This window comes from Variovorax sp. CF313, assembly GCF_000282635.1.
Lineage (GTDB): Bacteria > Pseudomonadota > Gammaproteobacteria > Burkholderiales > Burkholderiaceae_C > Variovorax.
This window is the reverse complement of record NZ_AKIW01000073.1, coordinates 1-56,664: the sequence shown is the minus strand read 5'-3', so window position 1 is coordinate 56,664 and position 56,664 is coordinate 1. Positions and strand designations below refer to the sequence as shown.

At 66.7% G+C, this 56,664-nt stretch carries 50 protein-coding genes (1 of these 50 only partly in view); 9 read left to right on the top strand and 41 right to left on the bottom strand.

Annotation, left to right across the window (positions count from 1 at the left end):
* The 22 genes from PMI12_RS17925 to PMI12_RS17820 all read right to left on the bottom strand — a co-directional run.
* A protein-coding gene (locus tag PMI12_RS17925) for an ABC transporter permease (protein WP_042673676.1) crosses the window boundary here: on the bottom strand, positions 1-620 show its 5' portion. 136 nt of this gene lie to the left of the window's left edge; the window shows 620 of its 756 coding nt (coding positions 1-620); its start codon is at positions 618-620; its stop codon lies off the left edge, out of view.
* A 91-nt stretch (positions 621-711) separates the two neighbouring features.
* Positions 712-1,659 (bottom strand): ABC transporter ATP-binding protein, encoded by a 948-nt coding sequence (locus PMI12_RS17920; RefSeq protein ID WP_007835247.1) that lies wholly within the window; start codon positions 1,657-1,659, stop codon positions 712-714.
* A gap of 149 nt (positions 1,660-1,808) precedes the next feature.
* Positions 1,809-2,084 (bottom strand): STAS domain-containing protein, encoded by a 276-nt coding sequence (locus PMI12_RS17915; RefSeq protein ID WP_007835246.1) that lies wholly within the window; start codon positions 2,082-2,084, stop codon positions 1,809-1,811.
* A 12-nt stretch (positions 2,085-2,096) separates the two neighbouring features.
* Positions 2,097-2,753 (bottom strand): MlaC/ttg2D family ABC transporter substrate-binding protein, encoded by a 657-nt coding sequence (locus PMI12_RS17910; RefSeq protein ID WP_007835245.1) that lies wholly within the window; start codon positions 2,751-2,753, stop codon positions 2,097-2,099.
* 162 nt (positions 2,754-2,915) lie between these two features.
* Positions 2,916-3,659 carry an MlaA family lipoprotein gene (locus PMI12_RS17905; protein WP_007835244.1) on the bottom strand — a complete coding sequence of 248 codons (744 nt, stop codon included), beginning with the start codon at positions 3,657-3,659 and terminating at the stop codon, positions 2,916-2,918.
* Between the two features lie 26 nt (positions 3,660-3,685).
* Positions 3,686-4,177, bottom strand: a complete 492-nt coding sequence (mlaD, locus tag PMI12_RS17900; RefSeq protein ID WP_007835243.1) for an outer membrane lipid asymmetry maintenance protein MlaD — start codon at positions 4,175-4,177, stop codon at positions 3,686-3,688.
* A gap of 136 nt (positions 4,178-4,313) precedes the next feature.
* The gene (mlaE, locus tag PMI12_RS17895; protein WP_007835242.1) at positions 4,314-5,096 is read right to left on the bottom strand and encodes a lipid asymmetry maintenance ABC transporter permease subunit MlaE; all 783 of its coding nucleotides are present in this window, start codon (positions 5,094-5,096) and stop codon (positions 4,314-4,316) included.
* Entirely contained in the window at positions 5,093-5,956 is an 864-nt protein-coding gene (locus PMI12_RS17890; RefSeq protein ID WP_007835241.1) for an ABC transporter ATP-binding protein, read from the bottom strand. The genes mlaE and PMI12_RS17890 overlap by 4 nt, the downstream gene beginning before the upstream one ends.
* A gap of 66 nt (positions 5,957-6,022) precedes the next feature.
* A complete protein-coding gene (locus tag PMI12_RS17885; RefSeq protein WP_007835240.1) occupies positions 6,023-7,501 on the bottom strand; it encodes a glutamate synthase subunit beta in 1,479 nt (492 codons plus the stop codon).
* Between the two features lie 170 nt (positions 7,502-7,671).
* Positions 7,672-12,426 (bottom strand): glutamate synthase-related protein, encoded by a 4,755-nt coding sequence (locus tag PMI12_RS17880; protein ID WP_007835238.1) that lies wholly within the window; start codon positions 12,424-12,426, stop codon positions 7,672-7,674.
* Positions 12,427-12,611: 185 nt separating this feature from the next.
* Positions 12,612-13,307 carry a transposase gene (locus tag PMI12_RS17875; RefSeq protein ID WP_007835236.1) on the bottom strand — a complete coding sequence of 232 codons (696 nt, stop codon included), beginning with the start codon at positions 13,305-13,307 and terminating at the stop codon, positions 12,612-12,614.
* A 134-nt stretch (positions 13,308-13,441) separates the two neighbouring features.
* Positions 13,442-14,329, bottom strand: coding sequence for a class I SAM-dependent methyltransferase (locus PMI12_RS17870; protein ID WP_007835234.1), 888 nt, complete (start codon positions 14,327-14,329; stop codon positions 13,442-13,444).
* Entirely contained in the window at positions 14,326-14,901 is a 576-nt protein-coding gene (locus tag PMI12_RS17865) for a DUF1415 domain-containing protein (RefSeq protein ID WP_007835231.1), read from the bottom strand. The genes PMI12_RS17870 and PMI12_RS17865 overlap by 4 nt, the downstream gene beginning before the upstream one ends.
* Positions 14,898-16,145 carry an MFS transporter gene (locus PMI12_RS17860; protein ID WP_007835229.1) on the bottom strand — a complete coding sequence of 416 codons (1,248 nt, stop codon included), beginning with the start codon at positions 16,143-16,145 and terminating at the stop codon, positions 14,898-14,900. The genes PMI12_RS17865 and PMI12_RS17860 overlap by 4 nt, the downstream gene beginning before the upstream one ends.
* Positions 16,142-17,272: a deoxyguanosinetriphosphate triphosphohydrolase gene (locus PMI12_RS17855; protein ID WP_007835227.1), complete on the bottom strand. Its 1,131-nt coding sequence runs from the start codon at positions 17,270-17,272 to the stop codon at positions 16,142-16,144. The genes PMI12_RS17860 and PMI12_RS17855 overlap by 4 nt, the downstream gene beginning before the upstream one ends.
* The gene (gene aroB / locus PMI12_RS17850; protein WP_007835225.1) at positions 17,269-18,381 is read right to left on the bottom strand and encodes a 3-dehydroquinate synthase; all 1,113 of its coding nucleotides are present in this window, start codon (positions 18,379-18,381) and stop codon (positions 17,269-17,271) included. Before aroB ends, PMI12_RS17855 begins: the two co-directional genes overlap by 4 nt.
* 35 nt (positions 18,382-18,416) lie before the next feature.
* Positions 18,417-18,965, bottom strand: coding sequence for a shikimate kinase (locus PMI12_RS17845; protein WP_042673659.1), 549 nt, complete (start codon positions 18,963-18,965; stop codon positions 18,417-18,419).
* 23 nt (positions 18,966-18,988) lie between these two features.
* The gene (pilQ, locus tag PMI12_RS17840) at positions 18,989-21,139 is read right to left on the bottom strand and encodes a type IV pilus secretin PilQ (RefSeq protein ID WP_007835221.1); all 2,151 of its coding nucleotides are present in this window, start codon (positions 21,137-21,139) and stop codon (positions 18,989-18,991) included.
* Entirely contained in the window at positions 21,136-21,675 is a 540-nt protein-coding gene (locus tag PMI12_RS17835) for a pilus assembly protein PilP (protein WP_007835218.1), read from the bottom strand. The genes pilQ and PMI12_RS17835 overlap by 4 nt, the downstream gene beginning before the upstream one ends.
* On the bottom strand, positions 21,672-22,349 hold the full coding sequence (locus PMI12_RS17830; RefSeq protein WP_007835217.1) for a type 4a pilus biogenesis protein PilO: 678 nt from the start codon (positions 22,347-22,349) through the stop codon (positions 21,672-21,674). Before PMI12_RS17830 ends, PMI12_RS17835 begins: the two co-directional genes overlap by 4 nt.
* A 6-nt stretch (positions 22,350-22,355) precedes the next feature.
* Complete coding sequence (locus PMI12_RS17825; RefSeq protein WP_007835215.1) at positions 22,356-22,976, bottom strand: PilN domain-containing protein; 621 nt, start codon at positions 22,974-22,976, stop codon at positions 22,356-22,358.
* Positions 22,973-24,052, bottom strand: coding sequence for a pilus assembly protein PilM (locus PMI12_RS17820; RefSeq protein ID WP_007835214.1), 1,080 nt, complete (start codon positions 24,050-24,052; stop codon positions 22,973-22,975). The genes PMI12_RS17825 and PMI12_RS17820 overlap by 4 nt, the downstream gene beginning before the upstream one ends.
* A gap of 240 nt (positions 24,053-24,292) precedes the next feature.
* Between PMI12_RS17820 and PMI12_RS17815 the strand changes: the two genes are divergently transcribed.
* Entirely contained in the window at positions 24,293-26,707 is a 2,415-nt protein-coding gene (locus tag PMI12_RS17815; RefSeq protein ID WP_007835212.1) for a penicillin-binding protein 1A, read from the top strand.
* A 16-nt stretch (positions 26,708-26,723) separates the two neighbouring features.
* Here PMI12_RS17815 and cyaY read toward each other — a convergent pair whose 3' ends face one another.
* Positions 26,724-27,056, bottom strand: coding sequence for an iron donor protein CyaY (gene cyaY, locus PMI12_RS17810; RefSeq protein WP_007835211.1), 333 nt, complete (start codon positions 27,054-27,056; stop codon positions 26,724-26,726).
* 36 nt (positions 27,057-27,092) lie between these two features.
* Between cyaY and lptM the strand changes: the two genes are divergently transcribed.
* A complete protein-coding gene (lptM, locus tag PMI12_RS17805) occupies positions 27,093-27,341 on the top strand; it encodes an LPS translocon maturation chaperone LptM (RefSeq protein ID WP_237726110.1) in 249 nt (82 codons plus the stop codon).
* Entirely contained in the window at positions 27,338-28,624 is a 1,287-nt protein-coding gene (lysA, locus tag PMI12_RS17800; protein WP_007835210.1) for a diaminopimelate decarboxylase, read from the top strand. Before lptM ends, lysA begins: the two co-directional genes overlap by 4 nt.
* Positions 28,625-28,634: 10 nt before the next feature.
* Here the strand turns inward: lysA and PMI12_RS17795 are convergent, their stop codons facing one another.
* The 5 genes from PMI12_RS17795 to PMI12_RS17775 form a co-directional block, all read right to left on the bottom strand.
* The gene (locus tag PMI12_RS17795) at positions 28,635-29,291 is read right to left on the bottom strand and encodes a sulfite oxidase heme-binding subunit YedZ (RefSeq protein ID WP_007835208.1); all 657 of its coding nucleotides are present in this window, start codon (positions 29,289-29,291) and stop codon (positions 28,635-28,637) included.
* A gap of 27 nt (positions 29,292-29,318) precedes the next feature.
* Positions 29,319-30,338, bottom strand: coding sequence for a protein-methionine-sulfoxide reductase catalytic subunit MsrP (gene msrP / locus PMI12_RS17790; RefSeq protein ID WP_007835206.1), 1,020 nt, complete (start codon positions 30,336-30,338; stop codon positions 29,319-29,321).
* Positions 30,339-30,454: 116 nt separating this feature from the next.
* Positions 30,455-31,771 carry a c-type cytochrome biogenesis protein CcsB gene (gene ccsB / locus PMI12_RS17785; RefSeq protein WP_007835203.1) on the bottom strand — a complete coding sequence of 439 codons (1,317 nt, stop codon included), beginning with the start codon at positions 31,769-31,771 and terminating at the stop codon, positions 30,455-30,457.
* On the bottom strand, positions 31,768-33,948 hold the full coding sequence (locus PMI12_RS17780) for a cytochrome c biogenesis protein ResB (RefSeq protein ID WP_007835201.1): 2,181 nt from the start codon (positions 33,946-33,948) through the stop codon (positions 31,768-31,770). Before PMI12_RS17780 ends, ccsB begins: the two co-directional genes overlap by 4 nt.
* A 119-nt stretch (positions 33,949-34,067) precedes the next feature.
* Complete coding sequence (locus tag PMI12_RS17775) at positions 34,068-34,739, bottom strand: c-type cytochrome (protein WP_007835200.1); 672 nt, start codon at positions 34,737-34,739, stop codon at positions 34,068-34,070.
* A 72-nt stretch (positions 34,740-34,811) separates the two neighbouring features.
* Here PMI12_RS17775 and yihA point away from each other — a divergent pair, with 72 nt between their 5' ends.
* Together yihA and PMI12_RS17765 are read left to right on the top strand one after the other, a co-directional pair.
* Positions 34,812-35,555, top strand: coding sequence for a ribosome biogenesis GTP-binding protein YihA/YsxC (gene yihA / locus PMI12_RS17770; RefSeq protein ID WP_007835198.1), 744 nt, complete (start codon positions 34,812-34,814; stop codon positions 35,553-35,555).
* Between the two features lie 86 nt (positions 35,556-35,641).
* Positions 35,642-36,553 (top strand): alpha/beta fold hydrolase, encoded by a 912-nt coding sequence (locus PMI12_RS17765; RefSeq protein ID WP_007835196.1) that lies wholly within the window; start codon positions 35,642-35,644, stop codon positions 36,551-36,553.
* A gap of 96 nt (positions 36,554-36,649) precedes the next feature.
* On the opposite strand, the gene PMI12_RS17760 is transcribed toward PMI12_RS17765, so the two are convergent.
* Both PMI12_RS17760 and PMI12_RS17755 read right to left on the bottom strand, forming a co-directional pair.
* Entirely contained in the window at positions 36,650-37,534 is an 885-nt protein-coding gene (locus PMI12_RS17760; protein ID WP_007835181.1) for an LpxL/LpxP family acyltransferase, read from the bottom strand.
* Positions 37,531-38,421: a lysophospholipid acyltransferase family protein gene (locus PMI12_RS17755; protein ID WP_007835179.1), complete on the bottom strand. Its 891-nt coding sequence runs from the start codon at positions 38,419-38,421 to the stop codon at positions 37,531-37,533. Before PMI12_RS17755 ends, PMI12_RS17760 begins: the two co-directional genes overlap by 4 nt.
* A 215-nt stretch (positions 38,422-38,636) precedes the next feature.
* Between PMI12_RS17755 and metK the strand changes: the two genes are divergently transcribed.
* Positions 38,637-39,821: a methionine adenosyltransferase gene (gene metK, locus PMI12_RS17750; protein ID WP_007835178.1), complete on the top strand. Its 1,185-nt coding sequence runs from the start codon at positions 38,637-38,639 to the stop codon at positions 39,819-39,821.
* Positions 39,822-39,845: 24 nt separating this feature from the next.
* Here the strand turns inward: metK and PMI12_RS17745 are convergent, their stop codons facing one another.
* From PMI12_RS17745 to PMI12_RS17730, 4 genes are all read right to left on the bottom strand, one after another.
* On the bottom strand, positions 39,846-41,984 hold the full coding sequence (locus PMI12_RS17745) for a TonB-dependent receptor (RefSeq protein WP_007835176.1): 2,139 nt from the start codon (positions 41,982-41,984) through the stop codon (positions 39,846-39,848).
* 63 nt (positions 41,985-42,047) lie between these two features.
* Positions 42,048-42,236, bottom strand: coding sequence for a hypothetical protein (locus tag PMI12_RS17740; RefSeq protein WP_042673654.1), 189 nt, complete (start codon positions 42,234-42,236; stop codon positions 42,048-42,050).
* On the bottom strand, positions 42,233-43,423 hold the full coding sequence (locus tag PMI12_RS17735) for a PepSY-associated TM helix domain-containing protein (RefSeq protein WP_007835170.1): 1,191 nt from the start codon (positions 43,421-43,423) through the stop codon (positions 42,233-42,235). The genes PMI12_RS17740 and PMI12_RS17735 overlap by 4 nt, the downstream gene beginning before the upstream one ends.
* Positions 43,424-43,450: 27 nt before the next feature.
* The gene (locus tag PMI12_RS17730; RefSeq protein ID WP_007835168.1) at positions 43,451-45,547 is read right to left on the bottom strand and encodes a TonB-dependent siderophore receptor; all 2,097 of its coding nucleotides are present in this window, start codon (positions 45,545-45,547) and stop codon (positions 43,451-43,453) included.
* Positions 45,548-45,722: 175 nt separating this feature from the next.
* On the opposite strand from PMI12_RS17730, the gene PMI12_RS17725 reads away from it, so the two are divergent.
* The 3 genes from PMI12_RS17725 (at position 45,723) to groL (ending at position 49,455) form a co-directional block, all read left to right on the top strand.
* The gene (locus tag PMI12_RS17725) at positions 45,723-47,324 is read left to right on the top strand and encodes a phospholipase D family protein (RefSeq protein WP_007835163.1); all 1,602 of its coding nucleotides are present in this window, start codon (positions 45,723-45,725) and stop codon (positions 47,322-47,324) included.
* A 158-nt stretch (positions 47,325-47,482) separates the two neighbouring features.
* Complete coding sequence (locus PMI12_RS17720; RefSeq protein WP_007835162.1) at positions 47,483-47,773, top strand: co-chaperone GroES; 291 nt, start codon at positions 47,483-47,485, stop codon at positions 47,771-47,773.
* Between the two features lie 29 nt (positions 47,774-47,802).
* Complete coding sequence (groL, locus tag PMI12_RS17715) at positions 47,803-49,455, top strand: chaperonin GroEL (RefSeq protein WP_007835158.1); 1,653 nt, start codon at positions 47,803-47,805, stop codon at positions 49,453-49,455.
* Positions 49,456-49,615: 160 nt separating this feature from the next.
* Here the strand turns inward: groL and xylB are convergent, their stop codons facing one another.
* From xylB to PMI12_RS17680, 7 genes are all read right to left on the bottom strand, one after another.
* Positions 49,616-51,085 (bottom strand): xylulokinase, encoded by a 1,470-nt coding sequence (gene xylB / locus PMI12_RS17710; RefSeq protein ID WP_007835157.1) that lies wholly within the window; start codon positions 51,083-51,085, stop codon positions 49,616-49,618.
* A gap of 20 nt (positions 51,086-51,105) precedes the next feature.
* Positions 51,106-52,059, bottom strand: a complete 954-nt coding sequence (locus PMI12_RS17705) for an AraC family transcriptional regulator (RefSeq protein ID WP_007835153.1) — start codon at positions 52,057-52,059, stop codon at positions 51,106-51,108.
* Between the two features lie 11 nt (positions 52,060-52,070).
* Entirely contained in the window at positions 52,071-53,039 is a 969-nt protein-coding gene (locus PMI12_RS17700) for a carbohydrate kinase family protein (RefSeq protein ID WP_007835152.1), read from the bottom strand.
* A gap of 20 nt (positions 53,040-53,059) precedes the next feature.
* A complete protein-coding gene (locus tag PMI12_RS17695) occupies positions 53,060-53,731 on the bottom strand; it encodes a transaldolase family protein (RefSeq protein ID WP_007835149.1) in 672 nt (223 codons plus the stop codon).
* Positions 53,732-53,759: 28 nt separating this feature from the next.
* Complete coding sequence (locus PMI12_RS17690) at positions 53,760-54,548, bottom strand: L-iditol 2-dehydrogenase (protein ID WP_007835147.1); 789 nt, start codon at positions 54,546-54,548, stop codon at positions 53,760-53,762.
* Entirely contained in the window at positions 54,545-55,936 is a 1,392-nt protein-coding gene (gene dalD / locus PMI12_RS17685) for a D-arabinitol 4-dehydrogenase (protein ID WP_007835145.1), read from the bottom strand. The genes PMI12_RS17690 and dalD overlap by 4 nt, the downstream gene beginning before the upstream one ends.
* 76 nt (positions 55,937-56,012) lie before the next feature.
* A partial coding sequence (locus tag PMI12_RS17680) for an ABC transporter ATP-binding protein (protein WP_007835144.1) occupies positions 56,013-56,664 on the bottom strand: 652 nt, incomplete at its 5' end.

Below are 56,664 nucleotides of genomic sequence, written 5' to 3'. Positions count from 1 at the left end.
TCGATCATGTAGAAGAACGGGTTCAGGTGGCTCACGCTCTGCCAGAACGGCGGCAGCGAGCCGATCGAATAGAACACGCCCGACAGGAAGGTCATGGGCATGATCAGGAAGTTCTGGAACACCGCCATCTGGTCGAACTTCTCGGCCCAGAGGCCGGCGATCAACCCGAGCGTGCCGAGCATCGCGGCCCCCAGCAGCGCGAAAACGACGATCCAGACCGGCGCCACGAAGTTCGGCATCGCGAAGAAGACCGTGACCGCGAACACGCCCAGCCCCACGGCCAGCCCGCGGATGACCGACGAGCCCACGTAGGCGAAGAACCAGCCCCAGTGCGACAGCGGCGTGAGCAGCACGAACACCAGGTTGCCCATGATCTTGCTCTGGATGATCGAGGACGAGCTGTTGGCGAACGCGTTCTGCAGCACGCTCATCATCACGAGGCCCGGCACGAGGAAGGCCGTGTAGCCGACGGTGCCGTAGACCGTCACGCGGCCCTCGAGCACATGGCCGAACACCATGAGGTACAGCAGCGCGGTAAGCACCGGCGCACCGACCGTCTGGAACCCGACCTTCCAGAAGCGCAGCGTCTCCTTGTAGAGCAGCGCGCGCCAACCGGTCACGGCCATCATGGAGCCCCCTTGCTCGGCACTGCGTGTCCTCGCTTCCCCCCAAGGGGGAGCTTCGCTTGCTTGGGGCGGCCCGGCGCGGCGCTCATCGCGCCACCTCCAGCGGGGTCTGCTCGCCGGCCATCAGGTCGATGAACACGTCTTCGAGATCGGCCTTGCGCATTTCCACGTCTTCCACCGCGACGCCGGCTTCGCGGATCGCGGCCAGCAGTTGTTCGACTTCATGGGCGTTCTGCGCCGGCAGCTGCACGATGCGCCCGGTGATACGCGCATGCTGGGCGATGGCCCAGGGCAGCATGGCGTCGGTCTTGAAGCGCAGTACGTTGCTCGCGGCCGACTTCAACAGTTCGCTGGTGCGGTCGAGCGCGATCACCTTGCCGAGCTTGAGCATCGCGATGCGGCTGCACAGCGCCTCGGCTTCTTCGAGGTAGTGGGTGGTCAGCAGCACGGTGCTGCCCTGCTTGTTGAGCCGGGCGACGAACTGCCAGAGCGTCTGGCGCAATTCGACGTCGACGCCGGCCGTGGGCTCGTCGAGCACGATCACCGGCGGCTTGTGCACCAGCGCCTGCGCCACAAGCACGCGGCGCTTCATGCCACCCGAAAGCTGGCGCATGTTGGCGCCGGCCTTGTCGGCGAGGCCCAGGCTGTGCAGCAGCTCGTCGATCCAGTCGTCGTTGTTCTTGATGCCGAAGTAGCCCGACTGGATGCGCAGCGATTCGCGCACGTTGAAGAAGGGGTCGAACACCAGCTCCTGCGGCACGATGCCGAGCTGGCGGCGCGCCTCGGCGTAATCGCGCTGCACGTCGAAGCCGTGGACGCTGATGGCGCCGGCCGTGGGGCGCGAAAGCCCCGCGAGCATGCTGATGAGGGTGGTCTTGCCCGCGCCGTTCGGGCCGAGCAGGCCGAAGAACTCGCCCGGCTCGATCTGGAAGCTGACCTCGTCGACCGCCTTCAGCCCTTGCTTGCCTTGGGCTTTCTGCTGTCTGGAGGGGGGATAGGTCTTGGAGACCGATTGGAATGAGATCGCGGGCATGGGAGCCCGCGATTTTACGGGGCCGCTTTACAAGCTGCCGCGCAGCGGCCCGATACCCTCATGCGGCCGCCGCCGGGCCGCGCCTCCCCCTCGGGGGGTGGCGAATTACACGCAGCAAAGCGGAGTGAAAAGCCGGGGGGCCAACAATGTCAGGGCGCCGCGGGCAAAAGGCCCGCAATGCCGTACAGCGCGGCCAGCTCGCGCAGCCGGGGCGAGAGGCCCTTGACGGAAAAGCCGCGTCCCAGGGCGCTGGATTCGCGCCGGCATTCGAGCAGCACGGCCAGCGCCGACGAATCGAACTGGGCCAGCGCGGTCGCGTCGACCACGGTGGACGACGAGTCGACCTGGCCCTTCAGCCCCTGCTGCAGCATGCGCATGCAGGCGGGGGCCTCGTCGTGGGTGAGTCGGGTCGGCAGGACCAGCATCGTGCGCTCCGGTCAGCTCTTGCCGTTGCCCTTGTTGCGCGCGACCAGTGCGGCGATCAGGCCGTCGACACCGCTCTTGTTGATTTCCTGCGCGAACTGGGTGCGGTAGGTGTCGACCAGCCAGACGCCCAGCACATTCAGGTTGTAGACCTTCCAGCCGGCGCCCTGGCCGGGGGTCTTCTCGAGGCGGTAGTCGAGCTGGACCGGATCGCCGCGGCCCTTGACCTCGGTGCGCACCAGCACGTCCTTGTCGTCGGGCGAGCCGCGGAACGGACGGATGGTGACGGTCTGGTCGGTCACCTGGTCGAGCGCGCCGGCATAGGTGCGCACCAGCAGGGTCTTGAATTCTTCCTGCAGGCGCTTCTGCTGCTCTGGCGTGGCCGTGCGCCAGGCCGGGCCGACGGCCGAGGCCGTCATGCGCTGGAAGTTGACGTTGGGCATGATCTTGCTGTCGACCAGCAGCATGATCTTGTTGACGTCGCCCGACTTGATGGACGAGTCGGCCTTGATCGTCTCGAGCACGTCGGTCGAGAGGCGCTTGACGAGCGCATCGGGCGCTTCGTCGGCGGCACGGGCGGGCTGGACGAATGCGAAAGCCGCACCGAACAGCAGGGCACCGGCCAGCACCAGGCGGCCGAGATCGCGACGTTGCAAGGTCTTGTCGTTCATGGAGAGTCCCTCATTCAAGTTTGAAAATCCACAGGCATCCGGAAAAGCCGGATGCTGAAACAGGAACGGATTCGAGGCGCATGGGGCCGACCGGGTTCCTGTCCGGGAGGTGAAGCCTTGCAACCGGATGCAAGCAGCCTTCCCTCCATGCTGCTCCTCGGCTTACTTGTCGCCGCCGTCGCTGCCGTCGCTGCCGTCGCTGCCGTCGTTGGGCGGATTGCCGTCGTAGACCTGGCTGCGGCGGTGCTGCAGGAACGCATCGCGCGTGAACGAATACTTGTCGAGCGCCGCGTCGCCGAGCAGGCGGCCGGCGCGCAGGTACTGCGAACGCGTGTCGACGACGCGCAGCACCGTCAGCGAATTGCGCCAAGGGATGTCGCTCACATGGCCCAGCGGATCGCCGTACATGTCAAGCGGCTTGGCCGCAGTGTCGCGCACCGTCGAGGGGCCCAGCAGCGGCAGCACGACATATGGGCCGGCGCCGACACCCCAGTAACCCAGCGTCTGGCCAAAGTCTTCCTCGTGGCGGGGAATGCCCGCTTCGGTCGCAACGTCCAGCAGGCCGCCGAGGCCGAAGAAGGTGTTGACGTTCAGCCGCATGAAGGTCTCGGCGCTGTTCTGCAGCTTCAACTGGGCCACGTTGTTGGCCAGGCTCCAGACATCGCCGATGTTGGAGAAGAAGTTGTTCACGCCGGTGCGCACCATCGAGGGCAGCGCCTTCTGGTAGGCCGTGGCCACGGGGACGAGCACCGCATCGTCGACGGTGTCGTTGAAGCGAGAAACACCGCGGTTGAATGGCTCGAACGGGTCGGCCGGATTGGCGTTGGGGCCGGTGGCGCAACCGGCCACCAGCGCGAAGACGGCTGCTGCGCTCATCCAGCGCGCATGGCTCGCTACGTTATTCATAGCAGCAGAAAGAGGGGCTCGTGTTTTCATTTCTTATTCGCTGTTCCAGGCGTCGAAGAATTGCCTTCGGCCGCCTTGCTGTACAGGAACTGGCTGATCAGGTTCTCCAGCACCACGGCCGATTGGGTCGAAGTGATGGTGTCGCCGGCCTGCAGTGCCTTCTCCTCGGCGCCCGCCTCGATTCCGATGTACTGCTCGCCGAGCAGGCCACTGGTCAGGATCTTGAGCGAGCTGTCCTTGGGAAAACTGTAACGGTTTTGCAAAGCCAGCGTCACGTCGGCCTGAAAGGACTTGTCGTTGAAGGCGATGGATTCCACGCGGCCGACCACGACCCCCGCGCTCTTGACCGCGGTTTGGGGCTTGAGCCCGCCGATGTTGTCGAAGCGCGCGGTGACCGCATAGGTCTTCTGAAAATTCAGGCTCAGCAGGTTGGCCGACTGCAGCGCGAGAAACAGCAGCGCCGCCGCGCCGATCAGCACGAACAGGCCCACCCAGATGTCGTTGTTGGAACGTTGCATATCGACTCTTCCTAAATGCCTACGGATTGACTCATTCGAGAATCACCGCAGAACCGGCTTTGCCGGGCTGCAGGTGTTGCCCCCTGCAAGGGGGTAGGAGGCCACACGAAGTGGGCAAGCCTGGGGGTGTACTCGTTCATATGCTGAACATCATCGCGGTGAGCAGGAAGTCGAGCCCCAGTACCGCCAGCGATGCCGTGACCACGGTCTTCGTGGTCGCGCGCGACACGCCTTCGGGCGTGGGCTGGGCCTCGTAGCCCTGCAGCAGTGCGATGAAGGTCACGGTGAAGCCGAAGACGATGCTCTTGATGACGCCATTGCCGACGTCGCGCCATACGTCGACGCCGCCCTGCATCTGGCCCCAGAACGCGCCCGGGTCCACGCCCAGCATCAGCACGCCCACCACGTAGCCGCCCATGATGCCCACCGCGCTGAACACAGCCGCCAGCAGCGGCATGGTGATCACGCCGGCCCAGAAGCGCGGCGCGAGGATGCGCTGCACCGGATCGACCGCCATCATCTCCATGGCGCTCAATTGCTCGTCGGCCTTCATGAGGCCGATCTCCGCGGTAAGCGACGTACCGGCGCGTCCGGTGAAGAGCAAGGCTGCCACCACGGGCCCGAGCTCGCGCACGAGACTCAGTGTGACCAGCAGGCCGAGCGCTTCGGACGAGCCGTAGCGCTGCAGCGCGTAGTACATCTGCAGCCCCAGCACGAAGCCGACGAACAGCCCCGACACGCCGATGATCGCGAGCGAGTAGTTGCCCAGGAAATGGATCTGGTCGCGCACCAGCCCGAACCGGCGCATGATCTGCGCGCCCGGTCCGATCAGGCGCGTGAAAAGCTTCGCGCCATAGCCCAGGTTGGCCAGATGGCGGCGCACCGCGAAGCCGAGGTCGGCTGGTTTCCACCAGGTCATGAGCGCCCTCCTTCCACATTGCCGAAGTCGTCTTCGATGCTGACGCCGGGGTAGTGGAAATGCACCGGCCCGTCGGGCAGCGCATTGACGAACTGATGGACCAGCGGATCGTCGCTCTCGCGCACTTCGTCGGGCGTGCCCTGCGCGGCAATGCCGCCGTTGGCCAGGATGATCACGTGGTCGGCGATGCGGAAGGTTTCCTCGAGGTCGTGCGACACGATGATGCTGGTGAGTCCGAGCGTGTCGTTGAGCTGTCGGATCAGCCGCGCCGCCGTGCCGAGCGAGATCGGGTCGAGGCCGGCGAAGGGCTCGTCGTACATGACGAGATCGGGGTCGAGCGCGATCGCGCGCGCCAGCGCCACGCGCCGCGCCATGCCGCCCGACACCTCGCTGGGCATCAGGTCGCGCGCGCCGCGCAGGCCGACGGCATCGAGCTTCATGAGCACGATGTCGCGCACCAGCGCTTCGGACAACTGGGTGTGCTCGCGCAGCGGGAAGGCCACGTTGTCGAACACGCTCATGTCGGTGAACAACGCGCCGAACTGGAACAGCATGCCCATTCGGCGCCGCGCCGCGTAAAGCGCCGTTGCGTCGAACCTGACGACGTCCTGACCATCGAAGAGCACCTCGCCGCGCTGCGCCTTCTGCTGTCCGCCGATCAGGCGCAGCACGGTGGTCTTGCCGCCGCCCGATGCGCCCATCAGGGCCGTCACCTTGCCGCGCGGCACGGTGAAGGACACGCCGTCGAGAATGGCGCGCGCGCCGTAGCCGAACGTAACGTCGCGGAACTCTACAAAGGAATGTGGCAGTGGTGCGGCTGGGTCCATCTCAATAAAAAAGCCGGGCGCCCTTTCAGGCATCCCGGCATGCGGTTTCCGGCGGATGATACCGGGGACAAACCCGGACCCGCGAAACTGAAACAAAAATCAGCGAGGCAAGTCGCTGAATCCCATCAAAAATTCATCGACCGCGCGGGCAGCTTGACGGCCCTCGCGGATCGCCCAGACCACCAGCGACTGTCCGCGGCGGATGTCGCCGGCGGCGAACACCTTCGGCACGTTGGTGGCATAGCCCCCGATGAAGTCGACCGTCGCCTTGGCATTGCCGCGTGCATCCTTCTCGACACCGAAGGCATCGAGCACGGTCGCCACGGGACTGATGAAGCCCATGGCGAGCAGCACGAGGTCGGCCTTGAGCACCTGCTCGCTGCCGGCCACTTCCTGCATCTTGCCGTCCTTCCATTCGACGCGAACGGTCTTCAGGCCGGTGACCTTGCCCTTCTCGCCGATGAACTCCTTGGTGGAGATCGCGAACTCGCGCTCGCAGCCCTCTTCATGGCTGGAGCTGGTGCGCAGCTTGATCGGCCAGTACGGCCAGGTCAGCGGGCGGTTTTCTTCCTCGGGCGGCTGCGGCATCAGTTCGAACTGCGTGACGCTCGCGGCGCCATGGCGGTTGCTGGTGCCCACACAATCGGAGCCGGTGTCGCCGCCGCCGATGACGATCACGTGCTTGCCGTCGGCGCGCAGCTGGCCCTTGACCTTGTCGCCCGCGTTGACGCGGTTTTGCTGCGGCAGGAACTCCATCGCGAAATGGATGCCGTCGAGGTCGCGACCGGGCACCGGCAGGTCGCGCGATTGCTCGGCGCCGCCGGTGAGCACCACGGCGTCGAACTCTTTCTGCAGCTGTTCGGGCGTGACGGTTTCCTTGGCCAGGTTCGTGACCTTGGAGCCCTTGCCCAGCGGGTCCTTCGCGGCGCCGACCATCACGCCGGTGCGGAACACCACGCCTTCGGCCTTCATCTGCTCGACGCGCCGGTCGATGTGCGACTTCTCCATCTTGAAGTCGGGGATGCCGTAGCGCAGCAGGCCGCCGATGCGGTCGTTCTTCTCGAACAACGTCACGTCGTGGCCGACGCGCGCCAGTTGCTGGGCGGCCGCCATGCCGGCCGGGCCCGAGCCCACCACCGCCACCTTCTTGCCGGTCTTGTGCTTGGCGGCGCGCGGCGCCACCCAGCCTTCGTCCCAGGCGCGGTCGATGATCGCGTGCTCCAGCGACTTGATGCCGACCGGGTCGTCGTTCACGTTGAGCACGCAGGCCGCCTCGCAGGGCGCGGGGCAGATGCGGCCGGTGAACTCGGGGAAGTTGTTGGTCGAGTCGAGCACCGCGAAGGCGTTTTGCCAGTCGTTGCGGTACACGAGGTCGTTGAAGTCCGGAATGATGTTGTTGACCGGGCAGCCGCTGTTGCAGAACGGCGTGCCGCAGTCCATGCAGCGCGCGCCCTGCACCTTGGCCTGTTCGGTGTTCAGGCCGACGACGAATTCCTTGTAATGCTTGACGCGCTCGTCGACGGGCTTGTAGCCCTCCTCGACGCGCTCATGCTCCATGAAGCCGGTGATCTTTCCCATCGTGATTCCTTTACACCCCCGTTGCTTGCTCACTGCGTGTAGCCGCCTCCCCCCTCAAGGGGGCAACACCAGCGGCCCGGCAAAGCCGGTTCCGCGGTGTTCCCCGAAGGGGCTGTGACTGTTTCACGCGCTGCATGCCGTACAGGGATTCATTCTGTTTTGGTTGATCTTCAAGCTGCGGCCGGGGCCGTTTGCGGTGCGGGGGCCAGCGCATGCGGCTCGAGGCCGATGTGCGCGTTGTTGCCGCTGCTCGTGAGCTCGACCTTGCGGTCGTGCAGTTCGGCGAGCGCGCGCTTGTATTCGTTCGGGAACACCTTCACGAACTTCGTGCGCGACACCGACCAGTTGTCGAGCAGTTCGCGCGCGCGCTTGCTGCCGGTCCAGCGGTGGTGCTCTTCGAGCAGCTTCTTCAGCTGCGCTTCGTCGGTCACGCCGCCGTGCCAGATCTTGCGATGCACGCTGGCGGTCTGCTCGGCGGAGGTCAGCACCTTGTCGAGCGAGACCATCGAGAGGTTGCAGCGCGTGGCGAACTGGCCGTCCTCGTCGTAGACGAAGGCCACGCCGCCGCTCATGCCGGCCGCGAAGTTGCGGCCCGTCTTGCCGAGCACTGCCACCGTGCCGCCGGTCATGTACTCGCAGCCGTGGTCGCCGGTGCCTTCGATGACCGCCGTGGCGCCCGACAGGCGCACGGCGAAGCGTTCGCCGGCCACGCCGCACAGGTAGGCCTCGCCGGTGGTCGCGCCGTACAGCGCCGTGTTGCCGACGATGGTGTTGCGCGCCGCTTCACCGCGGAACTCGAGACTGGGGCGCACCACCACACGGCCGCCGGAGAGGCCCTTGCCCGTGTAGTCGTTGGCGTCGCCGATGAGGTACAGCGTGATGCCTCGCGCCAGGAAGGCGCCGAACGACTGGCCGCCCGTGCCTTCGAGCTGGATGCGGATCGAGTCGTCGGGCAGGCCCTGCGGATGCACCTTGGTCAGTGCGCCCGAAAGCATGGCGCCCACCGAGCGGTTGACGTTGCGCGCCACCTCGATGAACTGCACCTTCTCGCCCTTCTCGATGGCGGGACGCGACTTCTCGATGAGCTTCACGTCGAGCGCGCGTTCGAGACCATGGTCCTGGTTCTCCACATGGAAGCGCGGCACCTCGGCCGGCACATTCGGCAGTGCGAACAGGCGGCTGAAGTCGAGGCCCGAGGCCTTCCAGTGTTCGATGCCCTTGCGCATGTCGAGCAGGTCGGCGCGGCCGATCAGGTCGTCGAACTTGCGGATGCCGAGCTGGGCCATGATCTGGCGCACTTCTTCCGCAACGAAGAAGAAGTAGTTGACGACGTGCTCGGGCTTGCCCGAGAACTTCTTGCGCAGGATCGGGTCTTGCGTGGCCACGCCCACCGGGCAGGTGTTCAGGTGGCACTTGCGCATCATGATGCAGCCCTCGACCACCAGCGGCGCAGTGGCGAAGCCGAACTCGTCGGCACCCAGCAACGCGCCGATGGCGACGTCGCGGCCGGTCTTCATCTGGCCGTCGGCCTGCACGCGGATGCGGCTGCGCAGGCGGTTGAGCACCAGCGTCTGCTGCGTTTCGGCCAGGCCGATTTCCCACGGGCTGCCCGCGTGCTTGATCGACGACCAGGGCGATGCGCCCGTGCCGCCGTCATGGCCGGCGATCACGACGTGGTCGCTCTTGCACTTGGCCACACCGGCCGCGATGGTGCCGACGCCGATCTCGCTCACCAGCTTCACGCTGATGCTGGCGTGCGGCGCGGTGTTCTTCAGGTCGTGGATGAGCTGGGCCAGGTCTTCGATCGAGTAGATGTCGTGGTGCGGCGGCGGGCTGATGAGGCCCACGCCCGGCACGGCATAGCGCTGCTTGCCGATGTACTCGGTGACCTTGCCGCCCGGCAGCTGGCCGCCTTCGCCCGGCTTGGCGCCCTGCGCCATCTTGATCTGGATCTGGTCGGCCGAGTGCAGGTACTCGGCGGTGACGCCGAAGCGGCCCGACGCGACCTGCTTGATGCGCGAACGCAGCGAGTCGCCGTCCGCGAGCGGCAGGTCGACCTCGACGTTGGCCGCGCCGATCACGCTCTTGAGCGTGTCGCCCTGCTTGATCGGGATGCCCTTGAGTTCGTTGCGGTAGCGCGCCGGGTCTTCACCGCCCTCGCCCGTGTTGCTCTTGCCGCCGATGCGGTTCATGGCAATCGCGAGCGTGGCGTGCGCCTCGGTGCTGATCGAGCCGAGCGACATCGCGCCGGTGGCGAAACGCTTGACGATCTCCGCAGCCGATTCGACCTCGTCCACCGGAATCGCCTTGGCCGGATCGATCTTGAACTCGAACAGGCCGCGCAGCGTGAGGTGTCGGCGGTTCTGGTCGTTGATGAGCTGCGCGTATTCCTTGTACGTGTTCCAGTTGTTGGCGCGCGTGCTGTGCTGCAGCTTGGCGATGGCATCGGGCGTCCACATGTGCTCCTCGCCGCGCGTGCGCCAGGCGTATTCGCCGCCGGCGTCGAGCATGTGGGCCAGCACCGGGTCGTCGCCGAAGGCAGCCTTGTGCATGCGGATGGCTTCCTCGGCGATCTCGAAGACGCCGATGCCTTCCACGCGGCTGGCGGTGCCGGTGAAGTACTTGTTCACCGTCTCGCTGTTCAGGCCGATGGCTTCGAACAGCTGCGCGCCGCAGTAGCTCATGTAGGTGCTGACACCCATCTTCGACATGATCTTCGACAGGCCCTTGCCGATGGCCTTGACGTAGTTGTAGACCGCCTTGTCGGCGCTCAGCTCGCCCGGCATGTCGGCGTGCATGGCCGCCAGGGTTTCCATCGCGAGGTACGGGTGCACGGCTTCAGCGCCGTAGCCCGCGAGCACGCCGAAGTGATGCACTTCGCGCGCCGATCCGGTCTCGACCACGAGGCCGGCGGTGGTGCGCAGGCCTTCGCGAACCAGGTACTGGTGCACGGCCGAGAGGGCCAGCACGGCAGGGATGGCCACCTGCGTCGGGCTCACGCCACGGTCGCTGATGATCAGGATGTTGTGGCCGCCCTTGATGGCATCCACCGCTTCGGCACACAGCGAGGCCAGCTTGGCTTCGACGCCTTCGTCGCCCCATGCGAGCGGGTAGGTGATGTCGAGCGCGTAGCTCTTGAACTTGCCCTGCGTGTACTTGCCGATGTCGCGCAGCTTCGCCATGTCGGCGAAGTCGAGGATCGGCTGGCTCACTTCGAGCCGCATCGGCGGGTTGACCTGGTTGATGTCCAACAGGTTGGGCTTGGGGCCGATGAAGGACACCAGCGACATCACGATCGCTTCGCGGATCGGGTCGATCGGCGGGTTGGTCACCTGCGCGAACAGCTGCTTGAAGTAGTTGTACAGCGGCTTGTTCTTGCTGGAGAGCACGGCCAGCGGGCTGTCGTTGCCCATGGAGCCGATGCCTTCTTCGCCGGCCTGGGCCATCGGGCTCATCAGGAACTTGATGTCTTCCTGGGTGTAGCCGAAGGCCTGCTGGCGGTCGAGCAATGCAACTTGACTCAGCGGCGCCGAGACCGGCTCGGCCTTGACGCTGTCGAGCTTGATGCGCAGGTTCTCGATCCACTGCTTGTAGGGCTTGCTGTTGGCGAGGGTGGCCTTGACCTCCTCGTCGTCGATCATGCGGCCCTGCTCCAGGTCGATCAGGAACATCTTGCCGGGCTGCAGGCGCCACTTGCGCACGATCTTCTGCTCGGGCACAGGCAGCACGCCGGATTCGGAGGCCATGATGACGAGGTCGTCGTCGGTCACGCAGTAGCGCGAGGGGCGCAGGCCGTTGCGGTCGAGCGTGGCGCCGATCTGGCGGCCGTCGGTGAACACGATGGAGGCCGGGCCGTCCCACGGCTCGAGCATGGCGGCGTGGTATTCATAGAACGCGCGGCGGCGCGGGTCCATGGTGGCGTGCTGTTCCCAGGGTTCCGGGATCATCATCATCACGGCCTGGCTGATGGGGTAGCCGGCCATCGTCAGCAGCTCGAGGCAATTGTCGAAGGTGGCGGTGTCGGACTGGTTCGCGAAGCTGATCGGGTAGAGCTTCTGCAGGTCGGCGCCCAGCACGGGCGACGACATCACGCCTTCGCGCGCCTTCATCCAGTTGTAGTTGCCCTTGACCGTGTTGATTTCGCCGTTGTGGGCGACGTAGCGGTACGGGTGGGCCAGCGGCCACTCGGGGAAGGTGTTGGTGGAAAAGCGCTGGTGCACGAGGCCCAGGGCCGAGATGCAGCGCTTGTCCTGCAGGTCGAGGTAGTAGGTGCCCACCTGGTCGGCCAGCAGCAGGCCCTTGTAGACCACGGTGCGGCTCGACATGCTGGGAACGTAGTATTCCTTGCTGTGCTTGAGCTTCAGGCGCTGGATGTTGGCGCTGGCGGTCTTGCGGATCACGTAGAGCTTGCGTTCCAGCGCGTCCTGCACGATCACGTCGTTGCCGCGGCCGATGAAGACCTGGCGCAGCAGCGGTTCCTTTTCGCGCACGGTGGGCGACATGGGCATGTCGCGGTTGACCGGCACGTCGCGCCAGCCGAGCAGCACCTGGCCTTCGGCCTTGATGGCGCGTTCCATTTCCTGCTCGCAGGCTTCGCGCGAGGCGTGCTCCTTCGGCAGGAAGATCATGCCGACGCCGTATTCGCCGGGCGGGGGCAGCGTGACGCCCTGCTTCGCCATTTCTTCGCGGTAAAGATGGTCGGGCAGCTGGATCAGGATGCCGGCACCGTCGCCCATCAGCTTGTCAGCGCCCACTGCGCCGCGATGGTCGAGGTTCTCGAGAATCTTGAGGCCCTGCAGCACGATGGCGTGGCTCTTCTCGCCCTTGATATGGGCCACGAAGCCGACGCCGCAGGCATCGTGCTCGTCGGCACCGGAATACAGACCGTGTTCTTGGAGATGTTTGATCTCGGCAGCCGTCGTCATGGCGCGCTCCTTCAGTTTTCGCAGGGAAATGGAGCATATTGCGATGCACAAAGAATGCCAAACACTTTAATAGGGGTCAGATTCCCATTAAATCTTGAGTTATCTAGTCAGAATTAAATTGGGGACATATTAAAAAAAGGAGCAAAAGAACCAATGCGTCAGCCAGCCGACGCTGCTTTTTCACCTCAGGATGAAGTGTTCGATGGCGGCCGACCGGCCTTGGCTTTGACTACCCGGCGGTCGGTGGACTTCTGCAGGCTGTCGAGAAAGTCGTCGTCGCCAGCGGCCCAGCCCCGCAATGTCGCCTCGGTCAGCGCGCGCTGGTCGGCCGCACGCACCCCGCCGCGCACCAGTTCGACATACGCGGCCTCGCGCGCGAACGGGGTGTTGCCGAGCTCCCAATACAGCGGGTGGGGGGTCAGCAGGCGGTCGTGCCGCAGTCCGGCGTAGTGGCCATGGCTGGACCAGGGAAAGTCGCGCGCATCGGCCACCATGCCCGCGCGCACCGGGTTGAGGTCGATGTAGGCCATGCAGGTCAGCAGGTAGCGGTCGGTCTGGATCAGCGTGGACCGGTAGCGGCCCTCCCACAGCGTGCCGCTGCGGCCATGGCGGTCGTTGAAGTAGCGCACGTAGCTGCGCCCCACCGACTGCATGAACTGGGGCAGGCCGGTGGGACTGTCGGGCGTGGCCAACAGGTGGAAGTGGTTGTCCATGAGCACGTAGGCGTGCAGCGCGATGCCGAAACGCGCAGCGTTCTCGGCCAGCAGCGCGAGCAGTTTCTCGCGGTCCGCGCGGTCCACGAAGATCGGCTGGCGGTTGTTGCCGCGCTGGATCACGTGGTGCGGCATGCCGGCCAGGGTGAGTCGGGGAAGACGGGCCATCTATTGCTCGCCCCCAGGCTGCGCGCGCTGCATGTCGCTTCGCCCTCCCCCGACCGGGGGCCACACCAGCGGCCCGGCAGAGCCGGTTGCGCGGTATTCCCGAATCGATTCCACGCCGCGCGGCCCGAATTTTTTCAGGACAGGCGGAAGCGCGTATCGCCCAGAGCGTCGAGTCCGAACTGCGCCAGCAGTTCGCGCAGCCGCGTGGCCGCGCTTGCCTTGCGCTGCCCGGTGTAGCGCGCCAGGATCAGCTCGTTCTTCATGCTGTGCTCCCAGCCGACCAGCTCGGTCACCGTGACGCTGTAGCCGTTGGCTTCAAGATACAGGCAGCGCAGCACGTTGGTGAGCTGGCTGCCGATTTCGCGCGTGTGCAGCGGATGGCGCCACAGCTCGGCCAGCGGGGTGCGCGACAGTGCGAGCGCCTTGGTTTCGCGCAGGCAGGCGGCCACTTCGGCCTGGCAGCAGGGAACGAGCACCATGCAGCGCGCCTTCTTGGCCAAGCCGAAGGCGATGGCGTCGTCTGTCGCGGTGTCGCAGGCATGCAGCGCGGTGACCACGTCGATCTGCGCCGGCAATTCACTCGCCTGCGCCGACTCGGCCACGGTGAGGTTCAGGAACGACATGCGCTCGAAGCCCAGGCGCTGCGCCAGCGCGCGCGAGCGCTCGACCAGTTCGCCGCGCGTCTCGATGCCGTAGACGTGGCCGCTGCCCTGCCGCGGCCGGAAAAAAAGGTCGTAGATGATGAAGCCGAGGTACGACTTGCCTGCGCCATGGTCGGCCAGCGTCGCGCCCGCGCCCTCTTCCGGCAACTCGCGCAGCAGTTGCTCGATGAACTGGAACAGGTGGTAGACCTGCTTGAGCTTGCGCCGCGAGTCCTGGTTGAGCCGGCCCTCGCGGGTCAGGATGTGCAGTTCCTTGAGCAGTTCGATGGATTGGCCGGGGCGCAGCGCGTCGGCCAGCTCTGCGTCGGCCTTGGCGGCCTTGTTCGTTTTCACGGTTCTTGTCGCATTGTTCGTGTTCATGGCTTGGCGCTCCCGGGGCCGACGTCGAGCGCCGCCCAGCCTTCGGAGCCCAGTGCTTCGAGCGTGTCGATGTTGCGTTCGAAGATGGCCTCGGCCTCGGGGAACGCCTCGACCGCGCGGCTCACGCTGTCTTCGCGCAACAGGTGCAGCGTGGGGTACGGCGCGCGGTTGGTGGCATTGCCGATATCGTCGGCATCGGTGCCGGCGAACTGGAAGCGCGGATGAAAGCTCGCCAGCTGGAACACCCCGTCGAAACCGGCGCGCGCAAGCCGGCGTTCGGCACGCGCCGTGAAGTCGTTGAAGTCCAGGAAGTCGGCCAAGGTGTTCGGTGCAATCAGCAGGGTGGTGTCGCGCACGGCGGCGTCGAGTGCGGCAAGGTCTTTTGCTTCGGCAAGAAGCTCGTCCATCAGGCCGGTCTCCTCGGCCGGCCCGTACACGGCGTAGTGGACCTGTGCCTTCACGTGCACGGCCTTTGCGAACGGGCACAGGTTGAGGCCGATCACCGCGCGTTCGAGCCAGCGCCGCGTGTCGGCTTCGGCCTGGGCAGATGCGATTGTCGCCGGGTGGGTCATGCCATCTCCGCCGCAGGGCGAATCCGCCCCAGGCGCCGCGCGATCGCCATGCCGACCAGCGAGCAAGTCAGCGTGGCGGTCCAGGTCCAGTGCCAGCCGCCAACGCGATGAGCCATCCACGCCACTGCGGGCGGGGCCAGGAACTGGCCGAGCGAGGACGCCTGCTGCATGAGGCCGACCGTCGTGGACACAGTGGAGGGCCCCGGTGCCAGCCGCACACCCAGCAGGAACAGCGTGGCCGGCACCATGCCGCCGCCCAGCGAGAACGCGCACACGGCGACGTAGCGCAGCGCGGGCGGCAGGCCCAAGGCGTCCGGGCCCTGCCCTGCCTGCGCGAAGGCGGCCACGCCCCCGAGCGCCATCGTCAGGAAACCGAGCTGCAGCAGTCGCTCCGGCGCCACGCCGCGCTGCAGCCAGCGGCCGCCTGCAATGTTGCCGACGATGTTCATGGCGGCTGCGAGCGCGGTGAGCACCGCGTTCCAGGCGGCCGGTACACCCGCGCCGGCATAGATGGCGGGCAGGAAGCCGATCACCGCCATCCATTGCGACGAGTACACGGCGAAGGTCAACGCCACCAGCCAGGGCGCGCGCGCACCGACCGTGGCACGCAGGCGCGCAGACCAGCCGCCGGCGGCCTCGTGGCTCGCCACGGCGGGGCGAAGCCGGTCGGCTGGCACCGCCAGCCACAGCCAGAGTGCGGCCCCGGCCGACACGATCGACAGTGCCCACCACCAATCCGCCCATCCACCCCAGGCGATCAGGGCCGGGCCCAGCAGCAGCGCGAGGGCCACGCCGAGCGGCATGTAGGCACCCCAGAGGCCCAGCGCCGCCTTGTCCGCACCCGGCGGGGTCAGGGCGCGGATCAGCCCCGGCCCCGGCATGACCGTCAGCAGGAAACCGATGCCTTCGACGGCACGCAGCAGGAGCAGCCATTGCACGGCGTGCGCCCCGGCGACCATGCCGCCCAGCAGGCTGGCGACCGTCAGCACTGCCAGGCCCGTCAGCATGCTGCGTCGCAAGCCGATGGTGTCCGCCGCGAGCCCGACCAGCAGCCCCAGCGTCATGCTCGCGACCTGCACCAGCGACAGCAGGAATCCCGCCTCGACCAGGCCAATGCCGAGCGATGCCTGCAGCGCCGGCACGGCGGGCGGCAGCTTGCCCAGGTGCAACGCCGCGCTGACGCCGCCCAGCAGGACGGCCAGGGCGGCGGCGGGAACGTGCGGCCGGGCTGCGGATGGACTCACGCGATGCCCCGGCGCCCCGTGAGCCGCTCGTGTTCGCGCATGGCGAAACGATCGGTCATGCCGGCGATGTAGTCGGCCACGGCACGGTGCCTGTCGTGGCGCTCGGCATAGGAAGCAGGCATCTCGGCACTGCGCTCGAGATAGGCCTCGAACAGCTCCTGCACCACGTCGCGCGCCTGGTCGGTGGTCTGGGCGACCTGGGGATGCCGGTAGAGGTTGCGGAAAAGAAAGCGCTTGAGGTCTTCCGACTGGGCCTGCATGGCGGCGCTGAATGCGACGACGGGCGGAGCCTTGCGCACCGCGTCGGCGTCGGCCGGTGCGAGGGCTTCGAGCGCCGCGCGGGTCGCATCGATCACGTCGTAGACCTGCGCGCTCAGCATGCGCCGGATGGTCTCGTAGAGCACGCGGCGGCCCTGCAGCTGCGGATGCTCGGCGAGCGCCTCGCGGCGGTAGCGCTCGAACAGCTCGACCTCGGACAACTGCTCGACGCCGATGAGCCCCGAGCGCACGCCGTCGTCGATGTCGTGGGCGTTGTAGGCAATGGCGTCGGCAAGGTTGCACAGCTGCGCCTCCAGCCCCGGCTGGGTGCGGTCGAGGAAACGCCGGGCCACGCCGTGCGGTTCGGCCGCCTCCAGGCGTTCGGCGTTCGCGCGCGAGCAGTGCTTGAGGATGCCCTCGCGGGTCTCGAAGCTGAGGTTCAGTCCGTCGTACTGCGGATATCGATGCTCCAACGCATCGACCACGCGCAGGCTCTGAAGGTTGTGCTCGAAGCCGCCGTGCGCAGCCATGCACTCGTTGAGCGCGTCCTGGCCCGCATGGCCGAAGGGCGTGTGGCCCAGGTCGTGCGCCAGGGCGATCGCCTCGACCAGGTCTTCGTTGATGCGCAGGGCCCGTGCGATCGAACGGCCGAGCTGCGCGACTTCCAGCGAGTGCGTGAGCCGGGTGCGGAACAGGTCGCCCTCGTGGTTCAGGAACACCTGCGTCTTGTAGACCAGCCGGCGAAAGGCCGTGGAATGCACGATGCGGTCGCGGTCGCGCTGGAAAGCGTCGCGCGTGGGCGCGGGCGGCTCGGCATGCCGGCGGCCGCGCGACCGCGCGGGCAGGCAGGCATAGGCCGCGAGGCTCATTGCGCCGCGCAGCTCTGCGCAAGCACTTCGCGCACGAGCGCGTCGGGTGCGCTGCGGACCAGGGCGGAGCCGGGCCGGTCGATCACCACGAAGCGGATCTCGCCGGCCTCCGATTTCTTGTCGACGCGCATCAGTTCCAGGTAGCGGTCCGCGCCCAGCGCAGGACCCACGATCGGCAGGCCAGCCCGCTCGATCAGGCGCGTGAGCCGTTCGACGAAGGCAGCATCGACGCCGCCGAGCCGCTGCGACAGCCGTGCCGCCATGACCATGCCGCAGCCCACGGCCTCGCCGTGCAGCCATTCGCCATAGCCGAGGCCCGACTCGATCGCGTGGCCGAAGGTATGGCCGAAATTGAGGATCGCGCGCAGGCCGGTTTCGCGCTCGTCCTGCCCGACCACCAGCGCCTTGATTTCGCAACTGCGCTTGACGGCATAGGCCAGCGCGGCCGGCTCCCGCGCGACGAGGGCGTCGATGTTGGCTTCGATCCAGTCGAAGAACGCCATGTCGTGGATCGGGCCGTACTTGATGACTTCGGCCAGTCCGGCACTGAGTTCGCGCGGCGGCAGGGTCTGCAGCGTGGCCAGGTCGCAGACCACCAGTTGCGGCTGGTAGAACGCGCCAATCATGTTCTTGCCGAGCGGGTGGTTGATGGCCGTCTTGCCGCCGACCGAGGAATCGACCTGCGCCAGCAGCGTGGTCGGCACCTGCACGAAAGGCACGCCGCGCATGTAGCTGGCGGCGGCAAAGCCCGTCATGTCGCCCACCACGCCGCCGCCCAGGGCGAACAACACGGTCTTGCGGTCGCTGCCGTGACCCAGCAGGTCGTCGAAGATCAGGTTCAACGTCTGCAGGTTCTTGTGCACCTCGCCGTCGGGCAGCTCCAGCAGGTGGACCGTGCGGAAACGGCCCGCCAGGGCACCCTGCAGCGCCTTGGCATAGAGCGGCGCCACCGTGGTGTTGCTGACGATCAGGGCCGTGGCGGCGGCGGGCGTGGCGGCGAAGCTACGGGGATCGTCCAGCAGGCCGGCACCGATCAGGATCGGGTAGCTGCGGTCGCCGAGCTGGATGTCGACGCGTTCGGTCGGGGCGGAAAGTACGGGCAGGGACATGGGCAGCGAGTTTAGGCGCTGCAGCCGGCGCAGGTTCAGGCAGTGGGCTCTTCCGGATGGGCGCCCGGCTCGACGATGCCCGCCAGCTCGAGCTGCATCACGATGATGTTCACCAGCATCGCGATCGTGGGACGGCCGGTATCGACCACGTCGTGAGCGGTTTCCCGGTAGAACGGGTCGCGCGCATCGTGCAGTTCCCGCAGCCGCCCCAACGGGTCAGCCACCTGCAGCAGGGGGCGCTTGACGTCGTGGCGCAGGCGCCGGAACAGGTCTTCGGGGGAGGAGCGCAGGTAGATCACGTGGAAGTGATCGCGCAGCTGGTTGCGGTTGGCCTCCCGCAGCACCGCACCGCCGCCGGTGGCCAGCACGCCGTGGGCATTGGCCGCCAGCTCGGCAATGACGGTTTGCTCGAGATCCCGGAAAGCCACCTCGCCTTCGCGCTCGAAGTAATCGCGGATCGAGCAGCCGATGCGCTGCTCGATCACGTGATCGGTATCGATGAAGGGGAGATCCAGCCGCATCCCCAGGCGCCGGCCCACTGCGGATTTTCCGGCGCCGGGCAAGCCGACGAGTGCGACCGCCACGCGGTGGCTGCTACGCCCGCGCGTCAGCGCGCGGCGTTGCGGTCGGTAATCATCTTCGGAGTGATAAAGACGAGCATTTCGGTCTTGTTGGCAACGCGTTCGCGCTTGCGGAACAGTGCCCCCAGGTAGGGCACTTCACCCAGCACCGGCACGCGCGATTCGTCATTGGTTTCGGTGAGCTCGAAGATACCACCGATGACGACCGTGCCGCCGTTCTCGACCAGCACTTCGGTCTGCACGTGCTTGGTATTGATGGCCGGACCCGCCGACGTGTTCACGCCCCGGGCGTCCTTGCTCACGTCCAGCGTCAGGATGATGTTGCCTTCCGGCGTGATCTGCGGCGTGACTTCCAGCTTCAGCACCGCCTTGCGGAACGAGATCGAGGTGGCGCCGCTGGACGTGGCCTGCTGGTACGGAATTTCCTCGCCCTGCTCGATCAGCGCCTTGGTCTGGTCGGCCGTGATGACGCGGGGGCTGGACACCAGCTTGCCCTTGCCGTCGGCTTCGAGCGCCGAGATTTCGAGGTTCAGCATGCGCGAGAAGCTCGAGTTGAACAGCGAGATCGCGAAGGTGCCTGCCGCGTTGCCCGTGCCGCCCGCATCGCCCGCCGGGAGGTTGATGAAGTTGGAGTTGGTGAACGTGGAGGTGGCCGTGCTGGCTCCGCCATTGGTGCCCGCCGTTACGACGGGCATCGCGCCGAGATTGGCGAATGCGCGGTTGCCGGCGGACGATGCGAAGCGCTCGCCAGCGATGCCGCCGCCCAGCCGCACGCCGAGCGACTTGCCGAAGGTATCGGACGCTTCGACGATGCGAGCCTCGATCAACACCTGGCGAACCGGGATGTCCAGCTTCTGGATCAGATCGGTGATCTGGGCCAGGCGCGACGGAACGTCCGACACGAAGAGCTGGTTGGTACGCGACTCGGCGATGACGCTGCCGCGAGGGCTCAGGATGCGAGTCGTCGTACCGCCACCGCCACCGCCGCCGGACGAGGCACCCGTGCCGGTCAGCCCCTGCGCAATCGCGATCGCCTTGGTGTAGTTGAGCTGGAACGACTGGGTACGCAGCGGCTCCAGGTTCTCGATCGCGGCCTTGGCCTCGAATTCGAGCTTTTCCTTGGCGTTGATTTCATCCTTGGGCGCGATCCACAGCACGCTGCCGTTCTTGCGCATGCCCAGGTTCTTCGCCTGCATGATGATGTCGAGGGCCTGATCCCAGGGCACGTCCTTCAGCCGCAGCGTCAGCGCGCCGTTCACCGAATCCGAGGTCACGATGTTGAAGTTCGTGAAGTCGGCAATCACCTGCAGCAGCGAACGGATTTCGATGTTCTGGAAGTTGAGCGACAGCTTTTCGCCGTTGTAGCCCACGCCTTGCGTCAGCTTGGTCGGATCGACCTTGCGGGCGCGGACCTCGACAACAAACTGGTTCTCGCTCTGGTAGGCACTGTGCTCCCAGTCGCCCTTGGCCTCGATCGTCATGCGCACGCGGTCGCCCGACTGCTGCGAAGTGATCAGCTGGACCGGCGTTCCGAAGTCGGCCACGTCGAGGCGGCGGCGCAGGCCCTCGGGCAGCGTCGACTTGGTGAACTCCACGACGAGGTTCTTGCCTTGCTGCTTGACGTCGACGCCGACCTGGTTGTTCGGAAGATCGACGATGACCCGGCCGGTGCTGTCGGCGCCAAGGCGGAAATCGACGTCCCGCAGCGGCAGCATGTCCCGGTTGCGGTTTTCCGCGAAGGTCGTGCCGGCAGACGCGACGAGCGCCGAGCCGGCCACCGGCTCGAGAATGACCAGCAGCGAATTGCCCTGGATCTCGGCCTTGTACGCGGTGGCCTGCTTCAGGTTCAGCACCACGCGGCTGCGTTCACCGGCCTGGACGACGTTCACCGAACGCAGGTTGCCCTGGTTCACTTCGATCGCGGAACGGCCGATGGCATTCGTGACGCCCGGAAAATCGAGCGCAATGCGGGCCGGCGCCTGGACGGCGAACCCGGCAGGCACCGCCGTGAGCGGTTGCGCCAGATCGATGCGGATCACTTCCGCGCCGGACTGAGTCGAGCTGGTCACGGCCTGGATGGCGTTTTGCGCATGGGCCACGGCCAATGCACCGAAGGCCAGCAGACCCAGGCCGGCAGCGCGCAGCCACTGTGCCATCGTTGATTTCTTTTGGTTCATTTCGCACTCTCTTGCAGCTGCAGCGTCGCGACGCGTTCGATCCATTCACCGGCGGCGTCTTGCACGATCTCACGCAAGGCGACTTCGGTTTCGTTGATACGGGTGATGCGCCCGTAGTTGAGTCCCAGGTATTCGCCGACGCGAACCTTGTAGAGCAGCTTGTCGACACGGACCAGCGCCACTGGCTGGCCGTTGCGGTTCATGCTGCCGACCATTGCCATCGAGTCGAGCGGGAAGGCTTCGAGCGCCTCCTTGCGGCGTGCCAGTTCGGGCGCTATCAGCTCCGAAGTGCTCGGCTGGTTCGATTCGCGGCGCAGCGCCTGCGTCAGCTTCAGGATGTTGAAGGGCTCGAACGACGAGGCCTCGGTGTAGGTCTGCGGCGTGAACTTCTTGGGCTCTGAAATGGGCGGCACCGAGGGCTTCACCTGGGCGCGCTGCTCGGCCATCCAGCGTTGCAGGTCGTCCTGCCCGGAGTCGCAGGCACTCAAGCCCAGCGCGGCCAGTGTCAGCCACAGTACTTTGGCGGCGATCTTCATTTCTTCGCCTTCGGTGCGGCGGCGCGCTTCTGCGCAGCCCGCTCGTCTTCGTCGAGGTAGCGGAAGGTGCGCGCGGTGGCGTCCATCGTCAGCACGTCCTTGTCCTTCTGCGGGGTGACGGTGATGTTGTTCAGCGTCACGATGCGCGAGAGGCCCGCGACGTCGGCGGCAAAGGCGCCCATGTCGTGGTACCGCCCGGTCACGCGAACGGCGATCGGAAGCTCGGCGTAATAGTCCTTGACCGACACCTGCCCCGGACGGAACAGCTCGAACTGAAGGCTGCGACCGAGGCCTGCCTGGTTGATGTCCGACAGCAGGGCGTCCATTTCGGCCTTGCTGGGCAGCTGCTTCTCGAGCAGGGTCACGTACTGCTGCACCTGTTCACGCTGCTTCTTCAGCAGTTCGAGGTTGGCCGCCTGGGCCACCTTCTTCTGGTAGTCGGCCTTCAGCGCGACTTCCTTGGAACGTTCGCTCTCGAGCTCGTCGTTCGAGTTGGTCAGCCAGACGAACCACAGGGCGACCAGCACCAGGGCGGTGACCGCCAGGCAAAGCGCGTACCGCGGCACCGCTGGCCACATCGACGGATCGTTCGGGTTGAGCCCGCGGAACTGCTCGCCGAAACGCTGCAATGCAGCGCCGACATCTATTTTCTGGGAGGGGCGATTGCTTGCCATGTTCCGTTACCCCTTGGATTGCGCCGCCGCAGCCACGGCCTTGTCGGCAGCGGCCTTTTGAGCATCGGTGGGGCGTTTCAGGCCAATGCGCATCGTGAAGTTCGCAACGCGGCGCTGGTCGCGCGGGGTCAGGTTCACGTTCGCCGACGTGATCTCGACCAGCTCCGGCTTGACCAGCCAGGGACTGTTGTTGCCCAGGTTGCGCAGCAGTTCCGAAACCCGTTCGTTCGACTGCGCCATGCCCTGCAGCGTGACCGTCTGGTTGTCCTGCTTCATGCTGGTCAGGTAGACGCCGTCGGGCAGCTGCCGAACCAGTTCGTTGAGCAGGTGCACGGGCAGGTTGCGGTCGCCCTGCAGGTCCTCGACGGCCTGCTGGCGCGCGCGCAGCGCTGCGATTTCTTCCTGCAGCGTCGAGATCTCCTTGATCTCGACTTCGAGCTTCTTGATCTCGGCCTGGAGAAAGCCGTTCTTCGATTGCTGCGCCGAGATCTGGGCCTCGAACCAGAGGTAGCCCAGGCCGGCGATCAGCAGGCCGAGCACCGCTGCAGCACCCAAGGTGCCAAAGAAGGCCTCGCGCCGCCGCTTGCGTGCAGCTTCGCGGTGCGGAAGCAGATTGATGAGGATCACTGCAGGAACCTCCGCATGGCCAACCCGCAAGAGGTCAGGTAGGACGGCGCTTCGCGACGGACCTTCTTTTCACGGATGTTCGAACTGAAGTCCATGCCGTCGAAGGGGTTCAGCAGAGAGCAGGCAAACGAGGTCTGCCGCGTGACTGCGTTGGTCAGGCCCGGCAGCGACGCCGAGCCGCCAGCCAGCAGCACGTAGTCGACGCGGTTGTGCGGCGTGCTCGTGAAGAAGAACTGAAGCGCACGCGCGATTTCCTGCGCGATGCCCTCCACGAAGGGCTTGAGCACGCCGGAGCCGTAGTCGTCGGGGAGGTCTCCGCTGCGCTTCTTGGCTTCGGCTTCCTCGGCGGAAAAACCGTACTGGCGCACGATCAGCTGCGTCAGCTGGGCACCGCCGAACGCCTGATCGCGGTCGTACAGCACTTCCTGGTTGCGCAGCACCTGCATGCTGGTGGTGAAGGCGCCCACTTCGAATAGCGCCACGATCGAGTCCACGCCCTTGCCGGGCAGCTGTTCAATCAGGCGGGCGGTCGCCAGGCGCGAGGCATAGGACTCGACGTCGAGGATCATCGCCTTCAGGCCGGCGGCTTCCGCCAGGCCTTCGCGGTCCTGCACCTTTTCCTTGCGGGACGCGGCGATCAGCACTTCCACGTCGCCTGCGGACGTGGTGCTCGGCCCCGTGACGCAGAAGTCGAGGCTGACTTCGTCCAGCGAGAACGGGATGTACTGGTTGGCTTCGGACTCGACCTGGATCTCGAGTTCCTGCTCGCTCATGCCGCCCGGAAGAATGATCTTCTTCGTGATCACGGCCGAGGGCGGCAGCGCGAGCGCCACGTTGCGGGTGCGCGTGCCGCTCTTGCGGACGACGCGCCGGACGGCTTCCGCCACTTCGTCGAACTTCTCGACGTTGCCGTCGGTGATCCAGCCACGTTCCAGGGGTTCGATGGCGCAGCGTTCCAGAACCAGCTTGCCGCTGGCCTCACGGCCGAGCTCGACCAGCTTGACGCTGGACGAACTGACATCCAGCCCCAGCAGGGGAGCGTTCTGACGACGAAACAATGATCCAAGAGCAGCCAAGTTAGGTCCCTCTCCCCCTGTATTTGTAACCAATAGAAAAAAATGCGTTCGGTTGCATGCTAGCAGCAGGCGTGGCGGCAACCAAGCAACCGCGGGGGGCAAAACCCTCAAGCGTTGTCAAAACCTGACGTCAAATCTGCATTTTGTAACTTTTGAATTAGAGCGATGCAGCAGCAACAAAAGATCGGATCGTGCAAAGAGAGCGGCTTTTTATAATGTCGGGTGACTCTCCGGCCCTCCATGCAAGAAACCTCAAGCCCCAAAGGGCCAGCCAAGACCCCCTCCCCCAAGTCCCAGCGCCCGACCTGGCTGAAATGGCTGTTGCGCTTTTTCTTCTGGGGGTTCGGCATTGCCGCTGCCGGCGTGCTCGCGGTGCTGTGCGTGGTGGCGGTGGCCCTGGCGGTCGCATACCCGAACCTGCCCGACATCAGTGAGCTCTCCGACTACCGGCCCAAGCTGCCGCTGCGGGTTTTCTCGGCCGAAGGCACCCTGATCGGCGAGTTCGGCGAGGAGCGCCGCAACCTCACCCCGATCTCGGCCATTCCGAAGGTCGTGAAAGACGCCGTGCTCGCGGCCGAAGACTCGCGCTTTTACGACCACGGCGGGGTCGACTACAAGGGCATGGTGCGCGCGGGCCTGGCGAACATGAACCGCGTGAAGAGCCAGGGCGCATCGACCATCACGATGCAGGTGGCGCGCAATGTCTACCTGAGCTCCGAGAAGACGCTCACCCGCAAGATCTATGAGGTGCTGCTGACCTTCAAGCTGGAGCACCTGCTCACCAAGGACCAGATCTTCGAGATCTACCTGAACCAGATCTACCTCGGCAACCGCGCCTACGGCTTTGCCGCCGCTTCCGAAGCGTATTTCGGCAAGCCGCTGCAGGACCTCACGATTGCCCAGGCTGCCATGCTGGCCGGACTGCCGAAGGCGCCGGGCGCGAACAACCCGGTCAACAACCCGCAACGCGCGCGCGGCCGCCAGTTCTACGTGATCGACCGCATGCAGGAAGCCGGCTTCATCACCGCCGAGCAGGCCGCCGAAGCCAAGAAGGAGGAACTCCACCTGCGCGACGCCGCCGACCCGAACCGCCTGCATGCCGAATACGTGGCCGAAACGGTGCGCCAGCTGATGTACGCGCAGTACGGCGACAGCACCTATACGCGCGGCCTCAAGGTCTACACCTCACTGGTGGCAGCCGACCAGGCCGCGGCCTATAAGGCGCTGCGCAAGGGCATCATGGACTACGAGCGTCGCCAGATCTATCGCGGCCCCGAGAAGTTCGTCGACCTGCCCAACGACGCCAAGGACCTCGACGAGGCCGTGGACGATGCGCTCAACGACCACCCCGACAACGGCGACGTGATGGCCGCGGTCGTCCTCAAGGCCACGCCCAAGCAGATCGATGCCGTGCGCGGCAACGGCGACCCCGTGCAGATCACCGGCGAGGGCCTCAAGCCCGCGCAGTCCGGCCTCTCCGACAAGGCCCCGCCCAACATCAAGATCCGCCGCGGCGCGGTCATCCGCGTGGTGAAGACGCCCAAGAACACCTGGGAGATCACGCAGTTGCCCGAAGTGGAAGGCGCGTTCGTCGCCATGGACCCGCGCGACGGCGCCATCAAGGCACTGGTCGGCGGCTTCGATTTCGGCAAGAACAAGTTCAACCACGTCACGCAGGCCTGGCGCCAGCCGGGTTCGAGCTTCAAGCCGTTCATCTATTCGGCGGCGCTCGAGAAGGGCTTCACCCCCGCCACGGTCATCAACGACGGCCCGCTCTTCTTCGACGCCGGCACCACCGGCGGCCAGCCGTGGGAGCCCAAGAACTACGGCGGCGGCTACGACGGCCCGATGTCGATGCGCACCGCGCTGATGAAGTCGAAGAACCTCGTGTCGATCCGCATCCTGCAGTCCATCGGCACGCGCTACGCGCAGGAGTGGATCACCAACTTCGGCTTCGACAAGGAAAAGCACCCGGCCTACCTGCCGATGGCGCTGGGTGCCGGCTCGGTCACGCCGATGCAGATGGCGGTGGGCTACTCGGTGTTCGCCAACGGCGGCTACCGTGTCAATCCGTACCTCGTGACCCGCATCACCGACCACAAGGACAAGGTGCTGGTCGACAAGCAACCCTCGGTGCTCAACGAGGCGAACCGCGCGATTCCCCAGCGCAATGCCTTCATCATGGACACGCTGCTGCAGTCGGTGGCCCGTGCCGGCACCGCCGCCAAGGCACAGGCGACGCTCAAGCGCCCCGACCTGTACGGCAAGACCGGCACCACCAACGACTCGCTCGACGCGTGGTTCGCGGGCTTCCAGCCCACCATGACGGCCATTTCGTGGATCGGCTACGACACGCCGCGCAACCTGGGCGACCGCGAAACCGGCGGTGGCCTGAGCCTGCCGATCTGGATCGCCTACATGGAGACCGCCATCAAGGGCATCCCCGTGACCGACATCGCCACCGCACCGCCTTCCGGCATCGTGAACGTGGGCGGCGAGTGGTACTACGACGACTACGCGCCGGGACGCGGCGTGGCAAGCCTGGGCGTGGAATCCGCGACTGCGGCGCCGGTGGAAGCCCTGACCGGCGCCCCGGTGAGCCCGCCGGCCCCGCCCGAGGAGCGCAACCGCATCCTCGACCTGTTCCGCAACTGACGACGAAGAAGAAGAGTCAGGCGGCCGCGAACGTCAGCGGCTGGCCTGCCTGCAGGGTCGCTTCACGCGACAGGTTGCCGAAGAATTCTTCCCCGGTCTTGGTATCGACCCACGCCTGGCCGTCGTGGCGGTAGTGGTAGCCGCCGGAACGCGCGGCAAGCCAGATTTCCTGCAGGGGCTTCTGCAGGTTCACGATCAACTGGCTGCCGTTGCGGAATGAAATCGTGATCATCCCGCCCACCCTCTGGTTGTCGACGTCGGCGTCGGTCGCATCGTTGATGCGGTCGCATCCCTGCTCAATGGCGGCGAGCGCGGCTTCGGCGCGGTCCATGTACTCGGTGTCGGTCATTACAATTTCGCTATGTTGAACGTTCGCCAAATTCTAGTGAGCACCCGCGCCCGCGCTGCGCTCATGGTCTGCCTCGCTGCAGGCACCACCGCCCTGGTTGCCTGCGGACAGCGCGGTGCGCTGTACCTGCCGACCGATCCTGCCGCCGCCGGACGAGCCACGCTGCCGCAGCTCATGACGCCCGAGAGCCTGCGGCCCTCTTCGTCCAGCTCCAGCGAGGCAGCGCCCGCACCGGCCGCTGCCGCCAGCGCACCGGCCAGCAACAGCACGGAACCGCGCAAATGAGTGCCGGCATCAACTCCATCGCCCTGCCCGGCCAGCCGCACATTGCGCAACGCGACGGCGCGCTGCACGTCGAAGGCGTCGCGCTCGAAGCGCTGGCGCGCGAGCACGGCACCCCTCTTTTCGTCTACTCGAAGCAATGGATGCTGGATGCCCTCGCGGCCTACCAGCGCGGCTTCGAGGGCCGCGACGCCCTCATCTGCTATGCGATGAAGGCCAACTCGTCTCTCGGCGTGCTGCGCGTGTTCGCGCAGGCCGGCTGCGGCTTCGACATCGTCTCGGGCGGCGAGCTGGCACGCGTGCTGGCCGTGGGCGCCGATCCGAAGAAGATCATCTTCTCGGGCGTCGGCAAGACCCGCGCGGAAATGCGCGAGGCCCTTGCCGCCGGCATCGCCTGCTTCAACGTCGAGAGCGAAGCCGAGCTCGACGTGCTCAACGAGGTGGCGCTGGCCGAGGGCAAGCGCGCGCCCATCAGCATCCGCATCAATCCGAACGTCGATCCCAAGACGCACCCCTATATCTCCACCGGCCTCAAGGGCAACAAGTTCGGCATCGCGCACGACCGCGCGGTCGAGGCGTACCGGCACGCCGCGCGGCTGCCGGGCCTGGAGGTGGTGGGCATCGACTGCCACATCGGCTCGCAGATCACCGAAGCCTCGCCCTACCTGGACGCCTGCGATCGCGTGCTGGACCTGGTCGAGGCGATCGAGGCAGCCGGCGTGCCGATCCATCACCTGGACTTCGGCGGCGGCCTGGGCATCGACTACAACGGCGAAGTGCCGCCCAAGGCCGATGCGCTCTGGCGGCAGCTGCTCGCCAAGCTCGACGCACGCAACTTCGGCCAGCGCAAGCTGGTGATCGAACCCGGCCGCTCGCTGGTCGGCAATGCCGGCGTCTGCGTGACCGAGGTGCTCTACACCAAGCCCGGTGAAGACAAGAACTTCTGCATCGTCGACGCGGCCATGAACGACCTGCCGCGCCCCGCGATGTACCAGGCCTTCCAGCGCATCGTGCCGCTGCGCAGCCGCGCCGGCGATGCACCGACCTACGACGTGGTCGGCCCGGTTTGCGAAAGCGGGGACTGGATCGGCCGCGACCGCGCGCTCAACGTGGTGGCCGGCGACCTGTTGGCCGTGCTGTCGGCCGGCGCGTACTGCATGAGCATGGCCAGCAACTACAACACGCGCGGCCGTGCCGCCGAAGTGCTGGTGAGCGGCGCCACCGCCAAGCTGATCCGCCGCCGCGAGACGATGGAAGACCAGCTGCGCGCCGAGATCGACGGCTGATTGCCGGTGCTCAGCCGGTGCGCAGCGGCTTCTCGCTGCCGCGCACCGCTACCACGGGCGGCTTCGCCTTGCGCTTGCTCGCGAAATTCCACACCCGCCACGCGAGCAGCGCGGCAATGATCGCGGCATAGACGAACACTTCCGCGAAGTTGTTCTTGCCCGCGCGCATCCAGAAGAAGTGCAGCAGCCCGAGCCCCGAGATCACGTAGACCAGCTTGTGCAGCATCTGCCAGCGCTTCGCGCCCATTGCCTTGATGGCGCGGTTGAAAGAGGTGGCCGCCAGCGGCGTCAGCAGCACGAAGGCAGAGAAGCCCACCAAAATGAACGGCCGCTTCGCGATGTCCTTGGCGATGTCGCCCCACTCGAATCCCATGTCGAACCAGCTGTAGCACAGCAGGTGCAGCACCACGTAGAAGTACGCGAACAGGCCCAGCATGCGGCGCAGGCGTGCGAGTGCATTCCACTTGGTCATCACGCGCAGCGGCGTCACCGCCAGCACGATGCAGATGAAGCGCAGCGTCCAGTCGCCGGTGGCGCGGATCAGGAACTCGGCCGGGTTGGCACCGAGCCCGTCCGTGAAGGCGCCGTAGGCCAGCCGCGCGAACGGCAGCAGGCACAGCAGGAAGATGACCGGCTTGGTCGCCGGATGCATGAGCAGCTTGTTCATGGTCGGGCGCCGGTTGCCGGGGCGCGATCAGTAGTTCTTCTTCAGGTCCATGCCCGCATACAGCTGGCCGACCTGGGCTTCGTAGCCGTTGAACATTTCGGTCTTGCGCCGCTTGGCGAACAAGCCGCCGCCGTCGCCGATGCGGCGCTCGGTCGCCTGGCTCCAGCGCGGATGGTCGACGTTCGGGTTCACGTTCGAGTAGAAGCCGTACTCGTTAGCCGCCGCCTTGTTCCACGCGGTGCTCGGCTCCTTCTCGACGAAGCGGATCTTGACGATCGACTTGGCCGACTTGAAGCCGTACTTCCACGGCACCACGAGCCGTACCGGCGCGCCGTTCTGGTTGGGCAACACCTCGCCGTACATGCCGAAAGCCAGCAGCGTGAGCGGGTGCATCGCCTCGTCCATGCGCAGGCCTTCGGTGTAGGGCCAGTCGAGCACGCGCGAGCCGACAAAAGGCATGGTCTTCGGGTCGGCCAGCGTCACGAACTCGACGTATTTGGCGTTGCCCTGCGGCTCGACGTTCTTGATCAGTTCGGCCAGCGAATAGCCGACCCACGGGATGACCATCGACCAGCCTTCGACACAGCGCAGGCGGTAGATGCGCTCTTCCTGAGCGCTGAGCTTGAGCAGGTCTTCGATGCCGAACTTGCCCGGCTTCTTGACCAGGCCTTCGACCTCCACGGTCCACGGCCGCGTCTTCAGCGTGCCGGCGTTCTTGGCCGGGTCGGCCTTGTCGGTGCCGAACTCGTAGAAGTTGTTGTAGCTCGAGACGTCTTTGTAGTCTGTGAGCTTGTCCATCGACATGGCCCCCGGCACGGCCGACTTGCCACCTGGCAGCGGCGCGAGCTTGTTGGGCCGCTCGGCCTGGGCCCAGGCTTCGCGCGAGGCGAAGCCGGCCAGCGCCGCACCCGCCGCGCCGCCCGCCATGAGCTTGAGCAGGTCGCGCCGGCCTTCGTAGGCGGCACGCGGCGTGATCTCGCTCGACAGCGGGTGGATGAAGCCGTTGTCGCTGTTGCTGCGACGGATCGGTCGGGATTGGAACGACATGGCAGGCCTTTCGCGTGAATCGTTGTGCTCAGGGTAGTTCGTGAGCAGTCCCGATTTGGTTACGCGCCGCAGCGGCGCGCGGTTTCAATTCTTCGCGAAAGACCGCAGGCCCGTGCCTACAGGGTGCCGTAGCTGTGCAGCCCGCTCAGGAACATGTTCACGCCGAGGAAGGCGAAGGTGGTGACCGCCAGTCCACCCAGCGCCCACCACGCCGCCACGGTGCCGCGCAGGCCCTTTACCAGCCGCATGTGCAGCCAGGCCGCGTAGTTGAGCCAGACGATCAGCGCCCAGGTTTCCTTCGGGTCCCAGCTCCAGTAGCCGCCCCAGGCGTCGGCGGCCCACAGGGCGCCGAGCACAGTAGCGATGGTGAAGAAGGCGAAGCCGACGGTGATCGACTTGTACATGACGTCGTCGAGCACTTCGTTGGCCGGCAGCCGCGCCGCGATGCGCTTGCGTCCCAGGAGGATGCCGGCCGCGATCAGCGCGGAAATACCCGCATAGACCACCCAGTAGCTGCCGCCGGCTTCCTGCACGCGCTGGCGGAACGCCACCGGCACGAAGCACAGCGCCACGCCCAGCAGCCAGATCGGCGTGAGCTTGTACCAGCGCTTTTCGTCGGCCTGCTCCTTGATGAGGTAGGCGAAGGCCACCATGGCCGCGAGCGAGAAGGTGCCATAGCCGATGAAGTTGGCGGGCACGTGCAGCTTCATCCACCAGCTCTGCAGGGCTGGCACCAGCGGCTGGATTTCGTGCGCCTCGCGCACGATCGTGTACCAGAGCAGGAAGCCGACCGCCGCGCTGACCACCAGCATCACGAAGGCGCCGAGCGCGCGCGTCTTGTAGCGCTCTTCGAAGTAGAGATAGAACGCGGCCGTGAGCCAGCAGAACAGCACGAACACTTCGTACAGGTTGCTGACCGGGATGTGGCCGATGTCCGGTCCGAGCTGGTGGCTTTCGTACCAGCGCACCATGGTGCCGATCAGCGCCATCGTCACGGCCGCCCAGGCCAGCCGCGAGCCAATCATGTCGAAGGTGTCCGACTGCTTGCCGCCGAAAAAGCCGAGCCAGTAGAACAGCGTGCTCATGAAGAACAGCACGCTCATCCAGAGGATGGCCGACTGGCTCGACAGGAAATACTTGAGCCAGAACACCGTGTCGGCGCGCGCCAGCTCGCCCTGGTACGAACTGATGGCCAGCAGCGACGCCGCAGCCACGATGATGGCCAGCAACCGCAGCGGCCGCCAGAACCAGCCGATGGCGATCATCGCGATCACGGCAGCGGCCAGGATCGGCTTCTCGTAGTAGTCCATCGACCCCGCGTACCGCGTGAACGCAAACAGCCCACCGGCCAGGACCAGCACCGCGAACACCCAGTCGAACGGGTTGCGGCGCGAAAGCCAGCTTTCATTGAGCGTGAGGGTCGTGGTGTTCATCGTGTCTGTGCTTCTGTCTTGCTCAGGGCGAGCAGCTTGTGCTTGAGGTGCTCGAATTCGCGGTCGCTGTCGATGGTCTTGCGATTGACCGAGAACGCCATCGTGGCCGCTGTCCCGGATGTCTCGCCTTCGGCAGCCGTGCCGTCGGGCGTCAGCCACACCCAGAGGCGGCGCTCGCGCACATACAGCATGGCAAAAATCCCGACGATCAGCAACAGGCAGCCCAGATAGACGACGTTCTTGCCAGGGGCACGCGCCACCTGGAACACGCTGGCCTGCACCTGGGTGAAGTCGGTCATCATCATCGCAACCGGGGCCGGGTAGAAATGTGCGTCGCTGATGGCCAGCACCGCCTGCGTCAGGTAGGCCTGCGATTTCTGGTCGTTCGGCAGCGCGGCAAGGCCGGCGCCTTCGCGGCCCAGGTTGAGCACCTCGAACAGCACGTCGTTGAGGATGCGCACCAGCACGCCGCCGGCGCGCTCGCGCTCGGCCTCGGGCACGTTGACTTCCATGAACTCGGCAATCGCCTGCCAGCCCCCCGCCGTGGTGGCGTCGGCCTTGGCGCGCTCGGTGCCCGCGAACAGCGCCAGCGCGCGTGTGGCCGATACGCGCAGTTGCTCGGCCATCTCCGGGCGCTTGGGGTCGGTGGCCTTCGCGATGTAGCGCTCAATGGCACGGGCGCGGGTGTCGGCATCGCCGAGCGCGGCGCGCATGCGCACGAAGCCGTCCATCGAGCCCTGCTCGTCGGCGGGCACGCGCAAGTAGCGGAACGGATCCTCGGGCTTCTCGCGCATCCCCAGCAGGAACACCGGCTGGCCGTCGCCGGTGTCGACCGGCACCATGTAGTTCTGGTACTCGCGCGCCTGGCCGGCGGCGTCGCGCAGCTTGTAGCCGATGCTCGGGCCGATGTTGCGCAGCACCTTCGGCTTGTTGGTCTTGTTGGCGGCGCCCAGGCGCGACTCGATGTCGTGGCGCAGGTCGACCTTGCGCACGTCGGCGCCGCTGCCCATGGCGCCGCCATCGGCAAAGTTCTCGACGTTGATCACGCGCAGCGCGGCGAACTCGAGCGTGAGCTTGTCGCGGCCGTTGGTGATCTCGGTGTTCGGGCCGCCGATGATGCCCTCCACCTCGAAGGGCTTGGCCGCGGCCGCCATCGGTACCGCCTTGAGCTTCACCCTGGAGCCGCCGTCGTCGAAGCTCGACTGGTAGATCTCCACGCCCTTGTAGCTGGCCGGATGGTTGACCTCGATGCGCGCCGGCACCTGCGCGCCGGTCTCGCGGTCGTGCAGCACCACCTCGCTCGCGAACAGCTTGGGCATGCCGGTCGAGTAGTAGTCGACGATGAACTTCTTCAACTCGATGGAGAACGGCAGCTCCTGCAGCAGCACGCCGTCAGACTGGTTCAGGATGGCCACGCTGCCCTGCCCGCCTTCAGGCACGAGGATGTTGCCGCGGAAGGTCGGGTTGGCGGCCGACAGGCGGTGCTCCGGCGCCACGTCGGCGATCATGCCGCCGCCGGTGAACACGCTCTTGCCGTTGAACCAGGTCTGCGCGCGCACCACCAGGTCGCCGTCGAGCAGGCCGCCGATGCACACCAGCACGATGGCGCTGTGCGCCGCGATGTAGCCCAGCTTGTGGGCACCGCCGGCGCGCGCGGCGACCATCCAGCCGGCGGCAGTCGGCCGGCTGCCGCTGGTGGCGTCGCGCCGTTGCAGCTTGACCTTCCAGCCACCGCTCACCAGCAACTGGCCGATGCGGTTGGCCGCCGCTTCGGGCGTTTCGCCGAGCCGGTTCTCGGCGCGCTGGCCGAAGGCCTTGAGGCTCTGCGCGCGGATGTCTTCCTTGAAGGTCTTGAGGTCGACCATGATGCGCGGCGTGTTGCGCGCAATGCACAGCGTGGTGCTGATCACGAGGAACAGCAGGATCAGCAGGAACCACCAGGCGCTGTAGATCGAGTCGAGCCTGGCCGCGCGGAACAGTTCGGCCCAGAACGGCCCGAACTGGTTGATGTAGTTGTTGATCGGCTCATGCTGCTTGAGCACGGTGCCGATGATCGACGCGATGCAGATGATGGTGAGCAGCGCGATCGCGAAGCGCATCGACGAAAACAGCTCCACCGCAGCGCGAAGCATCTGCGGGCCGCGATGAACGCGAAGGCCATGGGTGGAGACGGACATCGGACGACAGTAAGGAAAGAGAGGAAAAAAGCAAAAAGGCGGGCCATCCTGCTGGATCGGCCCGCCTTTTGTTTGGGGTTGTTTTCGGCGGCTGGTTCACGCTCCAGGGAGCGCCATCATCAACGCAAACCGGCAATGTAGTCGGCGACGGCCTTGATTTCCCTGTCGTTGAGCTTGGCGGCGACGCCGGTCATGGGAACGCTGTTCAGGCGCACGTTGTCGCGGAAGGCCGTGAGCTGGGCCACGGTGTAGTCGGCGTTCTGGCCGCCCAGGCGCGGGTACTGGGCGGGGATGCCGGCGCCGTTCGGGCTGTGGCAGCCGGCGCAGGCCGGGACCTGGCGCTCGCCGATGCCGCCGCGGTAGATCTTCTCGCCCAGGGCAATCGTGTCCTTGTCCTTCGAGAAGCCCGGCTTGACCTTCTTCGAGCCGACGAACCAGGCGATGTTGCGCATGTCCTCTTCGGACAGAGCCGAAGCCAGCGGCTTCATGATCGCGCTCTTGCGCTTGCCGGACTTGAAGTCCTGCAGCTGCTTGAGGATGTATTCGGGATGTTGCTGCGCCAGCTTCGGGTTGGCCGCGATGGCGGAGTTGCCGTCCGCGTTGTGGCACGAAGCACAGCTCTGGCTGTTGGCCGGCGTCGCGTTGAATACCGCGTCCCCCTTGGCGGGGTCGGGTTTGGCAGGCGCCGGGGCCGCCGCACTCGGAGCAGCCGCGTGTTCATCGGCTGCAAAACTCGCGCTGGATGCGATGCCCACGAGGGCTGCAAGCAGAATATTGGCAAACAACTTCATATCGGGGGCTTCGAATTTATGGCGCAAAACCTCACGATTCTACAATGTGGGCCTTGTTTCGAAAGTCCGTAGATGCCCTCCCCGCGCGCCAAGCCCGCTGCCTACCCTCCCCGCGCGGCTCCCGCCGCGGACCCCCAGGTCGCCGAACGCGAACGCGTGGCACTGGGCTGGTTGCACACCGCCCACTTCCTGACCAGCGCCCCCCAGCTTGAGCACCTGCCCCCCGTCGACCTGCCCGAGATCGCCTTCGTCGGCCGCTCCAATGCGGGCAAATCGACTGCCATCAACACCCTCACGCAGCAGACGCGGCTGGCCTTCGCCTCCAAGACGCCCGGCCGCACGCAGCACATCAACCTGTTCGGCATCGGCAAGCAGAAGGTCGACGATGCGGTGCTGGCCGACCTGCCCGGCTACGGCTACGCGGCCGTACCCAAGGAGGCCAAGCTGCGCTGGCAGCGCGTGATGGGCAACTACCTGATGACGCGCGAGAGCCTGCGCGGCGTGGTGCTCATGTGCGACCCGCGCCACGGCCTGACCGAACTCGACGAGATCCTGCTCGACGTGATCCGCCCGCGCGTGCAGCAGGGCCTCAAGTTCCTCGTGCTGCTGACCAAGTCCGACAAGCTCACGCGCAGCGAAGCCGCCAAGGTGCTGTCGATTACGCGACTGAACGCCGGCGGCGGCGAGGTGAAACTGTTCTCGGCGCTGAAAAAGCAGGGCGTCGGTGAAGCAGCCGAGCTGCTGTGGCGCTGGGTGCACCCGGAAGAGACTGCAGCAGCCCCCACCGAACCACCGGAGCCGCCAGCAGAGACCTGAACCACAGAACAGGCTGCATCGGCCGTCCAGCGTGCGTAGTTCACTATCAAAAGAATAGCGACAGTCAACCCAAGGAGACAAGAAGCATGATCGAGACCTTCCAACGCAGCCTGCCCAATGGCACCACCCTGAGTTGCCGCGCCGCCGGCCAGCCGGGCCGGCCGCTGATGGTGTTCCTCCACGGCTTCCCCGAAGCCGCGTTCATCTGGGACGAACTGCTGACGTACTTCTCGGACCCGGCCCACGGCGGCTACCGCTGTGTGGCACCCAACCTGCGCGGCTTCGAGAAGTCGAGCGCGCCGACCGACGTGGCGGCCTACAAGGCTCACCTGCTGATCCAGGACATCCAGCAGCTCGTGGCGACCGAGAGCACCGACGGCACCATGGCCGCGCTGGTGGCCCACGATTGGGGCGGCGCCTTTGCCTGGGGCTATGCCAACGCGTTCCCGCAGCAGATCCGCAAGCTGGTCATCATCAATTCGCCGCACCCGGGCACCTTCACGCGCGAACTGCGCAACAACCCGGCGCAGCAGCAAGCCAGCGCCTACATGAACTTCCTCGCGCGCCCCGACGCCGAGGCGCTGCTCGCCGCCGACGACTTCAAGCGCATGTGGCCCTTCTTCACGCTGATGAAGGCCGGCCCGGACGGCTTCGGCTGGCTCACCGAGGAAGTGAAGCAGAAGTACCGCCAAGTCTGGGGCGCAGGCCTCACCGGCGCCTGCAACCTCTACCGCGTGACGCCGATGAAGCCGCCGCTGCCCGGCCACACCATCGACGGCATCCCGGTGCTGCCGCGCGAACGGCTCACGGTGGACGTGCCGACCTTCGTGTTCTGGGCGCTCGACGACGCGGCGCTGCTGCCCGGCCTGCTCGAAGGGCTCGACGAGTACGTGCCGAAGCTCGAGGTCAAGAAGGTGCCGGACGCGACCCATTGGATCGTGCATGAGCAGCCGCAACTGGTTGCCCGCGAGATCGAGGGATTCTTGCAGCGGAACTGATGCCGCCGCCGGGCCGCCCCAAGGCGAGCCCCGCCTCCTCCTCGGGAGATGGAGCTGCACACAGCGAAGCGAAGTGAAAAGCCGGGAGCCCTTCCTTCAATAGATCGGCGGTTCGCCCTCGGGGCGGGTCTTGAAACGGCGATGCACCCAGTAGTACTGCGAGGGCATCGTGTCGATGTAGCCCTGCAGCCGCGTGTTCATGAGCGCGGTATCGGCCTCCACATCGTCGGTCGGGAAGTTCTGCCACTGCGGCAGCACCTCGATCTCGTAGCCGCCGGGCGTCAGCTTCGACACCACCGGCACCACCTTGGCCTTGCCCAGCCGTGCAAAGCGCGACAGCGAGGGCACGGTGGCCGCCTGCACGCCATAGAACGGCACGAAAATGGTCTGGTCGCGGCCGAAGTCCATGTCGGGCAGCAGGTACAGCAGGCCGCCCTTGCGCAGGCCCTGCAGCACGGGCTTGATGCCGTCCACCCGGTTGAGCGCCGCCACGTCGCCGAAGCGGGTGCGGCCCTCGCGGATCCAGGCGTCGACCATCGGATCGCGCTGGGTCGTGTAGATGGTGGCCGAGGGGCGCGCCGTGTGCATGGTCAGCGCGGTGGCCGCGGCGTCCAGGCCGTAGAAGTGCGGCGCGAACAGGATCATCGGCGCATCGCCGTCGGCGATCTCGCGGATCTCCGACGCCGCCCCAACCACCTTGAGCCGGCTCGCCACGACCTTCTCGGGCGCATGCCAGAGCCAGCTGCGGTCCAGCCAGGACTGCGCCACATAGACGAAGGTCTGGCGCGCGATGGCGCGGCGCTCGGCCTCCGACTTGCCGGGGAAGCAGACCGCCAGGTTGGTGTCGACCACGCGCCGCCGCGGCACGGCGACGGTGTGCAGGATGCGGCCGAGGAACGCGCCGAAGCCGCGCACGAGCGGCAGCGGCAGCGGCGCGATCACGCGCATGAAGCCGATGCCGAGCCGGGAACCGAGGCTCATGTGGCCTCCCCGGTGGCTGCGGCCACGCGCTCGGCGCGCGGCTCCTTGTAGCGGGCGTAATCCCACACGTACTGGCCCGGCAGGCTGTGGATCAACCGGCCGATGGCGTCGTTCATCGCCGCGGCCGCGTCCTCGATGGAGGCTGACGGGTCGGTCAGCGCCGTGCCGACGATGGGCTCGAAGCGGACCACGTAGCCGGCGCCGTTCGGCAGCCGCTCGCAGACGCTCAGGAAGCAGGCCGCGCCGGTCTGCTGCGCAAGGCGGGGAAGCAGGGTCATGGTGTAGGCGGACCGGCCCAGGAACGGCGCCCAGACGCCCTGCCCCATCGGCGGCACCTGGTCGGGCAGGATGCCGGTGTAGCCGCCGCTACGCAGCGTGCGGATCAGGCCGCGCACGCCGCTGTTGTTGGTGGGCAGCGTCTGCAGGCCGGGCCGGTCGCGCGAGCCGGCGGCGATCAGGTCGGCCATCCACTTCTTGCGCGCCGGCCGGAACAGCGCGGTGATCGGCCCGTAGGCCGACAGGAAGCGCTCGCCGATCGCCTGGCCGCACATCTCCCAGCTGCCGAGGTGCGGTGCCACCAGGATCACGCCTTTCTTCGCCTGCATGGCGGCCTCGAAGGCCTCCACGCCCTCCCAGCGCACCACGCGGTGCAGCACGGTCTCGCCGTGCGGGCGCAGCCAGAGCCAGGGCAGCTCGGAAGCCATCTTGCCGGCGGCGGCGATGGCGGGACGGTATTGATCGGGCGCGAAGCCTGCGCTCTCGGCGTTGGTCTTGAAGCGGCGGCGGTAGTCCGGCGCGCTCCACCAGACCAGCCAGCCCAGCATGGCACCGAGCCGATGCATCAACGGCATCGGCACGCGGGCGAGCAGGCGAAACAGGGTGATCATTGAAAGCGGGAGGGTCAAAAAACGGACGCGCGCGCATGGTATGCGCGGCTCGAATAGAATCCAAATTGTCGCCGAGTTACGGAACAACTTGCAGGGCGACAAACACAAGCGCGAAAGCGATTGTGCCCGTCGATTCATCGACATCTGCTAAAGCGTTCGCCAGGGCTCCGCAGAGTTGGCAACGCGCCAAATCACTTCAAGGAGCTTTGAACAAAATGGCGAACGACTTCCTCTTCACTTCCGAATCGGTTTCCGAAGGCCACCCCGACAAGGTCGCCGACCAGATCTCCGACGCGATCCTGGACGCGATCTTCGAGCAGGACCCGCGCAGCCGCGTGGCCGCCGAGACGCTGACCAACACCGGCCTCGTGGTGCTCGCCGGCGAGATCACGACCAACGCGCACGTCGACTACATCCAGGTCGCGCGCGACACCATCAAGCGCATCGGCTACGACAACACCGAGTACGGCATCGACTACAAGGGCTGCGCGGTGATGGTCTGCTACGACAAGCAGTCCAACGACATCGCCCAGGGCGTGGACCACGCGAGCGACGACCACCTGAACACCGGCGCCGGCGACCAGGGCCTGATGTTCGGCTACGCCTGCGACGAGACGCCCGAGCTGATGCCCGCGCCCATCTACTACGCGCACCGCCTCGTCGAGCGCCAGGCACAGCTGCGCAAGGACGGCCGCCTGCCCTTCCTGCGCCCCGACGCCAAGAGCCAGGTCACGATGCGCTACGTCGACGGCAAGCCGCACAGCATCGACACCGTGGTGCTCTCCACGCAGCACAGCCCAGACCAGAGCGAGACGCCGACCAAGATGAAGGCCTCGTTCAACGAAGCCATCATCGAGGAGATCATCAAGCCCGTGCTGCCGAAGGAATGGCTCAAGGACACGCGCTACCTGATCAATCCGACCGGCCGCTTCGTCATCGGCGGCCCGCAGGGCGACTGCGGCCTCACGGGCCGCAAGATCATCGTCGACACCTACGGCGGCGCCTGCCCGCACGGCGGCGGCGCGTTCTCGGGCAAGGACCCGTCGAAGGTCGACCGCTCGGCCGCCTATGCCGCACGCTACGTGGCCAAGAACATCGTGGCCGCGGGCCTGGCGCGCCAGTGCCAGATCCAGGTGGCGTACGCCATCGGCGTGGCGCAGCCGATGAACATCACGGTCTACACCGAAGGCACCGGCGTGATTCCTGACGACAAGATCGCCGAGCTCGTGCGCGAGTTCTTCGACCTGCGTCCGAAGGGCATCATCCAGATGCTCGACCTGCTGCGCCCGATCTACCAGAAGACCGCCGCCTACGGCCACTTCGGCCGCGAGGAGCCCGAGTTCACCTGGGAAGCGACGACGCAGGCCGCCGCACTGCGCGCGGCAGCCGGCCTCAAGTAAGCGACAAGAACCGGCGGTGGGTCGTCAGAAGCGGTACGCGCCGCTCAGGCCCACCGTCCAGTTGCGGCCCGGCGCGGGCTCGTAATAGCGCGCATTGCCCTCGTTGACGATGACCGAGCCCACGTAGCGCCGGTCGAACAGGTTGTCGACACGCGCGAAGGCATTGAACTCCCAGCGCTCCCATTTCTTCAGGTAGCCCGCATACACCGCCGCGACGGCATAGCCCGGCGCGCTCGCGGTGTTGGCATCGTTGGCCTGGATGCGCCCCAGCGCGCGCATCTCGACGCCGGCGCGCCAGCCTTCGGGCGGCACCCAGCCCAGCGATGCGAACAGCGACTGCCGCGCGATGCCGGGAATGCGGTTGCCCGCGGCGACGGTGTTGGCCGCCGCGCACGGTGACGGCGAGCAGAAGGCGTCGCGGTAGGTCGCGTCCAGCCACGTGTAGGCCAGTTGCGTGCGCCAGTGGTTCGCGGTCTCATGCTGCCAGCCCAGCTCAAAGCCGTTGCGCTTCGTGCGCCCCGCGTTCTGGAAGGTGGCACGGCCGCCGACGTTGGTGTCCGTCACGATCTCGTCGCGCGTGCGGGTCTGGAACAGCGCTGCCGTCAGCAGGCCACCGGCAAGCCGCGCCTTGGCGCCGAGTTCGATGCTGTCGTTCACCGCCGGCCGCAGCGCGAAGTTGAGCCCGCTCGCGCCATTTGCCCGATAGGAAAGTTCGTTCAGTGTCGGCGTCTCGAAGCCGCGGCCGATGGAGCCGTACAGGGCCAGGTCGGGCGTCGCCTGGTAGCGCAGCGAGGCCACCGGCAGGGTCTTGCTGTAGCGCGCACTGCCGCTGTCGTCGCGGTTCGTGCCGACGATGTAGCGGTCCTGCGAGTTGAAGTGCACGCTGCTGCGGCGCACGCCGGCTTCGAGCGTCCAGCGCTCGGCGAAGCGCCAGGTCGCTTGCGCGTAGGGATCGAGGTTCCAGACGTCGTTGAGCTCGTTGCGCCGCAGACGGCCCTGCACGCCCAGCACGGGCGCCGCGACGCGGCCGAGGTAGTTCTCGTAGCCGCGGCGCTTTTCGCGCAGGCTGTCGTAGCCCAGGCCGGCCACCACGTCGAAGGGCCGATCGGCCAGGGTCAACGCAGCATTCCAGCGAATGTCGACACCGCCGTACTGCCGCGACAGGTCGATCACGCCGCCCGCGTGCAACGGGTTCTGCTGCGCCGACACCGGAATCGATTGGTACTGCGTGGTCTTTCGCTCGCCGCCGTAGACCATCAGGCGCAGCCCCTGCTCTGCGTTGATGCGACGCTCGTACAGCAGGCCGGCCTGTATCTGCTCGACCGTCTTGCGGGTGTCGTACTGCGTGGCCAGCGGCGCGTTGCGCGGCGCCAGCGCGTACTGGTCGGCCGTGAGGCCCAGCGGGTCCTGCGCGTCGACGCGCACGCTGTTGAAGACCAGCGTGAGCCTGTCGCCGTTGTCGAGCGCGATGCCGAGCTTGCCGTTTTCGATGTCGCGCCGCGCGGCGCTGTGCTCGCGCCAGCCGTCGGTATGGAAGCGGCTCGCGCCGAGCAGGTAATCGACCGCGCCCTGCGACCCGCTGAGCTGCAGCGACTGCCGCCAGGTGCCGAAGCTGCCGCCCGCGAGCGAGTACGACAGCCGTGGCGGCCCCTCGCCCGAGGCGGTGAACGCCTGCAGCACACCGCCCGAGGAGTTGCCGTACAGCGCGGAGAACGGCCCGCGCAGGATCTCGACGCGGTCCAGCGAGCCGATGTCGATGTTCGAGGTCTGCCCCTGTCCATCGGGCAAGGTCGCAGGAATGCCATCGACATAGAGCCGCACGCCGCGCACGCCGAAGGTCGAGCGCGCACCGAAGCCGCGGATGGACAGCTGCAGGTCCTGCGCGTAGTTCAGCCGGTTCTGCACCTGCAGCCCCGGCACCGCGCCCAGGCTTTCGGAGAGGTTGACCTGCAGGCGGCTGTCGCGCACCTCGTCGCCGTCTACGCGGTCGACCGAGCCGGGCACGTTGAAGGGCGCAACCTCGCCGCGCGGCGTGGAGACGGTGATCTCGCGCAGGCGCGCACCGCTGGCGCCTGGATCGGCCGGCGGCTCCTGCTGGGCCTGCGCGGCCAGCGGGACACCCAGCAAGAGAAGGCAGGCGGCGGCGACGGGCGCAAGTTTCATCGCGCCGATTCTGCTTCGGCATGCCGGCCGCGCATGTCGCGGTGGCGCGACTCTCAGGGAAAACTAGCGGGCCGGCGCCTTGCGCCAGGCATGCCAGGCGCCCACCACGACCGGGATGCCCAGCGTGATCCAGGCCAGGACGTCGCCCAGCCCGCCGTCGCTGAAAAGCGCCGAGATCAGCCCGAAGGTCGTCAGCAGGCCCAGCACCGTCGGCCAGCCCCACATGCGCCAGAAGCTCCGGTGCTGCGTCATGCCTGCACCTTCATGGCCGATGCCGGCTCGGGTTGTGCAGTGCCGCCGGAGACGCGCGCTTCATGCGCCGCGGCCCTCGGGGACGCGGGCACGGGGTTGCCCCGCTTGAGCCACAGGTACAACCCGCTGCCCAGCACGATGATGGTCGCTATGTCGAGCAGCGCCCAGATGATCTGCATCGGCATGCCGCCGTAGTCGCCGAAGTGCAGCGGCTGCGACACCAGCAGCGCCGTGAGGTACCAGGGCAGCTTCGGCACCGCAGTCACCTCCGCTGTCTTGGCATCGACCAGCACCGGCTGGAACAGCTTCGATGTGAAGGGCTCGTTGCCACGCACGAAGAAGGTCGTGTGGTGCGGGCTCGAGAACGATGTGCCGGGGAAGGCAATGAACGACAGCTTCATGCCGGGCGTCTTCTGCATCGCGGCGTCCATCGAGCGCTGCACCGAGGCACGCTCGTTCACCGCCACGATGGGTTCGTTCTTGTAGGGCGCGAGCAGCGAACTGAGCTGGTCGTGCTGCCAGTACTTGATGAGCAGGTCGGCCCAGGTGTTGATCATGCCCGTGGAGCCCACCACGAACAGCCACACCAGCGTGACGATGCCAAGCAGGTTGTGCAGGTCGAGCCACTTCAGGCGCGGGCGCTTCTCGCGCCGCACCGTGCCGAAGTCGAGCTTGCGCATGAAGGGTGAATACAGCACCACGCCCGAGACGATGGCCACCAGCAGCAGCAGGCCCATGAAGCCGAGGAAGAGCTTGCCCGCCAATCCCGCGAAGAGGTCGACGTGCAGCTTGAACATCACGTACATGAAGCCCTCGTCGAACTTCGGCTGCGCGAGCACCTCGCCCGTGCGCGCGTCGATCGCGACCGACTTGAAGTCCTCCGTGGCTTGCGGCGTGGGCGTGAGCGTGACGAACCACAGGCCGTCGTCATCCTCGGGCTGTGAGACGAACTGCACCACGCGGCCGGGGTGCTTCGACTTCGCGATGTCGAGCACGCGGTCGAGACTCACGCGCGGCGCGCCCGCGGGCATCTTCGGCGCCTCGACCTCGGTGCCCAGCAGATGGCCGATCTCGTGATGGAAGATCAGCGGCAGGCCCGTGATGCACAGCAGCAGCATGAACACCGTGCACACGAGGCTGCTCCACTTGTGCACCCAGGCCCAAGTCTTGATTTTTCGGCTGTTCATGTGGGGGCTGTTCCTGAAGGTCGTGTTCTAGAAGCGATAGGTCGCGCTCGCGACGATGTTGCGGCGCGAGCCATACCAGCAGTCGCCGCGCGACAGGCAGGTGCTGAAGTAGATCTTGTCGGTCACGTTGTTGATGTTGAGCGCATAGCGCCAGCGGTCGGTCTCATAGGCGAACACGAGGTCGGCCAGCGCGATGCCCGGCACGCGCGGACCGGTGCCGAACTGCGTGTCGCGAAACGAACTCATCAGGCGCACGCCGGCGCCGGCCGAAAAACCGTTCACGCCGCCGATGGAAAACCTGTACTTCGCCCAGAAACTGGCCTGGTGTTTGGGCAGGCCTTCGATCTGCGCATCGGCATCGGCGTAGTTGTAGTGGGCGATCAGGTCGAGGTTCGGGCCGGCCGAGCCCTTGGCCTCGAGTTCCACGCCCTTCGTCTTCGTCAGGCCGCGCTGCGAGAACACGTTCGGCTGCTCCTCGACGATCTGGTTCTTCTCGCGCAGGTCGTACACCGCTGCGCTGAACGCCAGGGCGCGGTCCCTGGGCTCGTACTTGACGCCGGCTTCCCACTGCTCGCCGCGCAACGGCGTGAAGATGCGGCCTTCGCGCGGCGACTGCGGCGTGAACGACTCGCTGTAGCTCAGGTACGGCGACCATCCCGACGGCGAGGCGTACATCAGCCCGAAGCGCTTGGTGGTGGCGCTGCTCTTTTCCTCGTTGCTTCCCGCGGCACTGGACACGGCCCTGTCTTGCCGCAGGCCCGCCACGAAGATCCAGTTGTCGAGCCTGACCTGGTCCTGCAGGTAGACGCCCGTCTGTCGCTGGCGGGTGCGCGGCCTCGCATCGCGCACGGGCTCGTCGAGATGGCCGTAGACCGGCGCGTAGACGTCGATGGTGTCGAAGGTGGTGCCGCCCCAGACGTTCTCGCGCTGGCGCGCGAAGTCCGCGCCCACGAGCAGCGTGTGCTTCAGCGCGCCGGTCTGGAAGCGGCCCTCGACGTGGTTGTCGAGCGTCTGCGTGCGATTGCGGGTCAGTTGGCTGTCGTAGTAGCGGCCGAGCACGCGCTTGAAGACCGGGTCGGTGGACCAGCTGTCGAATCCGCTGAACGAACTGCCGTAGTGGTAGCGGTTGTCGTTTTCGTTGCGCGCGTAGCGGAAGTTCTGGCGGAAGGTCCAGCTGTCGTCGAACTTGTGCTCGAACTGCCAGCCGAAGGTCTTGCGCTCGCTGTCGTAGTAGTCGCCCGGCTCGCCGATGAAGCGGCTGCTCGGCAGGCGTCCGTTCGGGTTCGGCAGCAAGGTGCCCTCCCACGGCAGGAACTGCGAGCTGCTGCCGCTCTTGTCCTTCTGCCAGAGGCCCTGCAGCGTCAGCGAGGTCATGGCGTTGGGCCGCCAGGTCAGTGAAGGCGCGATCACGCTGCGGTCGTCGGGCACGTGGTCGACCTGCGTGCCGGACTTGCGCTGCAGCGCGATCAGGCGGTACGACAGCGTGCCGTCGGCGTTCAGCGGGCCGGTCAGGTCGGCCTGGATCTGCTGGCGGCCGAAGCTGCCGAACTGCACGCCCACTTCGCGCTGCGCCTCCTGCAGCGGCCGCTTGCTGACCATGTTGACCACACCGGCGGCCGTGCCGGCGCCGAACAGCATGCCCGAGGGGCCGCGCAGCACTTCGAGGCGCTCCAGCGTGTAGGGCTCGGTGCGGGTGGTGCTGGTGTAGTAGCCGTAGGCCTGGCGCAGGCCGTCGAGGTAGACGTCGGGATAGGCGCCGCGCACCCGCACGGAGTCGGTGCGGGAATCGAGTCCGTAGGCATCGGAACGTACGCCGGCCGCGTAGTTGAGCGCGTCCTGTACATTGGCCGCGCCCTGGTCGACCATCTGGTCGCGCGTGATCACGGTCACGGACTGAGGCGTTTCAGACAGCGGCGTGTCGGTCTTGGTGGCGGTGACCGCATTTTTCGCGCGGTAGCCGATCACCGGCGTGGTCGCCGTCTCGGTTTCGGCATTCGCGTCGACCCGTACTTCCGGCAGCGAGCCCGCATTCGTCGCCTGGGCCAGCACCTCGCGCTGTGTGCAGATCGCCAGACACCCTATCAGCACCGATGCAGCCTTGCGCCGCGCCTCCAACCTCTTCATCCCGGCCTCATTACAAATATTATTAAGAATGATTCGCATTTTATTGCGTGACTTATTTGTGCCTCCCCAATCACCGCTCCGATGAAGGGTGTTACGTTGCGGAATTGCGTCTGCGGGTCCAGGGCGAACCGGCTACCATGCCGCCCGCACGCTTCCCGTGCGTTGGCAAGCCCTCATGCTCAAGCTCATCGCCTTTCTGTTTCCCGCACTGAGCGGTCCGGCTCTGCGGCTGATGGTCCTCGCGGCTGCCATTGCGCTGGCCGGCTGCGCGGGGCTCCCGCCGCGCACGCCTGAACCGCCCACCCTGGCGATTGCGGCCTCGCCCGCCACCGAGCTCGGCCGCGCCGCCGTCAGCCTCGACTCCCCGCCCGACGGCCTGAGCAGCATGCGGCCGCTGATCGAGGCCTCTTTTGCGCTCGACGCACGGCTGGAGCTGATGCGGCGCGCGAAATCGTCGCTCGACATCCAGACTTACCAGCTTGGCAACGACAAGACCGGCCGCCTGCTGCTGCGCGAAATGCGCAATGCCGCCCGGCGCGGCGTGCGTGTGCGGCTGCTGCTCGACGACTTCTACACGGCCGGCATGGACCGCCTGCTGCTCGGCCTCGCCGCCGAGCCCAATGCCGAGATCCGGCTGTTCAACCCGTTCGTGAACGCGCGCGACCACTCGTCGGGGCGGTGGCTGGAGTTCTTCACCGACTTCCGGCGCCTCAACCACCGCATGCACAACAAGCTGTTCGTGGCCGACGGCGCCATGGCCATCGCGGGCGGCCGCAACCTGGCCGACGAGTATTTCCTGCGCAGCGAGAGCGCGAACTTCATCGATTTCGAGCTGCTGCTGGCCGGCCCGGTGGTCCCCGAGTCAGCCGCCATCTTCGACACCTACTGGAACAGCGACGTGGTCTACCCCCTGCAGCGGGTGGCCGGCACCAGCAGCACGCCGCAGGCGCTGAAAGCCGATTTCGAGGAAGCAACCTCCCCGGCCCACGCACCGCCGCCCGACCCGCTGCCTCCCACCGACCTGCTCGGCGACCCGCCGCTGGGCGCCCAGCTTGCCCGAATCGACGAGGCCAAGTGGATGCGCGCCGAGGCCCACGCCTCCGCCGACAGTCCCAACAAGGCGCTGGGCGTCATGGCGCAACCCATGGAGCCGCTGGCACAGCGCTTCCACGAGATGCTGGCCACGGCCAGGTCGAACGTGGTGGTGATCTCGCCCTACTTCATTCCAGGCGACGAGGGCATGGAACGCATCCGCATGGGGCGTGAGCACGGTGTGAACATCACCGTCATCACCAATTCGCTGGCCGACAGCGACGAGCCGCTGGTCAACATCAACTACAACCGCTACCGCGTCGACATGCTCAAGCTGGGCGTGAACCTGTACGAAGTCAGCACCCGGCAGCTGCGGCGCAGCGGCCAGTTCCGCGACCTGCTCAAGAAGGCCCGCGGCCGCCTGCATGCCAAGCTGGCACTGGTCGACCGCCAGTGGGTGCTTCTCGGCTCCATGAACCTCGACCCGCGTTCCGCCCGGCTGAACACCGAATTCGGCATAGCCGTGCGAAGCTTCGACCTGACGCAGGCGCTGCTTTTCGCCTACGAGCTCGACGACATCGAGGGCGTCTATCGCGTAGTGCTCAAGCCCGACGGCCAGAACGTCCAGTGGATCGGCACCGGCGACGTCCACAACGAGGTGCTCGACAGCGAACCGGATTCGAGCATGCTGACGCGGCTGCAGCTGCTGCTGTTCTCGTGGTTTGTGCCTACGGACCAGTTGTAGGCGGCTGCGGAACCCCTTGAAAGCCCGCCGATTGCCCTTATGATTAGCACTCGCTGCTGATGAGTGCTAACAGCCTCGCTTCCAGTCGATGGGCTGCCGGCCTCCGGTCCGGCACCCGACCACAAATCCGTTTCTTATCCATACATCCAGGAGATGCAATGAAACTTCGTCCTTTGGCCGATCGCGTGATCGTCAAGCGTGTTGACAGCGAAACCAAGACCGCCTCCGGCATCGTCATCCCCGACGCAGCCGCTGAAAAGCCCGATCAGGGTGAAGTCCTGGCCGTGGGCCCGGGCAAGCGCAACGACAAGGGCGAGCTGGCCGCACTGACTGTCAAGGTCGGCGACCGCGTCCTGTTCGGCAAGTACAGCGGCCAGACCGTCAAGGTCGGCGGCGACGAACTGCTGGTCATGAAGGAAGACGACCTGTTCGCGGTCGTCGAGAAGTAATTCAAATATCCCATTCGGAGTAAACAAACATGGCAGCAAAAGACGTAGTCTTCGGCGGTGAAGCCCGCGCACGCATGGTCGAGGGTGTCAACATCCTGGCCAACGCGGTCAAGGTGACCCTGGGCCCCAAGGGCCGCAACGTGGTGCTCGAGCGCTCGTTCGGCGCCCCCACCGTCACCAAGGACGGTGTGTCGGTCGCCAAGGAAATCGAACTCAAGGACAAGCTCCAGAACATGGGCGCGCAGCTCGTGAAGGAAGTGGCTTCCAAGACTTCGGACAACGCCGGTGACGGCACCACCACCGCGACCGTGCTGGCACAAGCCATCGTTCGCGAAGGTTTCAAGCTGGTGGCTGCCGGCATGAACCCGATGGACCTGAAGCGCGGCATCGACAAGGCCGTGACGGCCCTGGTCGCCGAGCTGAAGAAGGCTTCCAAGCCCACCACCACGTCGAAGGAAATCGCTCAAGTCGGCTCGATCTCGGCCAACAGCGACGAAACCATCGGCAAGCTCATCGCTGACGCGATGGACAAGGTCGGCAAGGAAGGCGTGATCACCGTGGAAGACGGCAAGTCGCTGGACAGCGAACTCGACGTCGTCGAAGGCATGCAGTTCGACCGCGGCTACCTGTCGCCCTACTTCATCAACAACCCCGAGAAGCAATCGGCGCTGTTGGACAACCCCTTCGTGCTGCTGTTCGACAAGAAGATCAGCAACATCCGCGACCTGCTCCCCACGCTGGAACAAGTCGCCAAGGCTGGCCGTCCGCTGCTGATCATTGCCGAAGAAGTCGAGGGCGAAGCCCTGGCTACGCTGGTCGTGAACACGATCCGCGGCATCCTGAAGGTCGTGGCTGTGAAGGCACCTGGCTTCGGCGACCGCCGCAAGGCCATGCTGGAAGACATCGCCATCCTGACGGGCGGCAAGGTCATCGCTGAGGAAGTGGGCCTGACGCTCGAAAAGGTGACGCTGGCCGACCTGGGTCAAGCCAAGCGCATCGAAGTGGGCAAGGAAAACACGATCATCATCGACGGCGCTGGCGCCGCTGGCGACATCGAAGCCCGCGTGAAGCAAGTGCGCGTGCAGATCGAAGAAGCCACGAGCGACTACGACCGTGAAAAGCTGCAAGAGCGCGTGGCCAAGCTCGCCGGCGGTGTTGCCGTGATCAAGGTTGGCGCCGCCACCGAAGTCGAAATGAAGGAAAAGAAGGCTCGCGTCGAAGACGCCCTGCACGCTACCCGCGCTGCAGTGGAAGAAGGCGTTGTGGCTGGCGGCGGCGTGGCTCTGCTGCGTGCCAAGCAAGCCGTGGGCGACTCGATCAAGGGCGACAACGCCGACCAGGACGCCGGCGTCAAGCTGGTGCTCAAGGCCATCGAAGCACCCCTGCGCGAAATCGTGAACAACGCCGGCGGCGAAGCCTCGGTGGTGGTGAACGCTGTGTTGGCCGGCAAGGGCAACTACGGCTTCAACGCTGCGAACGACACGTACGGCGACATGCTCGAGTTGGGCATCCTGGACCCGACGAAGGTCACGCGCACCGCACTGCAGAACGCCGCTTCGGTGTCCTCGCTGCTGCTGACGACCGAAGCCATGGTTGCTGACGCACCCAAGGACGAAGGCGCAGCCGGCGGTGGCATGCCCGACATGGGCGGCATGGGTGGCATGGGCGGCATGGGCATGTAATTGCTCGCCCCCAGGCTGCGCGGCACTTCGTGTCCGCTACGCCTACCCCTTACCGGGGGCGACACCTGCGGACCGGCAGAGCCGGATCCGCGGTGTCTCGCGAAATGAAAGAAGCCCGGCTTGCGCCGGGCTTTTTTCATGGGCGGTCGTGATCGCTCTGCTACTGGAATTGCGCCTGCACCGCCTTGTAGAGCGCCAGGAAGCGCGCATGCCTCGTCCTGTGGACATCGGCTACTTCGGTCGAGGCAACCAGCTTCTGCTTCACAGGCGGCAGCGTGCAAACCTCTGCCACCGAGCCCCCATCCGCCAGCCAGGCCAGCCGCGCCGCACCCAGCGCCCCGCCCGTCTCGCTGCCCGCATAGAGCGTGAGCGGAACCTGGAAGATGTCGGCCAGCAACTGCCCCCACCAAACGCTGCGCGCACCGCCGCCCACCAGCGCCACGTCGCGCAGCGGCATCCCGGCCGGCAGCCGCAGGGTGTCGAAGCCGTCGCGCAGGCCGAAGCTCACGCCCTCGACCACGGCGTACGCGATTTCCGCTGGCCCGTGTGCGTGCGTGAGGCCGAACAGCACGCCCTGCGCGTTGGGGTTGTTGTGCGGCGAGCGCTCGCCGGAGAGGTACGGCAGGAACAGCGGGCAGCCCTCGCGCTGTGCCAGCGGGACGGACGCCGCCGCTTCGAGCAGCGCGGCCTCGTCCTCGAACCTGAAAGTCTTTGCGGCCCAACTCACCGCGCTCGCAGCCGAGAGCATCACCGACATCTGGTGCCACCGCCCCGGCAGCGCATGGCAAAAGGCGTGCATCGCCTGCGCGGGGTTCGGCAGGAAGCGGTCGGTCGAGACGAACACGACGCCCGAGGTGCCGAGTGACACGAATCCCTGCCCCGGCTCGACGAGGCCCATGCCGACGGCGCTGGCCGCGTTGTCGCCGGCACCGCCGGCGATCACCACGCTGGCGCTGCCCACGCCCCAGCGCGCCGCCAGTTCGGGTTTGAGCTGCGCCGACATCTCGCTGCCTTCGACCAGCCGCGGCATGTGCGCGCGCGTGAGGCCTGTGGCCGCCAGCAGTTCGTCGGACCAGTCGCGCGCACCCACATCGAGCCACAGCGTGCCCGCCGCATCGGACATCTCGCTGACCGCCTCGCCGCTGAGCATGAAGCGCAGCCAATCCTTGGGCAGCAGCACGCGCGCCACACGGCCGAAGATTTCAGGCTCGTGCTCGCGCACCCACAACAGCTTGGGCGCGGTGAACCCCGGCATCGCGAGGTTGCCCGCGATCTCGCCGAGCCTCGGCACGGCGCGCGCAAGCGCCTCGCACTGCGCACCGCTGCGGCCGTCGTTCCAGAGAATCGCAGGGCGCAGCACCTCGCCCGCCGCATCGAGCAGCGTGGCACCGTGCATCTGTCCCGACAGGCCGATGGCGCGCACCGCCGCGAGTTCCTCGGGATGCGACTTGCCGAGCGCACGCATCACCTCCTCGAGCGCATGCCACCACTGCTGCGGCGCCTGCTCCGACCACAGCGGCCGCGGCCGTTCGACCGCGAGCGGCGCGCGGGCCACGCCGACGATGCAGTGGTCGTCGGCGAGCAGCAGCGCCTTGAGCTCGGACGTGCCGAGGTCGAGTCCCAGGTACAAGATGAACCCCCTGGCTTTGTCTAGGAAGAGATGCCGCCGCCGAAGCGGGTGTCTGCCTGCTTTCGGAATTCGCTCGGCGTCATTCCCTTGATTTCAAGAAAACGTCGATTGAAATTCGCCACATTGTTGAAGCCCACCTGGTAGCAGATGTCGGTCACGTAGTGATCGGTCTGCATCAGCAGGTGGCAGGCGCTGTTGATGCGCACGCGGTTGACGAAGTCGGTGAAGCTGTTGCCGGTGGAGCGCCGGAAGAAACGGCTGAAGCGGCTCTCGCTCATGCCCAGTTCGGCCGCCACGTCCGACATCGAGATCGACTCCGCCATGTTGCTGGTGATGCGGTTGACGATGTCGTTGATCTGGTCGACCTGCGCATCGCCCTCGATGCCCTGGGCGCCCTGCATCTGCACGCTCGACAGCAGCCGGTAGTCGGTGCATTGCGCGAGGTCGGCCATGAACTCGAGGAACCGTCCGAGCCGGCGCACGCCGCGCGCGGCCTTGATGGCGTCCCAGTGCGTCTGCGCCTGCTGCGACATGCCGAAGAACTCGATGCCGTGCCGCGCACGTTCGAGCAGCTGCATCACTTCGCGCAGCTCGGGAATCTCGGCCGCAGCGTGCTCGATGGGCTCGTGGCGGAACTGGATCACCCGGTCGCGCCCAGCGGCGCCGCCTTCGGGCACGTCGAGCGAGATCCAGTTGTGCGGCAGGCGTGGCCCGCAGAGCACGAGGTGTCCGGGCTGGAACGGCCCGATCCAGTCTCCTATGAAGGCCTTGCCCGAGGTCTCGGTGATCAGGTGCAGCTCGTAGTCTTCATGGAAATGCCATCGCACCAGCGGGCTCGGGAAGCCGTGCGCCAGGCAGCGCACCAGGCCGGTTTCGGGGGCCTCGTAGCCCAGCGACGGGGAGCGCGCAATATCGCGCTCCAGCTCGGGTTGGCGCTGACGGGGAATCGAGCGTTTGCGTGTGGACGTTGTCATGGCAGCACGGGTCAGGACCGGGAAGCGACGGCCCCATTGTCTTCCTGCGCCAGCGCGGCGTGAACCGCTTCGAGCGTGGGTGGATCGGCGCCTTCGCGGGTGCAGTTGAGGGCGGCGGCCGTGGCGGCGAAGCGCATCACCTCGCGCCAGGCGTCGTCGCCCAGCTCGCCGAGCTGGGCCGGGTGCTCGACGCCGTGCGCGAGCAGCGCCACCGAGAGCCCGGCCGTGAAGGTGTCGCCCGCGCCGATGGTGTCGACCACCTTGACGCGGGGCGCCGCCACGGCGAGCGGCGCGTGCCCCGTGCGCCAGAGCGTGGCGCCCGCGCCGCCGCGCGTGACGACCACGGCGTGCGCGCCGGCCTGCAGGCAATCCGCCGCCAGTGCATCGACCGGCCGGCCGGGGGCCAGCAGTTCGGCGTCTTCGTCGCTGAGCTTGACCAGGTCGGCCATGGCCAGCCAGTCCGTCATGCGCTCGCGGTAGGCGGCCATGTCGGGAATCAGGCTGGGCCGCACGTTCGGATCGAACACGATCACGCGGCGGCCCGCGTTGGCCGTGACCAGCTCGGCAATGCGCGTGGCCGCCGGCTCCTGCAGCAGCGAGATCGAGCCGAAATGAAGGAAGCGGCAGTCCGCCGGCAACTGCGGCAGCGGCTCGGGCGCCCAGGTCGCGTCGGCGCTGCCGCGGGTGTAGAAGGCGTAGCGGTTGGTCTGCGGCGTGCGCTCGACGAAGGCCAGGGTCGACGGCGCGTTGCTGCGCAGAATGAGGCGGGTGTCCACGCCGTTGCGTTCGAGAAAACGCATCAGCCGTTCGCCGAACAGGTCGGTCGACAGCTGCGTGAGAAAGCCGGTGGGCTGGCCGAGGCGCGCGCAGGCCACGGCCGTGTTGAGCGGAGAGCCGCCCTCGTGGCCCAGGAACGCGAGCGTGCCGGCCTCGCTGGCGGTGAAATCGATCAGGGCTTCGCCCGTGAGTGCAATGCGCATGGTGCTCGGATTTTCCTCTGTCAGGGCAAGGCGCGTGCATCGGCCAGGAAGCCGCGTTCGGCGGCGAGCGTGGCGGGATGGTCGAGCAGCTCGGCAAAGAGGCGCGGCGGGATGGTGATGGCTCCCACGCCGAGCCCCAGCAGGGCAAGGTAGGCCGCGCGCGAACGGATGCTCGCCACCAGCAGGCGCGTGCCGGACGAAGGACGCTGCGCGACCAGTGACTGCATCTGCGCGATCAGCGCCAGCCCGTCGACACCGGCGTCCTCGAGCCGCCCGAGGTACGGCGCCGCATAGGCCGCGCCCAGTTGCGCCGCGAAGTGCGCCTGCTCGGGCGCATACACGGCCGTCCACGTGACGGGCACGCCTTGCGCGATGAGCCGCGCGCCGGCATCGAGGCCCTGGCGCGTGGCGGGAATCTTGACGACCAGCTGGCCCCGGTCGAAGTGCGAGAGCAAGGCGTCCGCGTCTTCGAGCATGCCGTCGACTTCACTCGAATACACCTGCGCCTGCACCTGGCGCACGCCCAGTTCGATGCAGCGCTTCAGCAAAGCGGGCACTTCGCCGCGGCCAATGCCCGCACGCTTGAGCAAGGTCGGGTTGGTCGTCACGCCATGCACCACCGGGTGCGGCAGGCAGGCCTGCAGTTCAGACAGGTCGGCACTGTCGAGGTACAGATGGAAGTCTTCGTTCATCGCATTTTTGCAAGCATGCAGAGAATCATCAGCTCATGACGTTGCCGCCATCGACATTCAAGGTCTGCGCCGTGATGTAGCGCGCCTCGTCGCTGGCAAGAAACACGGCCGCGCCCGCGATGTCGGCCGGCACGCCCATGCGGCCGAGCGGCACCTCCAGGCCCACGCGGCGCTTCTTCTCGCCGGGCGGCAGCCCTTCGGCCTTGGCGAACAGGCTGTCGACATGGTCCCACATCGGCGTGTCGACCACACCGGGTGCAATGCCGTTGACACGGATGCCGTGCGGCGCCATGGCCAGCGCAGCGCTCTGCGTGTAGCTGATGACCGCGGCCTTGGTCGCGCAGTAGTGCGACACCAGCGCTTCGCCGCGCCGCCCGGCCTGCGAGGCCATGTTGATGACCGACGCGCCATGCGTGCCCGCTTCGACCATGTGGCGCAGCACGGCCTGCATCACGAAGAACATGCCCTTCACGTTGACCGCGAACAGCCGGTCGAACGAAGCCTCGTCGCTGTCGAGCAGCGGCGCCAGGTCGAACACGGCAGCGTTGTTGAACAGCGTGTGAATCGGACCGAAAGCGACCTGCGCCTCGGCCAGCATGTGCGCGATGGCCTGCGTGTCGGTCACGTCGGCCGCGATGTAGGCCAGCTTGTCGGGGTGGCGCTGCTGCAGCGCCCGCACGGCCTCGGGCGCCCCTGCAGCGCGGTCGACCACGCTGCAGCGCGCGCCCTCGGCAATGCAGGCCTCGGCCACGGCCAGACCGATGCCGCCACCGGCGCCGGTCAGCAGCACATGGCGGTTCTTCAAACGTTCGCTCATATCGTTGCTCCAGAGTTCAGGAAATTTGCCACGCGCCCGCTCGCTGCGCGCACGGCGTCGACCAGCCGTGCATCGCCCGCGGCGGTGCCCCACAGTCCCGCGTCCGAACACAGCGCGAGCACCGGATCGGCGGCGTCGCAGATCGCGTGCGCCGCGGCCTCGTCCATGCCCTGGTCCTGGTAGGCATAAGGCAGCGCGCCACGATGCCAGCGCTGCAGGAAGGCCAGGAACAGCGCGGGCAGCATCGCGACGCTGTCGATCGGCTGCCCCGCGGCGAGCCGCTCGCGCACCGTGGGCGCGATGAAGCCCGGGATCTTCGAGAAGCCGTCGGCCGCCACGCGCTGGTTGGTGTCGCGGATCGCGGGGTTGCCGAATCGGTCGAGCACCACGTCGCGGTAGGCCGCGAGGTCGATCGGGCTCGGGCTGAGGCTTGGGATCACGTCGTCGGTGACGTAGTCGAACGCCATCCGGCGGATGGCCGCGTCGTGCGTGCCTTCGTGGATGAAGTTCAACCCTGCCAGCGTGCCCGCCCAGGCGATGCAGCTGTGCGTGGCGTTGAGGATGCGGATCTTGGCCTCTTCGTAAGGCTGCACCGATTCGACCAGTTCCACGCCCACGCGGCCCCAGTCGGGGCGCCCGGCCGCGAAGTTGTCCTCGATCACCCACTGGATGAAGCTCTCGCCGGTGATCGCGGCCGCATCGTCGCGCCCCGTCGCGGCCTTCACACGCGCGCGCAGCTCGAGCGGCGGGCGCGGCGTGATGCGATCGACCATTGCGTTGGGGCAGGAGGTGTTCGTTTGCACCCAGGCAAGCAGTTCCGCATCGCCCGCGCGTTCGATGAACTCCAGCAGCCCGGCACGGAAGCGATCGCCGTTGTGGCGCAGGTTGTCGCAGTTGAGCAGCGTCACCGGACCGGCCTGCGCGGCCTTGCGCGCGCGCAGGATCGCGCAGACGGCGCCATAGATGGTCACGCCCTCGCCACCCGCCTCGCCGCGCCGCGCGCGCTCGATGTCGGCTGCGAGATCGCCGAACGACAGGTCCAGCCGGCCCTTGGTATCGAGGTAGTAGCCGGCCTCGGTCACGGTGAACGAAATGATGCGCGTGGACGGTGCCGCGCCGCGCGCGACCACCGCGGCCAGCGAAGGCTCCCACGGCAGCACTTCGCGGATGGCTTCGATCTGTTCGTAGCGGTACTCGCCGGCCGGCGACACGGTTTCGAGCGTGTAGCGGCCGCCCTGCGCCTGCAGTGCGGCGACGAGCTCGGCCATGTCGGGCCGGATGTTGGCGCCCGAGAGCGACCAGCGGGTGTCACCCGCATCGATCAGCCGTTGCAAATAGACGGCCTGGTGGGCCCGATGGAACGAGCCGAGTCCAAGGTGAAGCACCATGGACTCCGAAGGAGCCGGTGGAGTTGGCGCGTCGAGAGGCGCTGCTGCGAGGGTCACGGGAATGTTCCGGAAGAAATCAGGCGGAGACCGAACGGCCTTCACGGTTGAACAAATGGAGCACCGACGGATCGAGCTCGACCGCCACGTCGTCGCCGGCGTGCAGCGGCGTGCGCTCGTTCTGGCGTGCGATCAGCGGCACGCCGCCCACGTCGACGTGGATCAGCGTGTCGGCACCGAGGGCTTCGACCAGCTCGACGCGGCCCTGCACATCCGACACCGGCGCGCCCTGCTTCGGATGCACGCGCAGGCCTTCGGGGCGCACGCCCAGGAAGCCGTCGGCCGGCAGCTTGCCGCCGGTGGCGGCCGAGAAGCTGGGAATCGCATTCGCCGCCACCATGTTCATCGACGGCATGCCGATGAACTGCGCGACGAACTGGTTGGCCGGGTGGTCATACAGTTCGAGCGGCGTGCCGACCTGCTCGATCAGCCCGTCCTTGAGCACCACCACGCGGTCGGCCAGCGTCATGGCTTCGACCTGGTCGTGCGTCACGTAGATGGTGGTGGCGCCGAGCGCGCGGTGCAGCTTGTGGATCTCGACGCGGGTGTTGCCGCGCAGCGCCGCATCGAGGTTCGACAGCGGCTCGTCGAACAGGAACACCTTGGGCGCGCGCACGATGGCGCGGCCGATGGCCACGCGCTGGCGCTGGCCGCCGGAGAGTTCGCGCGGC

Bases quoted from the DNA above. Each gene is read 5' to 3' on its own strand.
- PMI12_RS17920 (WP_007835247.1), bottom strand. From the start codon at position 1,659: ATGCCCGCGATCTCATTCCAATCGGTCTCCAAGACCTATCCCCCCTCC.
- PMI12_RS17915 (WP_007835246.1), bottom strand. From the start codon at position 2,084: ATGCTGGTCCTGCCGACCCGACTCACCCACGACGAGGCCCCCGCCTGC.
- PMI12_RS17910 (WP_007835245.1), bottom strand. From the start codon at position 2,753: ATGAACGACAAGACCTTGCAACGTCGCGATCTCGGCCGCCTGGTGCTG.
- PMI12_RS17905 (WP_007835244.1), bottom strand. From the start codon at position 3,659: ATGAATAACGTAGCGAGCCATGCGCGCTGGATGAGCGCAGCAGCCGTC.
- mlaD (WP_007835243.1), bottom strand. From the start codon at position 4,177: ATGCAACGTTCCAACAACGACATCTGGGTGGGCCTGTTCGTGCTGATC.
- mlaE (WP_007835242.1), bottom strand. From the start codon at position 5,096: ATGACCTGGTGGAAACCAGCCGACCTCGGCTTCGCGGTGCGCCGCCAT.
- PMI12_RS17890 (WP_007835241.1), bottom strand. From the start codon at position 5,956: ATGCCTGAAAGGGCGCCCGGCTTTTTTATTGAGATGGACCCAGCCGCA.
- PMI12_RS17885 (WP_007835240.1), bottom strand. From the start codon at position 7,501: ATGGGAAAGATCACCGGCTTCATGGAGCATGAGCGCGTCGAGGAGGGC.
- PMI12_RS17880 (WP_007835238.1), bottom strand. From the start codon at position 12,426: ATGACGACGGCTGCCGAGATCAAACATCTCCAAGAACACGGTCTGTAT.
- PMI12_RS17875 (WP_007835236.1), bottom strand. From the start codon at position 13,307: ATGGCCCGTCTTCCCCGACTCACCCTGGCCGGCATGCCGCACCACGTG.
- PMI12_RS17870 (WP_007835234.1), bottom strand. From the start codon at position 14,329: ATGAACACGAACAATGCGACAAGAACCGTGAAAACGAACAAGGCCGCC.
- PMI12_RS17865 (WP_007835231.1), bottom strand. From the start codon at position 14,901: ATGACCCACCCGGCGACAATCGCATCTGCCCAGGCCGAAGCCGACACG.
- PMI12_RS17855 (WP_007835227.1), bottom strand. From the start codon at position 17,272: ATGAGCCTCGCGGCCTATGCCTGCCTGCCCGCGCGGTCGCGCGGCCGC.
- aroB (WP_007835225.1), bottom strand. From the start codon at position 18,381: ATGTCCCTGCCCGTACTTTCCGCCCCGACCGAACGCGTCGACATCCAG.
- pilQ (WP_007835221.1), bottom strand. From the start codon at position 21,139: ATGAACCAAAAGAAATCAACGATGGCACAGTGGCTGCGCGCTGCCGGC.
- PMI12_RS17835 (WP_007835218.1), bottom strand. From the start codon at position 21,675: ATGAAGATCGCCGCCAAAGTACTGTGGCTGACACTGGCCGCGCTGGGC.
- PMI12_RS17830 (WP_007835217.1), bottom strand. From the start codon at position 22,349: ATGGCAAGCAATCGCCCCTCCCAGAAAATAGATGTCGGCGCTGCATTG.
- PMI12_RS17815 (WP_007835212.1), top strand. From the start codon at position 24,293: ATGCAAGAAACCTCAAGCCCCAAAGGGCCAGCCAAGACCCCCTCCCCC.
- cyaY (WP_007835211.1), bottom strand. From the start codon at position 27,056: ATGACCGACACCGAGTACATGGACCGCGCCGAAGCCGCGCTCGCCGCC.
- lysA (WP_007835210.1), top strand. From the start codon at position 27,338: ATGAGTGCCGGCATCAACTCCATCGCCCTGCCCGGCCAGCCGCACATT.
- PMI12_RS17795 (WP_007835208.1), bottom strand. From the start codon at position 29,291: ATGAACAAGCTGCTCATGCATCCGGCGACCAAGCCGGTCATCTTCCTG.
- msrP (WP_007835206.1), bottom strand. From the start codon at position 30,338: ATGTCGTTCCAATCCCGACCGATCCGTCGCAGCAACAGCGACAACGGC.
- ccsB (WP_007835203.1), bottom strand. From the start codon at position 31,771: ATGAACACCACGACCCTCACGCTCAATGAAAGCTGGCTTTCGCGCCGC.
- PMI12_RS17780 (WP_007835201.1), bottom strand. From the start codon at position 33,948: ATGTCCGTCTCCACCCATGGCCTTCGCGTTCATCGCGGCCCGCAGATG.
- PMI12_RS17775 (WP_007835200.1), bottom strand. From the start codon at position 34,739: ATGAAGTTGTTTGCCAATATTCTGCTTGCAGCCCTCGTGGGCATCGCA.
- yihA (WP_007835198.1), top strand. From the start codon at position 34,812: ATGCCCTCCCCGCGCGCCAAGCCCGCTGCCTACCCTCCCCGCGCGGCT.
- PMI12_RS17765 (WP_007835196.1), top strand. From the start codon at position 35,642: ATGATCGAGACCTTCCAACGCAGCCTGCCCAATGGCACCACCCTGAGT.
- PMI12_RS17760 (WP_007835181.1), bottom strand. From the start codon at position 37,534: ATGAGCCTCGGTTCCCGGCTCGGCATCGGCTTCATGCGCGTGATCGCG.
- PMI12_RS17755 (WP_007835179.1), bottom strand. From the start codon at position 38,421: ATGATCACCCTGTTTCGCCTGCTCGCCCGCGTGCCGATGCCGTTGATG.
- metK (WP_007835178.1), top strand. From the start codon at position 38,637: ATGGCGAACGACTTCCTCTTCACTTCCGAATCGGTTTCCGAAGGCCAC.
- PMI12_RS17745 (WP_007835176.1), bottom strand. From the start codon at position 41,984: ATGAAACTTGCGCCCGTCGCCGCCGCCTGCCTTCTCTTGCTGGGTGTC.
- PMI12_RS17740 (WP_042673654.1), bottom strand. From the start codon at position 42,236: ATGACGCAGCACCGGAGCTTCTGGCGCATGTGGGGCTGGCCGACGGTG.
- PMI12_RS17735 (WP_007835170.1), bottom strand. From the start codon at position 43,423: ATGAACAGCCGAAAAATCAAGACTTGGGCCTGGGTGCACAAGTGGAGC.
- PMI12_RS17730 (WP_007835168.1), bottom strand. From the start codon at position 45,547: ATGAAGAGGTTGGAGGCGCGGCGCAAGGCTGCATCGGTGCTGATAGGG.
- PMI12_RS17725 (WP_007835163.1), top strand. From the start codon at position 45,723: ATGCTCAAGCTCATCGCCTTTCTGTTTCCCGCACTGAGCGGTCCGGCT.
- PMI12_RS17720 (WP_007835162.1), top strand. From the start codon at position 47,483: ATGAAACTTCGTCCTTTGGCCGATCGCGTGATCGTCAAGCGTGTTGAC.
- groL (WP_007835158.1), top strand. From the start codon at position 47,803: ATGGCAGCAAAAGACGTAGTCTTCGGCGGTGAAGCCCGCGCACGCATG.
- PMI12_RS17705 (WP_007835153.1), bottom strand. From the start codon at position 52,059: ATGACAACGTCCACACGCAAACGCTCGATTCCCCGTCAGCGCCAACCC.
- PMI12_RS17700 (WP_007835152.1), bottom strand. From the start codon at position 53,039: ATGCGCATTGCACTCACGGGCGAAGCCCTGATCGATTTCACCGCCAGC.
- PMI12_RS17695 (WP_007835149.1), bottom strand. From the start codon at position 53,731: ATGAACGAAGACTTCCATCTGTACCTCGACAGTGCCGACCTGTCTGAA.
- PMI12_RS17690 (WP_007835147.1), bottom strand. From the start codon at position 54,548: ATGAGCGAACGTTTGAAGAACCGCCATGTGCTGCTGACCGGCGCCGGT.
- dalD (WP_007835145.1), bottom strand. From the start codon at position 55,936: ATGGTGCTTCACCTTGGACTCGGCTCGTTCCATCGGGCCCACCAGGCC.